Annotated in this window: 52 protein-coding genes and 1 riboswitch (1 of these 53 running past the window's edge); of the genes, 20 read left to right on the top strand and 32 right to left on the bottom strand. The window is 37.8% G+C overall.

The window, feature by feature from the left end; all coding sequences use genetic code 11:
• Window positions 1-607, bottom strand: partial view of a YczE/YyaS/YitT family protein gene (locus ABDZ63_RS01015; protein WP_343781189.1) — the 5' portion only. It extends 23 nt beyond the left edge of the window; the window shows 607 of its 630 coding nt (coding positions 1-607); it begins with the start codon at window positions 605-607; its stop codon lies beyond the left edge, outside the window.
• Between the two features lie 125 nt (window positions 608-732).
• On the bottom strand, window positions 733-1,008 hold the full coding sequence (locus ABDZ63_RS01010; RefSeq protein WP_343781186.1) for a hypothetical protein: 276 nt from the start codon (window positions 1,006-1,008) through the stop codon (window positions 733-735).
• 246 nt (window positions 1,009-1,254) lie between these two features.
• Here ABDZ63_RS01010 and ABDZ63_RS01005 point away from each other — a divergent pair, with 246 nt between their 5' ends.
• Together ABDZ63_RS01005 and ABDZ63_RS01000 are read left to right on the top strand one after the other, a co-directional pair.
• The gene (locus ABDZ63_RS01005) at window positions 1,255-2,409 is read left to right on the top strand and encodes a conserved virulence factor C family protein (RefSeq protein WP_343781185.1); all 1,155 of its coding nucleotides are present in this window, start codon (window positions 1,255-1,257) and stop codon (window positions 2,407-2,409) included.
• 354 nt (window positions 2,410-2,763) lie between these two features.
• Window positions 2,764-4,815 carry a methyl-accepting chemotaxis protein gene (locus ABDZ63_RS01000; protein ID WP_343781184.1) on the top strand — a complete coding sequence of 684 codons (2,052 nt, stop codon included), beginning with the start codon at window positions 2,764-2,766 and terminating at the stop codon, window positions 4,813-4,815.
• 147 nt (window positions 4,816-4,962) lie between these two features.
• Here ABDZ63_RS01000 and ABDZ63_RS00995 read toward each other — a convergent pair whose 3' ends face one another.
• Window positions 4,963-7,161 (bottom strand): S8 family peptidase, encoded by a 2,199-nt coding sequence (locus ABDZ63_RS00995; RefSeq protein ID WP_343781182.1) that lies wholly within the window; start codon window positions 7,159-7,161, stop codon window positions 4,963-4,965.
• Between the two features lie 248 nt (window positions 7,162-7,409).
• Here ABDZ63_RS00995 and ABDZ63_RS00990 point away from each other — a divergent pair, with 248 nt between their 5' ends.
• Window positions 7,410-8,663, top strand: a complete 1,254-nt coding sequence (locus ABDZ63_RS00990; RefSeq protein WP_343781180.1) for a GNAT family N-acetyltransferase — start codon at window positions 7,410-7,412, stop codon at window positions 8,661-8,663.
• A 60-nt stretch (window positions 8,664-8,723) separates the two neighbouring features.
• Here the strand turns inward: ABDZ63_RS00990 and ABDZ63_RS00985 are convergent, their stop codons facing one another.
• The 5 genes from ABDZ63_RS00985 to ABDZ63_RS00965 form a co-directional block, all read right to left on the bottom strand.
• The gene (locus ABDZ63_RS00985) at window positions 8,724-9,470 is read right to left on the bottom strand and encodes a hypothetical protein (protein ID WP_343781178.1); all 747 of its coding nucleotides are present in this window, start codon (window positions 9,468-9,470) and stop codon (window positions 8,724-8,726) included.
• Window positions 9,467-10,204, bottom strand: a complete 738-nt coding sequence (locus ABDZ63_RS00980; RefSeq protein WP_343781177.1) for a hypothetical protein — start codon at window positions 10,202-10,204, stop codon at window positions 9,467-9,469. Before ABDZ63_RS00980 ends, ABDZ63_RS00985 begins: the two co-directional genes overlap by 4 nt.
• Window positions 10,176-11,087: an ATP-binding cassette domain-containing protein gene (locus ABDZ63_RS00975; RefSeq protein WP_343781176.1), complete on the bottom strand. Its 912-nt coding sequence runs from the start codon at window positions 11,085-11,087 to the stop codon at window positions 10,176-10,178. Before ABDZ63_RS00975 ends, ABDZ63_RS00980 begins: the two co-directional genes overlap by 29 nt.
• Window positions 11,087-11,467 carry a GntR family transcriptional regulator gene (locus tag ABDZ63_RS00970; RefSeq protein ID WP_343781175.1) on the bottom strand — a complete coding sequence of 127 codons (381 nt, stop codon included), beginning with the start codon at window positions 11,465-11,467 and terminating at the stop codon, window positions 11,087-11,089. Before ABDZ63_RS00970 ends, ABDZ63_RS00975 begins: the two co-directional genes overlap by 1 nt.
• A gap of 156 nt (window positions 11,468-11,623) precedes the next feature.
• The gene (locus tag ABDZ63_RS00965) at window positions 11,624-12,067 is read right to left on the bottom strand and encodes a chemotaxis protein CheW (RefSeq protein WP_343781174.1); all 444 of its coding nucleotides are present in this window, start codon (window positions 12,065-12,067) and stop codon (window positions 11,624-11,626) included.
• Window positions 12,068-12,188: 121 nt separating this feature from the next.
• On the opposite strand from ABDZ63_RS00965, the gene ABDZ63_RS00960 reads away from it, so the two are divergent.
• Window positions 12,189-12,638, top strand: coding sequence for a YaiI/YqxD family protein (locus ABDZ63_RS00960; protein ID WP_343781173.1), 450 nt, complete (start codon window positions 12,189-12,191; stop codon window positions 12,636-12,638).
• A gap of 830 nt (window positions 12,639-13,468) precedes the next feature.
• A complete protein-coding gene (locus ABDZ63_RS00955) occupies window positions 13,469-14,596 on the top strand; it encodes a S8 family peptidase (RefSeq protein WP_343781172.1) in 1,128 nt (375 codons plus the stop codon).
• Between the two features lie 40 nt (window positions 14,597-14,636).
• Here ABDZ63_RS00955 and ABDZ63_RS00950 read toward each other — a convergent pair whose 3' ends face one another.
• From ABDZ63_RS00950 to desA, 6 genes are all read right to left on the bottom strand, one after another.
• A complete protein-coding gene (locus tag ABDZ63_RS00950; protein ID WP_343781171.1) occupies window positions 14,637-16,073 on the bottom strand; it encodes an amidase in 1,437 nt (478 codons plus the stop codon).
• A 16-nt stretch (window positions 16,074-16,089) separates the two neighbouring features.
• Window positions 16,090-16,218: a hypothetical protein gene (locus ABDZ63_RS00945; RefSeq protein ID WP_343781170.1), complete on the bottom strand. Its 129-nt coding sequence runs from the start codon at window positions 16,216-16,218 to the stop codon at window positions 16,090-16,092.
• 4 nt (window positions 16,219-16,222) lie between these two features.
• Window positions 16,223-17,272, bottom strand: coding sequence for a DmpA family aminopeptidase (locus ABDZ63_RS00940; protein ID WP_343781169.1), 1,050 nt, complete (start codon window positions 17,270-17,272; stop codon window positions 16,223-16,225).
• Window positions 17,269-17,871 carry a response regulator gene (locus tag ABDZ63_RS00935; protein WP_343781168.1) on the bottom strand — a complete coding sequence of 201 codons (603 nt, stop codon included), beginning with the start codon at window positions 17,869-17,871 and terminating at the stop codon, window positions 17,269-17,271. The genes ABDZ63_RS00940 and ABDZ63_RS00935 overlap by 4 nt, the downstream gene beginning before the upstream one ends.
• The gene (locus ABDZ63_RS00930) at window positions 17,868-18,995 is read right to left on the bottom strand and encodes a sensor histidine kinase (RefSeq protein WP_343781167.1); all 1,128 of its coding nucleotides are present in this window, start codon (window positions 18,993-18,995) and stop codon (window positions 17,868-17,870) included. The genes ABDZ63_RS00935 and ABDZ63_RS00930 overlap by 4 nt, the downstream gene beginning before the upstream one ends.
• A 279-nt stretch (window positions 18,996-19,274) precedes the next feature.
• Window positions 19,275-20,294 carry a Delta(5) desaturase DesA gene (desA, locus tag ABDZ63_RS00925; protein ID WP_343781166.1) on the bottom strand — a complete coding sequence of 340 codons (1,020 nt, stop codon included), beginning with the start codon at window positions 20,292-20,294 and terminating at the stop codon, window positions 19,275-19,277.
• Between the two features lie 228 nt (window positions 20,295-20,522).
• Between desA and ABDZ63_RS00920 the strand changes: the two genes are divergently transcribed.
• Window positions 20,523-21,263 (top strand): FixH family protein, encoded by a 741-nt coding sequence (locus ABDZ63_RS00920; protein ID WP_343781164.1) that lies wholly within the window; start codon window positions 20,523-20,525, stop codon window positions 21,261-21,263.
• Window positions 21,264-21,300: 37 nt separating this feature from the next.
• Here the strand turns inward: ABDZ63_RS00920 and ABDZ63_RS00915 are convergent, their stop codons facing one another.
• Complete coding sequence (locus tag ABDZ63_RS00915) at window positions 21,301-21,912, bottom strand: CBS domain-containing protein (protein ID WP_343781163.1); 612 nt, start codon at window positions 21,910-21,912, stop codon at window positions 21,301-21,303.
• 127 nt (window positions 21,913-22,039) lie between these two features.
• On the opposite strand from ABDZ63_RS00915, the gene ABDZ63_RS00910 reads away from it, so the two are divergent.
• Window positions 22,040-22,498 carry a ferritin family protein gene (locus tag ABDZ63_RS00910; RefSeq protein WP_343781161.1) on the top strand — a complete coding sequence of 153 codons (459 nt, stop codon included), beginning with the start codon at window positions 22,040-22,042 and terminating at the stop codon, window positions 22,496-22,498.
• A gap of 77 nt (window positions 22,499-22,575) precedes the next feature.
• On the opposite strand, the gene ABDZ63_RS00905 is transcribed toward ABDZ63_RS00910, so the two are convergent.
• Genes ABDZ63_RS00905 through ABDZ63_RS00895 form a run of 3 tightly spaced genes read right to left on the bottom strand, consistent with a single transcriptional unit; the run spans window position 22,576 to window position 25,708 of the window.
• Entirely contained in the window at window positions 22,576-24,180 is a 1,605-nt protein-coding gene (locus ABDZ63_RS00905) for an ABC transporter permease (RefSeq protein WP_343781160.1), read from the bottom strand.
• The gene (locus ABDZ63_RS00900) at window positions 24,177-25,070 is read right to left on the bottom strand and encodes an ABC transporter ATP-binding protein (protein WP_343781159.1); all 894 of its coding nucleotides are present in this window, start codon (window positions 25,068-25,070) and stop codon (window positions 24,177-24,179) included. The genes ABDZ63_RS00905 and ABDZ63_RS00900 overlap by 4 nt, the downstream gene beginning before the upstream one ends.
• Before the next feature lie 14 nt (window positions 25,071-25,084).
• Window positions 25,085-25,708, bottom strand: a complete 624-nt coding sequence (locus ABDZ63_RS00895) for a TetR/AcrR family transcriptional regulator (protein WP_343781158.1) — start codon at window positions 25,706-25,708, stop codon at window positions 25,085-25,087.
• Window positions 25,709-25,889: 181 nt separating this feature from the next.
• On the opposite strand from ABDZ63_RS00895, the gene ABDZ63_RS00890 reads away from it, so the two are divergent.
• Window positions 25,890-26,846: a hypothetical protein gene (locus ABDZ63_RS00890; protein ID WP_343781156.1), complete on the top strand. Its 957-nt coding sequence runs from the start codon at window positions 25,890-25,892 to the stop codon at window positions 26,844-26,846.
• A 188-nt stretch (window positions 26,847-27,034) separates the two neighbouring features.
• Here ABDZ63_RS00890 and ABDZ63_RS00885 read toward each other — a convergent pair whose 3' ends face one another.
• Window positions 27,035-29,683 carry a YhgE/Pip family protein gene (locus tag ABDZ63_RS00885; RefSeq protein ID WP_343781155.1) on the bottom strand — a complete coding sequence of 883 codons (2,649 nt, stop codon included), beginning with the start codon at window positions 29,681-29,683 and terminating at the stop codon, window positions 27,035-27,037.
• Between the two features lie 277 nt (window positions 29,684-29,960).
• Here ABDZ63_RS00885 and ABDZ63_RS00880 point away from each other — a divergent pair, with 277 nt between their 5' ends.
• Window positions 29,961-31,448, top strand: coding sequence for a spore germination protein (locus ABDZ63_RS00880; protein WP_343781153.1), 1,488 nt, complete (start codon window positions 29,961-29,963; stop codon window positions 31,446-31,448).
• 18 nt (window positions 31,449-31,466) lie between these two features.
• Here ABDZ63_RS00880 and ABDZ63_RS00875 read toward each other — a convergent pair whose 3' ends face one another.
• The gene (locus ABDZ63_RS00875; protein WP_343781152.1) at window positions 31,467-32,807 is read right to left on the bottom strand and encodes a hydroxysqualene dehydroxylase; all 1,341 of its coding nucleotides are present in this window, start codon (window positions 32,805-32,807) and stop codon (window positions 31,467-31,469) included.
• A 180-nt stretch (window positions 32,808-32,987) separates the two neighbouring features.
• On the opposite strand from ABDZ63_RS00875, the gene ABDZ63_RS00870 reads away from it, so the two are divergent.
• From ABDZ63_RS00870 to ABDZ63_RS00840, 7 genes are all read left to right on the top strand, one after another.
• Window positions 32,988-33,653, top strand: coding sequence for a type 1 glutamine amidotransferase domain-containing protein (locus ABDZ63_RS00870; protein ID WP_343781150.1), 666 nt, complete (start codon window positions 32,988-32,990; stop codon window positions 33,651-33,653).
• Between the two features lie 147 nt (window positions 33,654-33,800).
• Entirely contained in the window at window positions 33,801-34,907 is a 1,107-nt protein-coding gene (locus tag ABDZ63_RS00865; protein WP_343781149.1) for a mechanosensitive ion channel family protein, read from the top strand.
• A gap of 366 nt (window positions 34,908-35,273) precedes the next feature.
• The gene (locus ABDZ63_RS00860; protein WP_343781148.1) at window positions 35,274-36,830 is read left to right on the top strand and encodes a catalase; all 1,557 of its coding nucleotides are present in this window, start codon (window positions 35,274-35,276) and stop codon (window positions 36,828-36,830) included.
• A gap of 279 nt (window positions 36,831-37,109) precedes the next feature.
• Entirely contained in the window at window positions 37,110-37,871 is a 762-nt protein-coding gene (locus ABDZ63_RS00855) for a transporter substrate-binding domain-containing protein (protein WP_343781146.1), read from the top strand.
• Between the two features lie 112 nt (window positions 37,872-37,983).
• Window positions 37,984-38,646, top strand: a complete 663-nt coding sequence (locus ABDZ63_RS00850) for an amino acid ABC transporter permease (RefSeq protein WP_343781144.1) — start codon at window positions 37,984-37,986, stop codon at window positions 38,644-38,646.
• Complete coding sequence (locus ABDZ63_RS00845) at window positions 38,647-39,369, top strand: amino acid ABC transporter ATP-binding protein (protein ID WP_343781143.1); 723 nt, start codon at window positions 38,647-38,649, stop codon at window positions 39,367-39,369.
• Window positions 39,370-39,394: 25 nt separating this feature from the next.
• Window positions 39,395-39,784, top strand: coding sequence for an ectoine synthase (locus ABDZ63_RS00840; protein ID WP_343781142.1), 390 nt, complete (start codon window positions 39,395-39,397; stop codon window positions 39,782-39,784).
• A 43-nt stretch (window positions 39,785-39,827) separates the two neighbouring features.
• On the opposite strand, the gene ABDZ63_RS00835 is transcribed toward ABDZ63_RS00840, so the two are convergent.
• The 6 genes from ABDZ63_RS00835 to trhO form a co-directional block, all read right to left on the bottom strand.
• On the bottom strand, window positions 39,828-40,976 hold the full coding sequence (locus ABDZ63_RS00835; protein WP_343781140.1) for a dicarboxylate/amino acid:cation symporter: 1,149 nt from the start codon (window positions 40,974-40,976) through the stop codon (window positions 39,828-39,830).
• A gap of 162 nt (window positions 40,977-41,138) precedes the next feature.
• On the bottom strand, window positions 41,139-42,269 hold the full coding sequence (gene yfkAB / locus ABDZ63_RS00830; protein WP_343781139.1) for a radical SAM/CxCxxxxC motif protein YfkAB: 1,131 nt from the start codon (window positions 42,267-42,269) through the stop codon (window positions 41,139-41,141).
• A 79-nt stretch (window positions 42,270-42,348) separates the two neighbouring features.
• Window positions 42,349-43,326, bottom strand: a complete 978-nt coding sequence (locus ABDZ63_RS00825) for a homoserine dehydrogenase (RefSeq protein WP_343781138.1) — start codon at window positions 43,324-43,326, stop codon at window positions 42,349-42,351.
• Window positions 43,327-43,341: 15 nt separating this feature from the next.
• Window positions 43,342-44,658, bottom strand: coding sequence for an O-acetylhomoserine aminocarboxypropyltransferase/cysteine synthase family protein (locus ABDZ63_RS00820; protein ID WP_343781136.1), 1,317 nt, complete (start codon window positions 44,656-44,658; stop codon window positions 43,342-43,344).
• Entirely contained in the window at window positions 44,655-45,728 is a 1,074-nt protein-coding gene (metX, locus tag ABDZ63_RS00815) for a homoserine O-acetyltransferase MetX (RefSeq protein ID WP_343781135.1), read from the bottom strand. The genes ABDZ63_RS00820 and metX overlap by 4 nt, the downstream gene beginning before the upstream one ends.
• A 99-nt stretch (window positions 45,729-45,827) precedes the next feature.
• Window positions 45,828-45,940: riboswitch (SAM riboswitch) on the bottom strand.
• A gap of 78 nt (window positions 45,941-46,018) precedes the next feature.
• Entirely contained in the window at window positions 46,019-46,990 is a 972-nt protein-coding gene (trhO, locus tag ABDZ63_RS00810; RefSeq protein ID WP_343781133.1) for an oxygen-dependent tRNA uridine(34) hydroxylase TrhO, read from the bottom strand.
• Window positions 46,991-47,363: 373 nt separating this feature from the next.
• On the opposite strand from trhO, the gene ABDZ63_RS00805 reads away from it, so the two are divergent.
• Complete coding sequence (locus tag ABDZ63_RS00805) at window positions 47,364-48,404, top strand: C45 family autoproteolytic acyltransferase/hydrolase (RefSeq protein WP_343781132.1); 1,041 nt, start codon at window positions 47,364-47,366, stop codon at window positions 48,402-48,404.
• A gap of 57 nt (window positions 48,405-48,461) precedes the next feature.
• On the opposite strand, the gene ABDZ63_RS00800 is transcribed toward ABDZ63_RS00805, so the two are convergent.
• The gene (locus ABDZ63_RS00800; protein ID WP_343781131.1) at window positions 48,462-49,064 is read right to left on the bottom strand and encodes an alpha/beta hydrolase; all 603 of its coding nucleotides are present in this window, start codon (window positions 49,062-49,064) and stop codon (window positions 48,462-48,464) included.
• Window positions 49,065-49,583: 519 nt separating this feature from the next.
• Window positions 49,584-49,823 carry a ferredoxin family protein gene (locus tag ABDZ63_RS00795; protein ID WP_343781130.1) on the bottom strand — a complete coding sequence of 80 codons (240 nt, stop codon included), beginning with the start codon at window positions 49,821-49,823 and terminating at the stop codon, window positions 49,584-49,586.
• Window positions 49,824-50,135: 312 nt separating this feature from the next.
• Here ABDZ63_RS00795 and ABDZ63_RS00790 point away from each other — a divergent pair, with 312 nt between their 5' ends.
• Complete coding sequence (locus ABDZ63_RS00790; RefSeq protein ID WP_343781128.1) at window positions 50,136-54,551, top strand: S8 family serine peptidase; 4,416 nt, start codon at window positions 50,136-50,138, stop codon at window positions 54,549-54,551.
• A 51-nt stretch (window positions 54,552-54,602) separates the two neighbouring features.
• On the opposite strand, the gene ABDZ63_RS00785 is transcribed toward ABDZ63_RS00790, so the two are convergent.
• The 3 genes from ABDZ63_RS00785 to ABDZ63_RS00775 are packed head-to-tail and all read right to left on the bottom strand — an operon-like array spanning window position 54,603 to window position 56,255.
• Window positions 54,603-55,070, bottom strand: coding sequence for an NUDIX domain-containing protein (locus ABDZ63_RS00785; RefSeq protein WP_343781127.1), 468 nt, complete (start codon window positions 55,068-55,070; stop codon window positions 54,603-54,605).
• Between the two features lie 48 nt (window positions 55,071-55,118).
• Window positions 55,119-55,265 carry a hypothetical protein gene (locus tag ABDZ63_RS00780; RefSeq protein WP_343781125.1) on the bottom strand — a complete coding sequence of 49 codons (147 nt, stop codon included), beginning with the start codon at window positions 55,263-55,265 and terminating at the stop codon, window positions 55,119-55,121.
• A gap of 12 nt (window positions 55,266-55,277) precedes the next feature.
• The gene (locus ABDZ63_RS00775; protein ID WP_343781123.1) at window positions 55,278-56,255 is read right to left on the bottom strand and encodes an HD domain-containing protein; all 978 of its coding nucleotides are present in this window, start codon (window positions 56,253-56,255) and stop codon (window positions 55,278-55,280) included.
• A gap of 89 nt (window positions 56,256-56,344) precedes the next feature.
• Between ABDZ63_RS00775 and ABDZ63_RS00770 the strand changes: the two genes are divergently transcribed.
• On the top strand, window positions 56,345-56,554 hold the full coding sequence (locus ABDZ63_RS00770; RefSeq protein WP_343781122.1) for a DoxX family protein: 210 nt from the start codon (window positions 56,345-56,347) through the stop codon (window positions 56,552-56,554).
• Between the two features lie 41 nt (window positions 56,555-56,595).
• Window positions 56,596-56,724: a hypothetical protein gene (locus tag ABDZ63_RS00765; RefSeq protein WP_343781120.1), complete on the top strand. Its 129-nt coding sequence runs from the start codon at window positions 56,596-56,598 to the stop codon at window positions 56,722-56,724.
• A gap of 87 nt (window positions 56,725-56,811) precedes the next feature.
• On the opposite strand, the gene ABDZ63_RS00760 is transcribed toward ABDZ63_RS00765, so the two are convergent.
• On the bottom strand, window positions 56,812-57,671 hold an 860-nt coding region (locus ABDZ63_RS00760), incomplete at its 5' end, for an RNA-guided endonuclease InsQ/TnpB family protein (protein WP_343781119.1).

Below are 57,671 nucleotides of genomic sequence, written 5' to 3'. Positions count from 1 at the left end.
CAGTAAGCATTGATTTAAATTTAGCTATTTTATTGAAAGTAAACTGTACAATTGGTCCAATACCAAATGCTACGATGATTGTTCCAATTCCAATCGGTCCACCTAGAACAAATGCAATTACTAATACAACAAACTCTAGCCCTGACTTTGATACAGCCATACTTAGCCCTGTTCGGTAATGTACTGCCATCATAAGGTTATCAATAGGATTACGCGCGAAATTAAGTTGCAAATACATACCTATTCCAGTACCCATTCCAATTACTCCTAAACCTAATAATCCAACACGAGCTGCCATGTCTGTAATTATTACGCCCTCAAATACAACTAATAACCAAAAATCTATAAATACGCCGATTAAAAAGATCGTTAAAATCGCTGAATAATCAAAGCGGCTTTGTAATAAAAATTTATTTAAAATGATAAGCAAAATACCAACGATGAAGATCCAAGTACCAACAGTAAATCCTATCAATTCATATAATGCATAAAATAGCGCATCCCATGCACCAATACCTAAGTCAGAAAGGATGAGCATCGTAACACCAAATGATAGCGTTAACACACCTAATACATAGAAAACGATTGAATATATTAAACCTTTCATTAATTAACACCTTTTTTCTCATTTTATTTTAATGCAACCTCGTAATAGTACCATATAAAAAAACAGTCACACAATATAATTGTGCAACTGGCATAAATTTGTTGAGATATTGGTTGAATTTAACTTTATCCAAGGATGTTGTTCAATAATAAACTAAAAAACGAATACCCGAATAAAGCAACGCTAAAAATGAGTAAGCCATATATTAAATATAAATCTCGCTCGTCTTTTGGCTCTTTCACCCATTGTTTCAATTCATAAACGGCGTATATAACGCCACCTACAAATACAACCACCCAAAACCAGTGTGTTTGAAAGAAAAACATGTACAATAAATAAAGTGTAAGTAGACTTACTGCTATAATATTGCCAATTGAATTAAATGGATATGGTTGATTCATCAACTATTCCCCCGCTATTTTATAAAATAAGAAGTAATCCCTATTCGATCTCCAATTTCATCCCATGAGATATTACTCGCGACTTAGAAAAGCAAGGCGCGTTTCCTTTTTATTGATAATATACCCGTTCTATGAAAATTATATGTTTATACTTTTCCATTATATGCTGATATTTGTGGGAGTTTCGTAAAGAAATATAAGATTATGATAAGATAAATGTAGCAAAGTTAATTGAGGAGGACCGTTATGAAGATTATATCGATCGAACCAACGCCAAGCCCTTATTCAATGAAAATAAATGTTAATGAACGACTACCTGAAATGGAAACAGAAAACTATGCCCAAAACGATGACCTGAGTTCTGCACCTGAATATGTACGTCAATTATTTGAAATCAGTGGCGTCAAAGAATTGTACCGTGTTATCGATTTTATTGCATTAGAACGCGACCCCAAAGTGGAATGGGAAGACATTTTACCAAAAGTTAAAGAAGTCATGGGTGCTTCTGACGATGTTACATCTGAAAGCCCGAGTGCTTCTAGGCAATCCGATGAAGACAATTTTGGTGAAGTTAAAGTGTTTATTCAAATGTTTAAAGGAATTCCAATGCAGGTGAAATTAGAAGAGCAAGAGGAAGAAAAACGATTTGGACTACCTCAACGCTTTACAGATGCTGCAATGGAAGCGTCAAAAGAGTCGACGAACATGCTGATGGAGCGCGCGTGGATTGAACAAGACCCACGTTACGGAGAGGCTTTAGAAATCGGACGAGATGTTGTTGATGAAGTTGAAGCTACTTATGATGAGAAACGCCTGAATGCATTAGTAAATTTAGCTTTAGCTGAAGGCCAATCTGATACAAACCAAGCCAAAATACTTGAACCATTAACAGTAGACAAGCTAGAACAAGAAGACTGGAAAGCGCGTTATAAAGCGTTAGATAGAATGCCTGATCCAACTATTGATGAATTACCTTTACTAGGAAAAGCATTAGATGATGCAAAAATGTCTATTCGACGCTTAGCAACAGCTTACTTAGGAATGGTTGAAGACCGAGAAACCCTTCCCTTTTTATATAAAGCCTTAAAAGACAAAACCGTTACCGTAAGACGCACAGCTGGTGACTGTTTATCAGACTTAGGTTTTACTGATGCCATTCCAAATATGACTGAATCCCTAAAAGACAAAAGCCGTATCGTCCGCTGGCGTGCAGCTATGTTTTTATATGAATATGGTGATGAATCAGCAATCCCAGCTTTAGAAAAAGCACTAGAAGACCCAGAATTCGAAGTGCGCATGCAAGCAAAAATGGCACTTTCACGCATTCAAGAAGGTGAAGCTGCTCAAGGCTCGATCTGGAAACAAATGACTGATATGACGAAAATGAAGAAGAATCAATAGAGTCTTTAGACAAAAGGGTGAAGTGTACGAACATTTGATTTGATGCCTTGTGTAAGATGAGAAGTTACCCGAGCGGATATCTTTATCGGTCTTCAGACATATTTATCAGCGCCCAGGAACTTTTATCAGCGTTCAGACTTTTTTATCAGCGCTCAGGAACTTTTGTCGGCGCTCAGACGAGTTTATCTTATATAATCCGTCTTTCGTTGGAATTAACCCTGACGAAAGATGGATTTTTTGTTGTTACGCTCTCATATCATAAGACTACCGACACCCGACAAATTTCATGCTTTTTTGACACAACCAACCCAAAGTGTTAAATTTATTTTGAACAAAATTAACAGGAGGGTATGTATGAAAGGAAATTCTAGCTTAAAACGTAAAATGTTACTCATGTTTCTTCCTTTAACATTTATCGGACTAGCTTTATTCATGATTTTTTCCTATAACATCTCTAAAGGACAGCTTGATGAGGAAATTGAACATAGAATCACCAATTTACAAGATCGTTCAGTTAGTCAAATCGAAGAACGGTTTGCCAGTCACGAACAGTTAGCTGAATCAACTGCAAGTTTCGTATCGGCTACTGGAGATTCAATCGAACAAGGTGATTACATAGACCTTCTAGAACGAAATATTGTAACAAACCAAGATACATATGGCTCTGGCATTTGGTTTGAACCATTTGCTTATGATGAAGACATTGAATACGTTGGACCTTATGTTTATGAGGAGGACGGGTCAACTATTTATACGGATGTATATGAAGACCCTGATTACGACTATCCAAGCTGGGAGTGGTACCAACAAGCAGAAGGTCTTGATGGGGCAGTATGGGGAGATCCGTATTATGATGAGGCTTCAGATATTACCATGGTGACAACTTCTGTAGCATTTGAAGATCAAACAGGCAACTTTAACGGAGTGATCTCAGCAGATATTGATTTAACCCAAATTCAAAATCTCATCTCAGACATTCAAGTGTACGAAACAGGATGGGCATTTAGCTTTGATAATACCGGTCAAATTATTGCCCATGAAGATGAAGCATTAGTTATGGAAGCGTCGATTGATGAGATTGATTCATTTTCAAACAATAGTGAAGAGCTATTACAAAATGAAGAAGGACAATTTTCAGTTGACCTGAATAATGGTACAAACCAAATCTATTTCGCGCAAGTTCCAAGTACTGGTTGGACAGTTGGTATAGCAGTACCCGAAGATGAAGTGTACGCATCATTAAACGAGCTGTTAATTCAACAACTCATCATTGGTTTAATCGTTATATTGTTATTAGGCGGTGGAATTTACTTATTTAGTAACCGAATTGCGAAACCTATTACATCATTACGTGAGAAAATGGATGAAGTCGCAAACGGAAACTTAACTGTGGAAGCAAAACATCAATCAAATGATGAAATCGGCTTATTATATGAGCATTTTAATAAAATGGTTAGTAACATGAAACACTTAATAATGCGCACACATGAATCAGCAGATATCATTCGTTCATCAGCTGAAAACTTTAGTGCCGTCTCTGAAGAAACAACAGCCTCTAATGAAGAGATTCAAGGAACAATGGATCAAATCGCAAGTGGTGCACAGCAATCTGCTGAAAGCTTAGAGGCGATGTCTGATCAAATGAACCATTTAAGTGATCAAATTGAATCTATATCTAGTAGTAGTGAAACGATGAATGAATTAGCAACAGAGGCTGATTCTGTTAATCAAAAAGGGCTAAATCAAATGAACCAGCTTGCTTCTTATTCATCAGAGTCCAAACAACAATTCGAACAAGCAGAAGGTGTTGTTCAAGAACTTAACAACCAAATCCAAAAAATTAGTGATTTCATCCATACGATTAACGCTATTTCTGAACAGACGAACTTGCTTGCTCTTAATGCATCAATAGAAGCTGCACGTGCTGGCGAGGATGGAAAAGGTTTTGCTGTAGTGGCTGATGAAGTGAGAAAACTAGCTGAACAATCCTCTCAATCAACTGAGGAGATTCACAAGATCATAGAAGATGTAAAAAACCAATCAAACCAGGCAATCAATCAGATGAATGAAGCTAAAACAACAACAGATTCACAGAATGAAATCGTAGACTCAACCGTACAAGTATTCAATGATATTGGTTCTGCCGTAAATAACATTACGAAAAGCGTTGAACAAAACGTACAAGCCATTCAAGACATGAGCCAATACAAAGACCGCGTTGTATCATCTGTTGAATCAATCACTTCAAACACTCAAGAAACAGCAGCATCTAATGAAGAAATAAGCGCAACAATTGATGAACAGACAAACGCATTACAATCGCTAGCAAACTCCGCTGAAGAGCTGAACACTTCAAGCGAACAGCTTAATAGTTTAATAGAAGAATTTAAATTAAGTAAAGATTAATCAAGTAAAGGTCCATTCACGAAAATGTGAGTGGACCTTTTTATTAGTTAGATCTTCTCGTCAAAACCCATGTCCTTTCATAACCACCCCCGTCCTAGCCAAACATATAAGAAAGCCGGAATCCTATCCCCGGCTTTCTTAACTGTATTATTCTTTTCCTACTAACGTTTGGTCATATGTGATGTTACCTGCTGAATCCTCCACTTCTAATTTTACAATCCAAGGAGATTTAGCGGTTAATTTAAGATCTGATTTCTCAATTTCAAATGCTTCATCTGTCACATCAAACTCACCCTTTGTAAAGTGATGAAGTGTTCGACCATTTGAAGCTTCCACCTTTAGGTCAATCGATTCAATATCACTTATCCCGTCCGGACTAAACACTTCAGCATATATGGCTATTCCATCATTTCCAGAAACCTTTTCTGGTGTAACATCTAGAACTGTTTCTGGGTCATAGCTTAGGTCTTCCGGGTACTCAACTTGCCAATCACCATCATAACTAGATAGTAGATTAGCTCTCCCATCTATACGAACTGTCCAAGTTCCTGGCTCTGGAAAGTTAATAGAAACTGATCGTTCATTACCTAAATCTATCAACCCTGCTGACTGAGTATCTGCAGCATCGACGTCAGTGACATCACCATCAGGTCCAAATAACGAAATGTATATATTCTCAAGGCTCAAAGACCACGAAAGATCTGCCGAGGCTGATAATGCTCCTTCTTGTACCTCAAAAGTATGTGTTTCATATCCTTCATTTGTTTCCCATGAATTTGGTGCAACACGCCCTTCATATGAACCACTTTCAACCTTAACGCTTTCTGGTTTTTCATAAGTCACTAAATCGTTCAGCGTAACTTCACTTGGAATTTCATTATTAATAGCACGAGTCACAGCTGTTTTTGCATCAACAAACCCAGCTCCCGCTTCATATTCTTGATAACCTTTCATAACATCAGTGTCTGCTGTTACTTCTAGTAGTCTTATTAAATCTTTAGGACTTAATGTGCCATCGTGGTTTTGTTCATAGGCGTCAATGATTACAGCTAATACACCTGTAACCATTGGTGCGGCCATTGATGTACCACTTGCAGAGCCATAATAAGTACCACTTAATGTCATAGCGTGTAAAGGATTTTGAGCTGAAACAATATCTTCACCTGGTGCAACAACTGATGGACGATACAACCCTAATGGATCGCTTTCAATATCCCAATTTTCCTGTTCTTCAGTTGAAGCATTGTAATAAGCTTCAGCATTCTCAAGAGCTAATTCTCTGTCAAAGTTACCATCAACCTTACCTCTTGAAGAAAAACCTGTTACACCAAAAGATTTATCCGTAGCTCCAACACCTAAAACATAAGGCGATGCTGCATATGGATTACACGTGTCACTGTCAGAACCAGAATTATCATATGCAAAAACGCTTAAAATACCTAGATCAAATGCTTCTTTTGCCGCTATGTTTGTTGCATTATTAGGGTTAAAGTCACAACCTTCTGAACCCCAACTATTTGAAATTAATCGAATATCTGCTTCCTCATTCTTAACTTGATCAATGATATGATCATAAGCCTCTAAAGTATAAACTAACAACACAGCTGCAGATGTACTGTAACTATGAACTTGCGCATCCGGAGCCATTCCTTTCAAATGACCATCAGAAGCATCCCCACTACCTGCAATTGTTCCATATACATGAGTACCATGACCATACTCATCATTATTAACAGGTGCACCTGCATCTAGTTCAAGGTCATAGACACTTGTTTCTATATTAGTTCCATCAGGTGTTGTACTGACAAACAGGTCATTGTCTGTCAAAATGGTACCTGCTACCTGCCAGTTTCTTACTTGGTTATGCTGAACATCAGGGTGTAAACCGTCCAAACCTGTATCAATGACCGCAATTTCAACACCTTCACCAGAATAACCATAGTCTTCTTGTATAACGTCAACCTGTGTCATATCGCGACCTTCTGCATTAAACAATGATAATTGCTGGTTCGGCTCAATGTATTGTACTTCACTCCATTGTGATACTTCAGCAATTTCTTCTTGATTTAAATAAACCCTTGCAAAAGGTAAATGTTCATAATCGTGATAATTACGGTTTAAATCGTCTAGCTGTGATACATTTTCTAAATCATCAAATACTACAACAACATCATGGTACAATGCATCATCAACCACCTCAAGAGTCTCAATTAATTTATCAGATAATTTTTCTGTTAGGCCAAGTATAGAAGCTTTAGACTGATTCATACTAGACACTACCATTAAGACAACTATTATTGAAAAGATTATACCAATCAGTCCGCTCCTTACAATTACCTTTCTCATCCACAACCCTCCATATTTTAATTTCAATAAGGATTGTACAATAAAACAAACTAAATTTCTAGAAAAATCAGAAAAATGAGTCTAATGTTCCCCTTTTAAGTAAAAAAACAGTGTGTTTTATTGAAGTAATGATAATATATAATTAAAGTATAAAGATAATTACATATGACCGAATTGTTAACCAATTATTTTTTTATTGATAATTATTTCAGTGATTCTATAATAATAACAAACGAGGAGGCGGAATTATGCACGAAGTAAGAAAGATACGAGAAGAAGAGTACCGGGATAATGTCATCTTGCACGAACAGGCCTACACATCAAATCCAGCAAACAGCGAAGAAGAGATCGAAAAGCTCGTTAAAGAAGAAAAAAATTTCCTAGATCAAGCTGAAGGCGTCGTACCTTATGGTGTCTTTCAAAACAACCAATTAATTGGTTCAATGAAGTTGTTTGATTTTGAGATGAATGTATTCGGGACATTTTTACCGACTGGGGGCTTAAGCTCTGTCGGCGTTGATTTGTTACATAAAAAAGAACGCGTTGCAAAATCTCTTGTCGATTTCTACTTAGACTATTTTGACAAGCGTGGATTTGCTCTAACTGCTCTTTATGCATTCAGACCAGATTTTTATTATCAAATGGGCTTCGGGTATGGGGTGAAGAAGGATGTTTACCATGTTGCACCGCATGCCTTTCCAGATTTTAAGCACAAAAATGACTTAGCTTTCTTAACGAAAGACGACAGCCAAGCATTAGTGGACTGTTACAACACTTTTGCCAAGCGTCATCATGGCCTTATGAAGAAAAACTCCTTACAATATAAAAAACCATTTGAGAAGTTTAAGTTTAAAATCTTAGGTGTCAAGAAGAAGGGCAACGTTACGGGTTATGCAATCTTTTCTTTTAAAGAACGTGAAGCTAACAATTTCTTATCAAGCAATATAACCATCCATGAATTCGTTTATACAGACAAAGATGCACTTAAGCAGTTATCGACCTTCTTCCATACGCAGAAGGACCAAGTGCATCGTATTACATTCCCAACACAAGACGATACGATGCATCACTTCTTCACCGATGCACGTGATGGGTCTGATGAGCTTGTTAATTTCGTCTATCATCAAACAAACAAGTCAGGATTAGGTCTAATGTATCGCGTCATTAATGTTAAGCGGTTTTTCTCACAATTATCGAAACACAACTTTAATAACGCCAATCATTCAATCATGTTTCAAGTGACTGATTCGATGTACCCAGCTAATGCAGGCGATGTCACAGTGAAATTTACAAATGGTAAACCAGCTGTCATTCAAGGGGCTAAGGCTGACACAACAGTTAAAATCGATATCTCAGATTTAACCAGTCTATTACTTGGAGTCATTGATTTTAACAAACTATATTTATATGATAAAGTTGAATTATCGAATGAAGATCACGTTGAAGTGATAAATGAAATCTTCTACACACGCAACAAACCAATCTCGATGACCAACTTTTAAAACATCAAACCCGCTTGGAATAAGTCCAAGCGGGTTTCTTCTAAAGTGCTTTACTTAAAATTATTCAGCTTCTTGTCTATGATCAAACAACCGATCACTATCACTTACCACTTCCACTCCAGATGGTATTTCGATAACTAATAACTGAATAGAAGTGTTATCAAAATGCATTCTGTCATCCATAACTTCAGAACGAGATTCAGACACTAAGAAACGATTAAACACGCCTTCATGTGTTAACAATTCCATCTCAACATTTAAATCTGTCGTAACAATTCGAATAGTATCTGACCGACTCGTAATAGATGGGACTGGAAACTCCTCATCAACTACAAATCCTCTTATGACTAGTTGTTCAGGTGTTAAGAATTTCACCTCTACTTCACCATCTAAGGAATCATTCTCTTTAATAAAAATAGGTGTGTCCCATACTCCACCTTCAACATCAAAATTGTTAATCGAAATTTCATCATCAACTTCAAATGTCCAAGCTTCTTGTACTGATAATTCTTCAAATTGATCAAACGTTCCATTCAATAAAGCACGGTCCATCTCTAATATCTCTTCATACCGTTCTTCATCCATCATATAAGCAACTTCAGAATCACGATCAATGATAAGGAAATACCCAAGTGCTCCAATTATGACAACAATACTATACCCCATTAAAATGATACGATTTTGGTGCTTAATAAAACTGGTTGGTAAAATCGATGAGAGCCCCCTAGTCACACCGATAATAAGTAAAATAAGTATAGCGAAAAAGATAACAAAAGGGATTAACCCCATTATGTTAAAGGTACTCATGCTCTAACCTCCCACCGATTCGATACAAGCAGAATTACGCCAAACAAAGCAATCACTGTGAATATCACCTTAATAGACAACAAGATAAGTGATGATTCAAATACGTAAAACTGAAACATGCTCGAAAAAGTACCATGCACTGGGTCGAGAAAAGCTAATCCAAAAATCGTAACAGGCACAACAACCTTCATAATCACATGCGTATTCATCATTAAACTCACTGCATAACCTAAAGACGCTAACAACAAAATGTACATAAACATAACTGCTATGGCAATAAATATATCGAAAAATGCATAGCTTGTATGTACACTAACATTTGAATTTAATAAATAAACCAAAGTCTTAAATAATAAGGATGTACCTAAAGTCATGATCGCACCGAACAGACTCATCAAAGCTAAAAACACAAAGTTCGATAAATGATTCGTTAATCGATTAGAAACAAACGTAAAATCAATATCGCGTTGTTCATCTTTAACCAAACCATACGGGATTACTGCAGCCCAAATTAATGTAAAAATGAAAATCATGTCTCCAGATATAAGGTTGAATCGGTAGTTAAACATTCCTCCATTAGCAGATCCACCCATTGAACCCGTTCCATTATACGAGAGCACCATCGCGACTAAATGAGCAATCACTAATGACGTAAACACCCGCACAAATCCATTTATTTTTAGCCGCGATTGCTTTTTCACAACATCATATGGTTTCACTTCGGTTAAAGACATCATCAATTCCTCCTTCAGCCTTGTTCGTCACATAAACACAAAGGTCAGCAGGTGACACTGGTGACAGCTTTACTCCTTCACGTCTTAATGAGTCTTTTTCAGTTTCTGTTAGCCTATCTTTCAAAACTATATACTGTTGGTTCATACCAACATCTTTGCTATACAAGACATCATGCTCTTGGGTAATAGAATTTAATAGAGAAGTAGAACCAGTTAACCCAACAGCATACTCCTTTAAACTAGGGACGGTTTCCTGAAAGTAAAGCTTTCCATCATGAATAAGCGCAATTTCTTCTAATAGATCTTCTAATTCATTCAATAAATGACTTGAAACAATAATCGTACGAGGGTACTCCATATAATCCTTTAACAACGCACGATAAAAATCATGCCGAACAGAATAATCCATCCCCGTCGTTGGCTCATCAAAGATCGTAAGTGGTGCATGGGTTGCTAAACCAACAATAGCATTAAATGTACTACGTTTACCTTTAGAGAAATGGAGTGGCAGTGTCTCTTTATCGATCGAAAAATAGCTAGTTAACCTGTCAGCCAACTCACCATCCCAATTTGGATAAAAACGACTGAACTCCCTTAAAACGTCTTTTACTTTAAAGTCTTGCGGGAAAGGTAATTGATCGTCTACAAAGATAGAGTTCGCCGACACTTTTAAACTATTAAATGGTTCTTCACCCAAAACAGTTAACTCACCGTCTGTTTTTTTGATTAGCCCAGCAATCAGCTTAAGTAACGTCGTCTTACCAGCTCCATTACGACCAATCAATCCTGTAATACTACCTTCTTGAAATTGAATGGTTAAATCTTTAATTGCATGATTATTTCGATAAGACTTCGTTAAATGACGACTCGATACAACCCCCATTATGAACTCCCCCTTTTTGTTCGTTCAGCTTCAATCATATGTTTTAGTTCCTCATTGCTAACTTGTAAGTAATCCGCTTCTTGAACGAGATCTTTAATAATCGTTTTTAACGTTTCATTTTTTCGTTTTAAAAGAATCTTCTCCCGAGCATTTTCTTTTACAAACATGCCAAGACCTCGCTTTTTATAGGCAATGTCGTCTTCTAATAGCTTTGTTAAACCTTTACCAGCTGTTGCCGGGTTAATGTTTAACAAGTCTGCTAATTGATACTGTGAATATATCTTATCGTCTACACTCAAATTACCGTTGATCACCTCAGTTTCGAGCCATTCAGCAATTTGAATATATATTGGTTTCATACTGTCATGGTTTAATACCAACGTTCTCCCACCTTCACACGAAGTGACATAGTGCATTAGTGATGTAATGCACTAACTATATTTTATCTTAGTTTGGTAATAAATCAAGTGAAAAATGATTAGTTTTTTATTACAAAAAACGCCGGATTATACAATAATCCGGCGTCTCCCCTCTATTTAACTAACATTAAATTCTGCAAAGTTCAAAACACGATCTAAATCTAATAAAACAATTAATTGGCCATCTTGATTGGCTACTCCTGTTATATACTCTCTTTCAACTCCTGCTACCATTTCTGGTGGTGGTTCAATTACGTCATCACTTATATTAACGACTTCAGTGGCTTTATCAACAATCACACCGAGTTGATTCCCATCAATCGTTAAGATTAGTGTACGTGTTTCCTCACTATACTCTGCCTGCCCCATCTCAAGTTTTTCCTTTAAGTCAATCACCGGCGTAATAGCACCTCTTAATTCGAAGATCCCTTTCATGGCTTGTGGCATTTGTGGCATGGTTGTTAGTTCTGGCATTTTCTCAATTGACCTTACTTGTTGAATATTAATCGCGAATCGTTCATGATTAAGTTGAAAAATAATAAACTTTGACACCTCAGACATTTCATAGCCCCCTTTGTATATAAATCCCTTATAATATTGATTATAACTATTATTTCGACTAATTTATATATTTTTTTACCCAGATCCTAATACCTATTAAATCAAGGTGAGGAGTTATAAAATGAAAATTATCATAGATGCTGATGCATGTCCTGTTACTGAAGAAACGATTAAAGAAGCGCAAAAGTATACGATCCCTGTTTTAATGGTGAAAAGTTTCGCACACTTCTCACCGTTTGATGAACAAGAAGGAGTTGAGACGATTTATGTCGATTCGGATGCGGAGGCTGCTGATTATAAAATTATGCAACAAGCCAATAAAGGTGACCTAATCATTACTCAAGATTATGGATTAGCTTCTCTCGCCCTCCCAAAAAGCTGCACAGTTATGCACCATAAAGGCTTTCTGTACTCTGAACATAATATCGACCAACTACTACAATCCCGCTATCTTAATGCGATGGCTAGAAAAAGTGGTCAGCGTACGAAAGGGCCAAAAGCTTTTACCAAAGAAGACCGTGAACATTTTGCGCTGAAGCTACAATCTGTCTTACACGAAACACTTACATAATTTTACTAATGTTAAGTAAAAGGTAAGTACCTCATGCTCGATATAATATTATAAACTTCTAAGCTAAGAGAGACTGTCCCTACCAACCCTTCAGGTAGGGGCTTTTATACCTTGTTAGCATTCTGATGAAATTTACTTTAACACCTTCCAAACATTTACAAAAACACTCTCATATGACCTACATCCCTCTTACACAATCTTATATACAACCTTCTTAAACTTAGGTCAAAGCACTCCACCCAACTAATTCACTATGCAGATATTAGATCAACTTTTTAATGGCATACTATCGAATCATAAACTTTGATTCTCGCACGCTTTAAAGGAAATGATTAAACTAAAACTAAAAAGCCAACGAACCGTGTCACTCCTTGTCATGAAACCACTTTTATACAATTTTCATAATTTAGTCTTGTTTTCAGAAAAATGATGTAAATTATAGGTTAATAGTTTGAATTTCAGCTCCTGCCTAGAGGGCATAAACCTGGGCATTTCATTCTTTTTCACTATTAACCTTCCAACAAAATTTGTGCTAATATTTAGATGATTTAGAATTAGGAGGTGTAATCAGCGTTTTGTAAACTAGGGTCATACCCCTAAATGAATGCTCTGTATTAAAATTAATCCCAATCAATCCTCTATCAAATTCTACTGTCATACTTACCTTCTCTTTACTAAACCATTTTGTTTAACAGAGCAAAAACAAAATACTAGAGGAGGGTTTAATGAACAACTTGCCAATCAAAATTTTACCAGCCTGATCTTTTTTTGATGTTACCCCCAGTCGTTTCTAAAAAACATATTTAAATTCTTTCCCGAGGAGTGTTTCAATGAAAAAGTTAATAGTTGCTTTTTTGACTGTAGCCATTTTATTTGCGCTACAAATCACTGTCTCAGCTGATCAAGATGAGCTGAATAAAGAAGATTATCTCATTATGTTTGACGGACCTGCTGAAAAAGGAATACTAAATTCATTTGATGTAGAGGAAGACGATATTTTATTCAAGTCAGAGATTCTCCCTGTTTATCACGTTGAATTATCTGAACAACAAGCTAAATTAGTCGACAATCACCCACAAATAAAATATGTAGAGGAAAACGCTGAAGCTGAGGCTTACTATCAGGATGTACCATATGGAATTGACTCGGTTCAAGCAACTGATGCACATTCATCTGGCTATTATGGCCAGGGTGTAGATGTAGCCATTCTTGATACGGGTATTGACGCTAGTCATGAGGATTTAAACGTATCTGGAGGACACTCTGTCTTTAACAACTATCCGGATAGTGATCCGTATTATGATAGCAATGGCCACGGAACTCATGTTGCTGGAACGGTTGCAGCACTAGATAATAACATTGGTGTTCTTGGTGTTGCACCACAAGCCAATTTATATGCTGTAAAAGTATTAGACAGTAGTGGTGGCGGGTCTTACTCAGGCATTGCTCAGGGGATTGAGTGGTCAATTTTAAACGGTATGGACGTCATCAACATGTCTTTAGGCGGACCAACTCACTCTTCCATTTTGCAAGCTTACAGTGATTATGCTAATGATGCAGGCCTATTAGTTATTGCAGCTGCTGGTAACAGTGGAAATGCATGGGGGGTTGGTGACAGTGTTGGTTATCCTGCTCAGTATGATTCTGTAATGGCTGTAGCTGCTGTAGATCAAAATGAAAACCGCGCATCATTCTCAAGTACTGGACCTGCAGTCGAAATTTCAGCACCTGGTGTCAATATTCTAAGCACATACCCGAACAATAACTACTCTTCACTAAACGGAACTTCAATGGCATCACCACACGTAGCGGGTGTTGCAGCTCTGGTTTGGCAAAGTAACCCACAATATTCAAACACACAACTAAGAAATGTTCTTAACCAATCAGCTAAGCCACTTGGTAATAGCAACCATTATGGTAATGGGTTAATCCAGGCTTACGACGCATTGGTCCATTAAAATATATATGAGTCCGCAAACATAAATTGCGGACTCATTTTTATTGACTCATTTGCATTAACTTTTGATCTAATTCTAAATATTTTAAAAACCACGGTTGGGCTTTTTCAATCTGATTAGCTAATTGGAATAAAAGGTGATCTTGCCCGGCGTTTGCTTTAAATTGCATTCCTATTGGCACCCCTTCTTCTGTCCAATAAACAGGCACACTCATAGCAGGTTGGCCCGTTGCATTAGCAATTGGAGTAAAGCTACAGTAATCGACCATATTTTTCGTTAATGCTTCAATCGTATTTTGTTTTAACTCACCTGTTTTAACAGGCAGGCGGTTTAACACAGGCGTTAACAATACATCATATTGATCATATAAAGATAGCAGTTTTTTAGATTCTAGTTGAATTAATACTCGAGCCTCTTCATATTCATAAGCTGTCATACCCTTGCCTTTTTTTAAGATTTCATATGATAATGCTTCTAAGTTTTCCTCTGATGGCGTTCTTCCTGACATCATGCCTAAGTGGTTGATTGCGACAGAGCCAGAACCAACCCATATTTTAATAAAGTTTTCTGTATAAGCGTCAAAATTCAGTGGTACTGTTATTCCCTCGACTTCATGACCAAGATTTTCTAATAATTCAACTGTTTCATCAAATGCCTTTTTCGTATCTTCATCAATCGTCACTTGTTGATTCCAATCAGGTGTAACGGCAATTTTAAGTGATCTCGGGGTTTTTTGAGCGGTTTTAACAAAGGTTTGGTCGTTTTTATATGTTGGGTATAGCTCTGCATTCGTTCCACCACTAATAACATCAAGTAAAGCTGCACTATCACGCACTGACCTTGCAACAGCATGATTAACTGAAATTTGGTTAATATAAGGCGAAATCGGAATACGACCACGTGATGGTTTAAACCCAAACAAACCACAACTTGAAGCAGGCATACGAATCGAGCCACCACCATCATTAGCATGAGCAAATGGTGCCATTCCTGCTGCAACTGCCGCTGCTGATCCTCCACTTGACCCACTTGGTGAACGTGATAGGTCCCATGGGTTATGAGTAGGGCCAAATAATTCTGGTTCAGTGATTGGTAAAAAGCCGAATTCTGGTGTGTTCGTTTTACCAAGGAAGTTTAACCCTGCTTCACGATACCTTCTAACAAACACATCTTCTTCTTTTGCAACAAAGTCCTTCTGTAGTCTTGACCCATTAGTGAATGGTTCATCATAAATCGGATTAAGGTCCTTTATTAAAAAAGGTAACCCAGCTAATGGATGATCAACCTTCTCCTTTTCTTTCACTTGTTCTTTAGCCTGATCAAACATCTTATGGATAACTGCATTAAGCATGGGGTTTAATTGCTTGATTCGTTCTATGTAATAATTCGTTACTTCCTCACTCGTCACTTCCTTACGATTGATCAATTCTTTCTGTCCTATAGCGTCAAAATGCTTTAACTCATCTAAATAACTCATCTTAGGCCCTCCGCTTTTAGAATATACTTCGAATAAATGACACAATAAGCCTTGGAAAATAAATCAATATTTCAATTAAAAAAGATAACATATCGGCGATCCAGTACTTCGATTCACCTTTATTCTTCTTACCCTTTTTCGCCATCCGCTTATCCCCTTCTCATTAAATTATCTATATATTTATATAACGAATGAAGCGTTGTTTCGTTTCGTCCAGTTACTGTTTCTGCTTTTACCATCGAGTTTAAGATAGCTTCTTCTGTTGTATCTGCTACTGCTAAGAACGCCTGATCTAAATCATTTTCATGAACCACTCTCATTTGCTGAAGTTTCTTTGAAGCATGAGGAACTCGGTTTGCAGTCGAATAGCCAATGACCACATCACCACTACCATTCCCCATAAATGAACCCGTTCGACTCAATCCGTTTCCTGTTCGTTTAATAATTCGCTTTAATTGACTTGATGTAACAGGTAAATCCGTCGCTACGATCATCATAATCGAGCCCTTGTCGACTTCATCAGTTTCTTCATTTAATTGGGTTTTTAGTTGCGGCCCCACCAATTGCCCATTCAACCTAAATTCTTCTAATTTACCAAAATTCGATAGCACTAATACGCCGATTGTATATTCACCATGTTCATATGTCAGTTTCCGTGATGAAGTCCCAACCCCTCCTTTAAGGCCGAAGCATTTCATACCACGTCCAGCACCTACACTTCCTTCTTGCATGTTCACTTGAGCATTTTCTAACGCTTCTAAAGCATCCGCTTCTGACACACTAAAGTTGCGAATATTATTTAGGACCATATCATTGCACTCACCGACAACTGGATTTACTGTCCCGGTTGAACTTCCAATCGTTTCATCTTGTTTAAGCATATAACGGACTAGCGCTGTTGTACATGTTCCGGCACTTAAAGTATTCGTTAGTAAAATAGGCGTCTCTAGAGTTCCTAGCTCATTAATTTGGACTAACCCTGTTGTCTTGCCAAATCCATTAAACACATGACTCGCTGCTATGAATTTTTCTTGAAATATGTTTCCTTCTCCTGGAATAATTGAGGTTACACCCGTTTGTATTTCTCCTTTAGCAAGTGTCTTATGGCCAACTTTAACACCAGCTACATCTGTAATTTGATTACGGGCACCTGTAGGGAAAGAACCAATTTCAATACCAAATTCCCTGATCCTTTTCATGAGGATAACCACCCTTTTTCTTTAACTTTGGAGATAGCTTCGATACGATTACTAACTTCAAGTTTATCGAAAATGATCGAGATATAATTACGAATGGTCCCATGCGTTAAGTATAATTGTTGCGCGATTTCCTTCGTGCTTTTTCCTTCTGCAATCAGCTTAACAACTTGAGCTTCTCTTTCTGTCAACGGATTCACTTCTTCATAGGCTAAATCAACTAGTTCAGGTGCATAGACTTTTCTTCCGTTCATAATGATTCTAATTGAATTAGCTAATTCTTCACTTGGGCTATCTTTTAGTAAATAACCTGAAACTCCTGCCTTTCTCGCACGTTCAAAATAACCCGCTCTTGCAAAGGTCGTTAATATGATGACTTTACAATCTTGATTAAGCATTTCTTCTGCCGCATCTAAACCTGATTTAATCGGCATTTCAATATCCATAATACAAATGCCTGGCTTATGTTTACGGACTAACTGAACAGCTTCTTCACCATTTTCAGCCTTACCAACCACCTGCATATCTGCCTCTAGATCCAACAAAGAGCCTAAAGCTCCAAGTAACATCCCTTGATCTTCAGCTAACACAATCTGAATCATTCAACCACCTCTGAACTTTCTTGTTTCACTGCCTTTGGAATCATGATTTTTAATGAAGTTCCTTCTTGCCCACTAATGTCAAGATGACCATTAACAAATTCCAATCGCTCACGCATACCTCTTAGCCCATTTTCCGCCACTTGTTCAGGAAATCCGATTCCATCATCTTGTATGATTAACTCGATTCTGTCTTCTTTTTCTAAAACCCCAATTCGACACAAGCTGGCGCCACTATGCTTCACAACATTGGTGATGGCTTCTTTCAAACACATACTCGCTACATCTTCTATTAATAATGGAGTCTGTTGTAGTTCATGCTCCCCTTCTATATCATATTCGATCTCTGCTGCTTCTAGTAATTGTCTAATATAACGCAATTCATCTTTCAATCTTGTCCCTCTCATATCCGATACCATATCACGCACTTCTTTTAATGCTGTACGAGCAGTTTGATTTATATCTTTCATTTCACTAACCGCTTTTTCTTGATCGACTTTCACTAACTTTCCTGCTAAATCACTTTTCAAACCGATTAAAGATAACTTTTGGCCTAATGTATCGTGTAAATCGCGTGCAATTCTTTGTCTCTCTTCAAAAACCATAAGCTTAGAGATTTTCTGATTAGCATCAGCAAGCTCCCCTTCAAGCTTCTCGCGTTTAATTCGATTATATGTATTAAACGGTAGTAGTACGACCCCGATAATCGTAATAATAATGAAAGGTAATTGGGTGAAAAATAGTTCAGTCTGGGTGAAAAAGCTACCATAAATAGCAACTAAAGTCGTCACTAAATGGATAATATATAACGTTAAAAACCCTGCTTTTCGCTGAACATTACCAATGAAATAAGCTAAAAACAATGAAACATAGACATAACCGTAAAATAAAGTCATGCCGACACTAATTATGATTTTAATGGAGACCCAAACATAAACTGGCCATCCATCAGAAAGAAAGGATAAACGGTAAGCTAAAAAGAATGTTAAGATCGCTATAAGCCCCAAAACGATCTCAAGCGCTGAATTAGACCGAAAAATAAAGAAGAAAGGTAAAAAACTAAAAATAACCCATACATATATATTTAAACTTAGATTTCGCGGAATAATACTGAACCAATTTTGCATTCATTGCCCACCTAACTTTTGTACTTATTTTAATCATACCATTTTTAAGGGAAAAAATAATATAATGGCCATTCAATCGTCCCCCACTACTGATATGTAGCAGAGCCAATAATAAAAACGAGAATTAGGACAAAATTAGTTGTCAAATTAGAAAATCCGAACGAGTCATCATAAATGAACTCGTTCGGATTTTGCGCTTTGATATCTCTACATCAAAAATGCTTGAACACTGATGTATTTGCTGGAATGCTGATAAATTGAACCGCCGAAACTCAATTCTTAAGAGTTGACTGTTTCATTTCGGCGCATTTTTTGTTTAATCTCTCTAAAACTAACAAACGTTTTCTTATGCTCATCATATAATCTAAACTTGATCGACTTCAAACTTGATTTTAATGTAATTGTTGTTGCTTCTTGGAGTGGTGGTGTTTTTTCGTGAACGGTTTCTAAATGGTAATTAGGGACTTTCGGGCTTAAATGGTGCACGTGGTGATACCCAATATTACCAGTTAGCCATTGTAAAACACGCGGTAGCTTATAATATGAGCTACCATCAATTGCTGCTTTCACATAGTCCCATTCAGATTCATCTTCAAAGTATGAATCTTCAAACTGATGCTGCACATAGAATAACCAAATGCCAAGCGCACCAGAAACAAACATGATTGTAAACTGAATAACGAAAAACGCGTAAAATCCGATTAACCAAATAAGCAGTAGTGAGATACCTAGAATTAATACATTCGTTAAGTAAGTGTTACGTCTTTCACCTTTTTTCGCATCTTTTCGGTTTAATCGGTTCGTAATAAACAACATATAAATTGGACCTAAACCAAACATGACTAAAGGATTTCGGTATAAACGGTATTGTAACCTTTGCAGTGGTGATGATTTCATATATTCATCTACTGTCATAATCCAAACATCACCCGTACCACGCTTATTTAAGTTACTACTCGTTGCGTGGTGAATCGCATGCTCTCTTTTCCACTTAAGGTAAGGAAACATAGTCATGACACCGGTCATTGTACCGACAAAGTTATTTAATTTACGGTTTTTAAAAAATGATCCATGACAACAATCATGAAATATAATAAACGTTCGAACCAGAAATCCAGCTGCTACAATTGCGATTGGAATCGTAATCCAAACCGAAATAGACAAGCTAATGTAAGCTAATACCCACAGTATAAAAAATGGAGGTAAAGTATTAATTAACTGTTTAGTACTTGCTCGATCATCCGCATCTTCAAAAGGTCGAATCTTTTTTCGAAGCTCTGATAGTTTAGCATTTGCCATATTGTTCACCTCAACGTTTAATCTTTCTTATTATATTAAGGCTCAAACAGCTTCTAAAATAGTCATGAACGTCAGGACTTTAGCATGACAAATGTCATATAGCTTGTTTCATTAAATAGACATACTTTTTTCTTAAAAGCGTCATAATCTTGTAGAAGATTTTACTTTAAAGCGTGTTAAAATTGGGATAAATGGTTACAATGGCTGATGGAAGGAGATGAATGATAAATGAAAAAATGGTTATTAATCCTTGTTGCAGCGATGTTAGTTATAATGGCCGCTTGCGGAGGAGACGATCAGGAAGCAGAAACAAATGACGTTGATTCATTAGCCCCCCTTGAAGTGGAAGTGTTAATGGAACAAGAACAGGACCTAGGTGAGACAACATTATCAACACGCGTAACTCAAGATGGTGAAGCTGTTAACGATGCGAATGATGTCACTTTTGAAGTTTGGCAAGAAGGACAAAAGGAAGCAGGTGACATGGTTGAAGGTTCATTAGTTGAAGATGGTGTATATGAAGTAAGTTATACGTTTGAAGAAGAAGGCGCATTCTACGTAGTGCCTCATGTTACTGCTAGAGAACAACACCACATGCCACAATATGACCTTGTTGTTGGTGATGCAGAAGTAGAAACAGCGACATCAGACGGGAATTCTCATGAACATGACCACCATGGCCATACTGAAGAACTTGATGAACGTTTATCTGTTGATTTTCAACTTGTTGATGATCAATTAACTTCAGAAGTTCTCTATGAAGGTGATGACTTAGAATCTGCAGACATTACTTTCGAAGTATGGCATGTCGATTCTGAAGATCAGCGCGTTTGGTTATCCGCTGAAGAGACTGAACCAGGAGTTTATCAAGCCGAATTTAATGAAGATACATCAGGTGAGCATCATGTCATTATTCATATCGAAAATGAGGAATTACACGAACATATCGGCGATGTATTTGAGTATTAATAAAAAGACGACCGAAGTTGCGGTCGTCTTTTTTTGATTACTGCATTCCTTTGTTGTTTTGTTGATTCATTTGTGCATTTTGTTGCTGTTGCATCTGAGCATTTTGTTGCTGTGCCATTTGTGCGTTTTGCTGTTGTTGCATTTGTGCATTTTGTTGCTGTGCTGCCTGAGCATTAGCTTGCTGCTGTGCTGCCTGAGCGTTAGCTTGTTGCTGCGCTCCTTGCATAGAAGCTTTTGGAATTGAAATGTTTGATAAAGCATCGCCTGCTTCATTTCTATATATGTTTTGTTGTGCTAAATCACCAATTGAAAGCATACCTACTGCTTGACCGTTTTCTGTTACAGGTAAGCGACGAATTTGTTTCTGAGCCATTAAATTAGCCGCTTCATGAATATCCATACTCGCATCAGCTGATACAATTTCACTACTCATACACTGACTAATCGGGCAATTGCTTTGCTGATTTTTAGCTGTCGCACGAAGCGTAATATCACGGTCAGTAATAATACCACGTAGTTGACCATTCTCAATAACAGGAATCGCTCCGATATCATTTTGCTCCATTAATGCAGCCGCTTCTTGAACTGATTGCTCTGAAGTTACAGAAACAATATTCGAACTCATTAGGTTTTTGATCGCATTTTCCATTTAAATATCACTCCTTTTACTCTTTATCGTGCACCCTGCGTAAGAAAATATTCATAATCATAGAGTCATTTTGTTAATTTCCATACATATAATTCACCATCATTTATTTACTGAGGGGGAACTTAACATGTATCAACATTATTTTCACGACACAGACTTAAAAGGACAATATTTAAATGAAACACAACCGAATGTGTATGAAGACTTAAAGCATGCAATTAATAGAGAATATACTGCGATTTGTTTTTATAATGACCTAACTTTACTCACTCCATCAGAAAAGACAAAGAATCACATTATTTCGATTAAAATTAATGAACAACGTCATTTGAATGAGTTCTCTAACTTTTATCAGAAATTAACTAGCTATACGCATTCACCCGAAATCATTGATCATTGTCCAGATGATTATAGTCAAGCGTTAGAAACGGCGTTTTTCCATGAGCAACAATCTGTACAGACTTATTTAAATATTGCCGATCGAATTAAAAATCCCTACTTCAAAGACAGATTCAAACGAATAGCCGCTGATGAACAAAAGCATGCCATGTGGATGCTTTATTACCTAAATGAAAGCTTTCAGTAATGTGGATACGTGGAAGTAAGCGAGCGCCTGATTAATTGGGCGTTCGCTTACTTAAATCAAAATTTGACCATATCAAATTATCCATTAATGTCGCGCCTACTATAACTAATCATGGCTAATACGACTAAAATCAAGGCTAAAATTGTGATAGTCAATACAGCTAACCAATTCATATCATTTATTGGTAAATTAGGGATATGCTCATATACTGACAAAGCTTCCATCCATTCAGGAAACTCTAACATCCCACCTAAGTAGACAACAACAAATGAATAACCTAGATATAACCAAGCTAACCCTCTCCATTTACCTATACCAACTAACAATGTAGCTAAACCAATCATTAACCAAGTCGCCGGCAAGTAAACCATAATGGAATTAAAAATGGTGCTAAATGCAAGGTCACCTTCCAGCATCGCAACACCTGTCACCCCCATACCAACTGAAGCAGCGACCATTACAATCGCACTCATAATAAGAGCCACGATTAAATACGTTGAAAGTAATTTAGTCTTTGAGATAGCAGTTGCCAATACCTGTTCCGTTCGATTAACTTTTTCCTCTTTTGCTAAGCGGTATACAGCTAAAATCATTGGTATTGTCGCAAAGATCGAAATGATCACAGCTAACATGGCGATAAACTGTTCAATTAACGCTAAACCTTCTGAAACTTCAGTCCCTAACATTTGCTGCATGACTTCCATTTCAGCTACATACGTCTCCGTTTCTGCCAAGACAGAACCATAAGTCGCACCAAATACAAACAAGCCAATCCCCCATGCAATAAGAGAGGTTCTTTGCATTCTTAAAGTGAAACCTAATGGCGTACGCAAAAACTTAGATGCTTCCGCTTTACCCGATTTTGAAGGGAGTAGACCCGCTCCAAGGTCGCGTTTAGCATTTAAATATAAAGCCACAACTGCAATCAATATAGCTAAGCCTAATGTCATTAAAACAGGCCACCACCGGTTTTCAACAAATACTTGAGCTTCAATCACCCAACCTAACGGTGAAACCCATGATAATGCCTCATTAGATACATCACCAATTGCACGGATTAAATAAGTAACAATGAGGACTGTAAAAGCTAAGCTTATTGTCCCACGCGATGTTTCTGCTAACTGTGCACATAAAGCAGTAATCGCCGCAAATAAAATCCCTGTAACCCCTAGAACCGCCCCATAAAGAAGCGATCCTTGTAGGTCAATGCTGTCAATTCCTAAGACTACTAGTGATAGCCCAATTAAAATCGTTAACACCACGAAAGTGAACGCTTTATTCATCATCACAGCCGTTAAAGTGGACATACGCCCGACTGGAAGTGAACGAATTAATTCGACCCTTCCATCTTCTTCATCTTCTCGAGTATGTCTTGTTACGAGCAATATACTCATAATTGCTACGACAACGGCTGTCAGTAACAACATCTGATGCGACAAAATAGCACCAACATGATAATCATCAAACCCATAAGCAGGACCTAGTAAAGCAGTGATTGCTGGGTTAACAACAGAAGCCGCTAATTGATCACGATCATCTGCAGATGGATACAACCCTTCAAATATTAACGTCGTACCTGCTGTTACGATAATAAATGCCACTATCCAAACAAGTAACCTCACCCGATCTAACCTAAGTTGCATTAAGGCAATGGGCTTTATCTTTTGAAACATACCCGTCATGACATCGCACCTCCCGACTCATAATGCCTCATAAATAAGTCCTCTAATGTCGGCGGTGCACTCTCTAATTTAACGACTTCATATTCACTGATCTTCTTAATGACATCATCTAACTTTTCTGTGTCTACTTGAAAACTATAGCCTTGTTTTTCTTGTTGCCAGTCATAAACCCCAGGCATATCTTCTAGGTTAAGTGGTTGTTTCGTTTCAACATATAGGTGTGTTCTAGTTAAATGCCTCATCTCATCTAATGAACCTGTTTCAATAACAGTCCCATCTCGAATAATACCGACGTGATCACACAACCTCTCAACCTCTGACAAAATGTGACTCGATAATAAAACGCTTTTCCCATTTTGTTTTGCTTCCATCACATACTCTTGAAAAACACGTTCCATTAAAGGGTCTAACCCTGAAGTCGGTTCATCTAAGATGTATAAATCAGCATCTTGAGCAAAAGCCGCAACTAATGCTACTTTTTGACGGTTACCTTTTGAATAAGTACCACTCTTTTTCGTTGGGTCTAATTGAAAACGTTCTATCAACTCTTGTTTACGGGCTTGATTCACTTCTCGACCTCTCAAACTAATAAAGTAATCGATTACTTGCCCGCCTGTTAAATTTGGCCACAAATTTACATCACCTGGTACATAAGCAATCCGTTTATGAATGTCAACTGCATCTGACCATACATCTTGGCCGAAAATCTTCGCCTCACCAGATGAAGCCTTTAAAATCCCAAGCAAGATTCTAATCGTTGTTGATTTACCAGCTCCATTAGGTCCAATAAAACCAAACACTTCACCTTCTTGAACCGTAAGATCAACACCACTTAACGCTTTTACTTCCCCGAAGCTCTTCGTTAAACCTTTCACTTCTAATACCGCCATACAATCCCCTCCAATTATTTATAAAAAGCGATTTTTAATGTATCCAAATACTGAGTGAATTCTAAAGTGAGTTTCTCCATATTCACATTGGCTATATCCTCACCTTTATATACCTGACTTATATCCTCTCTGTAACCATCCATTGACCACTTGATTAGATCCATTGCTTTTTGCGTATCGATATCATCACGAAATAGACTGTAATCAATATCCTTATAAATACTGTCATAGGCTATTTGTTGTAGTTGCTCAATCTTCTTCCTCGTATCATGAGGCAATAACTCATCCTCAGTTAGCATAATGATCCCTAAAAAGTTAAACACAAAAGGATTCTCATTGAAGAATGTTAATTTATTCATTGATGCTTGCCTGAATCGTTCAATGAAATCTGGTTCACTTAAATCAATTTGTTGGACATAACCATTATGGACTAGGTCAAAACAGTAGTTGATTAAATAATCATAAAGTTCTCTTTTGTTATTAAAATAATAAAAGAGCATTCCTTTTCCTATACCAGCATTTTTAACAATCTGGTTAGTTGAAGCTTGCTCATAACCTTTTTCACTAAACTCCTGTAAGGATGCGCTGATGATACGTTGTTGTTTTTCCTGCTCTAAATTATGAAACGGTTTCGGCACGTATAATCCTCCTTCAAATTATTTAGACCAGGTCGGTCGACACTAATGTAACAAATTAGACCACCCCGGTCAATAATTTTTTAAAAATTTATAATTTAGAATTTTAATATATTTTTGCACCATAGACTAGTAGTATGTGATATGATAGTTACTGTAATTATTTAGGAGAGGGGAAATACCGATGTATAAGAAGACCATATTGGCATTGGCTTTAGCTGCTACAATGATTCTTGCAGCTTGTGGTGATGACCGCAGTGACAAAGAGGTTGTTGTTGATGCATTTAATTCAATGCTAGAAGCTGAGAGCTATGAAGCATCTTCTGAATTCGACTTAGAGTTTGATGCCGATATTAATGATCCAATGTTTGATCAATTTGCAGGTATGATCAATGACTTTGATTTCAAAGTCGATCAAGTTTATGACGCTAATCAACAATTACAAGAAGCTGTTGTTTACTTTAATGGAAGCATGCCACCATTATCTATTGATTTAGAGGTTCCTTTCTTACAGGACCTTGAAAATCAAACGATGTACATTCAAACAGATAGTATCATTGAGGAATTTGGAATGATGTTCCCATTACCTGATGAAGCTCGTGGTAAGTTAATTGAAATTAACTTAGACGACTTAGAAGGTGAAGCACCTGATTTCGAGCAAGACGAAATGGAACAGCGTGCTCAACAAGTAATGACTGACTTCTTAGATCAAAAAGATGAATCAGAATTCACAAATGACGGTGATGAATACACTGTATCTTTCACTGAAGATGATTTCATGTATTTAGTAGAAGCATTCATGAATGAATTTGAAGAATTATTCACTGAAGAAGAACTAGCGATGATGGATGAGGACTTAGATGAAGCAATGGAGGAGATTTCAGAGGTTCTAAGCATCGAACAGATTGAAACTTCTGTTGTTATAAATGGTGATGAGTTAGAAGAACAATCTTTCGTAATGGATTTCTTATTCGAAGACCCTGACTCTAATGAGTTTATCCAAATCTATTTAGCTGGTAATACAACTTATAGCAACATGAACAGTGATGTTGAGTTTACTATCGACCCAGAAAATGAGGAAATTCTAGACTTTGAAGAACTAGAACAAATCATGATGGATGCGATGATGCAAGAATTTTAAGATTGAGGCTAATCTAGACTAATAGTAATAAATAGAAAATCCGAACGCGTTCATTTATGATGAACCGTTCGGGTTTTTCTATTTGGTTAGCACTACATCTTTCATTTAAAATATAATCTGGAAAATTTTCAAACTTTCTTTATTTGTATTTTTTAGTGCTCATCTAAACACCATGCTTCAATTTGTATTTATTCAATTAAACGACTTGACTTGGATTTATCTGATGTCTCTTCAATTCGATCGGCTAGTTTTTCTTTAAAAATCAGTCCAAACAAGATGGTGCCTAGTCCAAAAATGGATAACATAATTGAGTTAAACCAAGCAACAGATGGAATAATACCGCCGACTGCTTCTCTTAATAAATCAATTGCATACGTAAATGGCAGATAGGGATGAATCGCCTGGAAAAAGTCTGGCGCAACCTCAATTGGGAACATTCCACCACCACCTGATAGCTGTAACACTAAAAAGACAATCGCTAATGCTTTACCAATGTTACCAAATACAGATGTTAACGTATAAACCATAAGCATAAACACGACCGCTATGAACACTGTGAATAAAGTGAACCACCACGGTGACTGAGTATACACACCTAAAATCCAAAGGTTACCTAAACTAATAACAATACCTTGCAAGATTCCAACGATTAAAAATAAGATCATTCGCCCTAAATACATATGATGCATTTTATAATATGGTTTACGATCTTTCTTATGCACATTAGTACTTAATAGGTTACAAAGCAGTAAAGCTCCAATCCATAAACTTAACACTGTATAAAACGGTGAATTCGCTGAACCATAATTTGGGACAGGAAACAGTTGGGTTTCATCTAAAACAACTGGCTCTTTAAAGAATTCACTTTCCTCTTCTACATCATGGCGCAATACTGTAATGAGTTCACTTAAAGCATCATCTTCTTCTAATTCCCTTACTTGTGTTGCTAATTGGTCGAATTGTTCACTTAACCCTGGAAGGTCATCCTCTGCAAATTGAGCTAAACCTTGGACAGTTGATTGAATTTGTGGGAAATGCTCTTCAATCATATCCGCAACAGTTAAGTATTGTTCTTCTACTTCTGGTAAGTCTTCACGTATGAATGCCCCAATTCTTTTAATTTGACCTTGAAGTTCAGGGAAATCATTTTCCATAAAGTTTGCAACACTTTCTAAAACTGTTTCAACTTGTGGTAAGGCTCCTTCAATCTGATCAATGAATTCAGTTAAGTTTTGGCCAACCTCAGGAACATCTTCTAAAGCATTCTCTAAATCCTCTTGATTAACCATATTCATGTCATCTAACTCATTAATCAGTTCCTCTACCTGAGGTAAAACGTATACGATCGTATCCAATTGTTCATGCGTGTTTTCAACTTGTTCATAAGCCTCATTAGTCAATGTATCAATGGCTTCTCGTCCGTCCGCTTCCATGTAAGCTTGAAATTGATTAATTTGTGTATGAAGTGTCGAAATAGATTCAATTAATTGTTCACTTATTTCCTCATCTTGATCAAGTTCTTCAATAGCCTGTTCAACGATTTGTTGACTTTCATTAACATACCCTCGAATCAACTTTAACTGTTCAATTGTTTCTGCAACTGACGGATCAACATTCTCCCATGTTTCAAGCTTTGAAATCATATCTTCTAGTAATAAGTCGAATGAAGTCAGTTGGTCATTCAATTCATGTAAGGTTGATTCTATTTGTTCTAAATTACCTTCTTCAATGCCTGCACTCAGATCTTCCAATACCGTAGTCATGCGATTCGAAGCTTCAATCAATTGGTCTACAAAGCCGTCTAGGCCCTCATTTAAATTACCCATTATTTCAACTAATGCTTCTGCACGCTGTTCCATCGCTTCAATTTGGTCAACGACAGCAGGCAAAGAACTTTCCAGGTCTTCAATTTGATCTTGTAATTCTTGAACAGCCATAACCCCGTCATACAAATAGTCTTCTATTAATACAATCTGCTCAGCAATCACCCTTAATTCGTCCACAGATTGCTTTACTTCAGGTAAATATGTTTCAACTTCAACAACACTTTCACCTAAGGATTCAACTTCAGACAAACTTTCTTCTAAGATAAGTATTTTTTCAGCACCCTCTTGAATTTCAGGACGCAATTCATCTAAAGCTAGAAAATGCTCTACCTGTTCTTCAATTTGATCCCACTGTTCATCTACTGAAATAACAATGTCACCAAAACTCATTAATAATGGCGTCTTTTCTTCCAAATCATAAACTTGTTGCTTTAATGCTCTAATCGTTGGCAATTCTTCTTCCAAGGCAATACCAAGACGATCAAACTCTGTAAACAGAGCTTCAGAGGAGTTTTTAATTAATTGCGTTGAGATTTCATTTACAATAGTCGATGTTCCGGCTTCAGTCATTTTGGGAGCTATTGCATTAAGCTTCTCATTCACCTCATAATCAATCTCAGCAGGACTTGGTGAACCGTCAATAACACTTACTAAACTGCTGGAGAAATCTTCATTTATATAAATCGCTGCATAATAGTCTCCGTAATACACCCCTTCTTCAGCTTCATCCGACGTTACAAATGTCCAATCGAGGCCTTCATTCTCTTCTAAACTGGATTCAAGCTCATCACCGACATGAAGAGTTTCCCCATCGATTTCAGCACCTTGGTCTTCATTCACTACAGCAACCGTCAAATCCTCAGTATTATCATACGGATCCCATGAAGCAGCTAAGTTAAACCATGCATAAAGTGATGGTAAAATCGCTAACCCTATTAATAACAATCCAACTAACGGAACTCTTTTTATATTTGCTAAATCTTGTTTAAAAATATCTAATATCGCCTTCATCAATTGCACCCTTCTATATTTAATTAAGACAATCTACTATATCAAAATAACAATACTCCCCTCATATTATACAAGATACACACTAACGAATTTGTTAATATTTTCTTACACTTTCTACAGACTTATACGAATCATAACCAAAATATAAAACCCATAGTTACAGCTCACGCTGAACCATTCCCACTAAACTTAAGTAAACACCACCTACTACCGCATAACTTTTTTGTAACTAATCAATACTATACCTAACATTTAACACTAATAATGGGGTGATTACGTGGGGAAACCTGGGAATCAAGTACCTGTTTCAAAGAATTTCAAAAAGAATATTGAGTATTTACAGAAGGAATTAAGAGTTGAGGATAACTTCGATGTGATTCATCATAAATTAGTTCATGGCGACCGAAAAATGGGGATGTTCTTCATTGATGGATTTGCTAATGATTTATCTCTTATCGAAACATTAAAGAGTTTAAATGATTTAGAAATTGAAGACTTAAAAAAAGACCCCATTACCACATTATCTCAATCCATCATTCCTCACCAAGAGGTTGAGACATCAGAAGATCTAGAAGAAGTTATTGGTCAAGTATTAGCAGGGCAAACCGCTCTAATTGTTGAAAACTGTAAAGAAGTCATCATGGTCGACACCCGTGAGTACCCTATCCGTTCACCAGAAGAGCCCGACCTTGAACGTGTCGTACGAGGGCCAAGAGATGGCTTTGTTGAGACAATTGTTTTCAATGCAGCCCTGATTCGTAGGCATGTCCGTGATCGCTCATTAATTATGGAATACTTACAAATCGGCAAACGGTCTAAGAAAGATATCTCATTAGCTTATATCGACAGTGTTGTCGATTCTGAGTTAGTCGATCGAATCAAGAAAGAACTCGAATACATTGACGTTGATGGTTTATCAATGGGCGAAAAAACGTTAGAAGAATATATATTCGGTAAACGCCTTAGCCCTTATCCTCTTGTTCGTTACACGGAGCGGGGAGACACATCTGGAGTTCATCTATTAGAAGGACATGTTTTAATTTTAGTCGACGGTTCACCTAGTGTCATGATTTGTCCGACAACGTTTTGGCACCATCTACAACATGCTGAGGAATATCGCCAAGCTCCAATAGTGGGGATGTTTTTAAGATGGGTTCGCTTTATTGCAATCTTTGTAACATTATTCCTATTGCCCGCTTGGTATTTAATCGCGACAAACCCTAATCTAGGCGGAGAATACCTTGATTTTATCGGTGCTGAGGATCCTGGTGAAATCCCAATATACTTACAATTCCTCATAGCTGAAATTGGTGTTGAAATATTGCGGATGGCTGCCATTCATACTCCAAATGCTCTTGCTACTGCTTTAGGTTTAGTAGCTGCTATATTAATTGGTGAAATAGCCATTGAAGCTGGTTTATTTACACACGAGGTTGTTTTATATATTGCTGCAGCTGTAATTGGAAACTATGCAACACCAAGTTACGAATTGAGCTTAGCTAACCGAATCTTTCGCCTAATATTCTTATCAGTTGCCGCTGCATTTGGATTAGTTGGATTCGTTGTCGCCGTTACAATATGGCTACTTTTGCTAGTCAAAACAAAAACATTAAATGTGCCATATTTATGGCCATTGATCCCATTTAACCCACGTGCTTTATTCTTAACCTTAATCCGTTCGCCCATCCCATTTAATGATAAAAGACCTAGCATTTTAAATACTAAAGATGATACGCGTCAACCCCCAAAAAGAAAGCTGCTCTAAATCAAAGAGCAGCTTTCTTTATATATTTAATTCCTTCTTCACATTTTTTGAGGCTAATTCTCCTGAGAACACAGCACCTTCCATTGTTGAAAAGAAAGGCTGTTTTGTATAATCACCTGCCAATGTTAAACCAGGTACTACTGTCTTCTGCACTGGTCTAAGCAAATCATGGCCTGGGGCTACAGAGTAAAATTCTTCAGGGTGTTTGACAACACGATAATCGGTGACTTTCCCGTTTATATTTAACCCTATTTTCTCTGACTCTTCATAAACGAGTTGAAGCAGTGAGTCGTCTTTGTAGTCAATATATCGATCAGATGGTCCTATTATAATTGATATCCTTCCTGGAACATGTGTAAATGTTGATCTTGACTGTTCAGAAAAACTAGCTAACGCTGTCCCTGGAGCAAATGTCGTTCGATCATGCTCTAAAGCAGGCTCAGTTAATTCTAGTTGAACCGAAACAGCTGCTGCAGTCGGAAGCTTTAACATTGAATAAAAATTGATTAAATCGATTTGAGATTGGTTTATTATCTGTTTAGCTGCTCCAAGTTCCGTTGCCAATACGACATGTTTAGCTAAGATGTTTGATTCATTTAACGAGACACCTTCCACCCTCTCTTCTTCTGTAATTAAACGTTGTACTTCTGAATTGAGCATGATTTTACCACCAAGATTCTCAAAATGATAAACAAGCGAATTAAACATAACCTCACTCATCCCACCTAAAAATCCACCTATTCTCATTTTATAAAATCGAGATGGTGCTGGTGCTAGAATTCCAAAAAAGACATACGCAGAAAAGCGTTCAGGTGGTGTAAAAAAAATGCCATTACATAACGCTTCTATAAACAGATGAATGGCATCTTTATGCACGCCATTTTGCCTGGCAAACTCCAATATACTCATTTGATCTAGTCTTTTGGGGTCTTTTTTATATTCATTTAAACCTGCTTTAAAAAATGGGGCTAATGATAACTTCGCCTTAGCTGAAAAAGACTGATTGTTCCCTAACATAGCACGGATGAGAGTAAATGGTCCAAATAGCGGTGCCACACCAAAAGTTGTAACATTCTCATGCTTCGGTGATAGCACATCCAATTTGTCTTCCCATGAAACGATATCATTGATGTCCACTCCAGCTTTTTTAAGCAATTTTGGAAGGTGTTTATAATACCCAATCACACGGTGAGAACCCGTTTCCACTAACATACCATGATCATCCCAAGAAGCTGTTCGTCCACCCATATGCGGAGATTTTTCTAGTATGAGTACCTTATAATTGTTTTGGGCAAGCTCAATTCCGCATGAAATCCCCGCTAATCCACCACCAATAATTATGACATCGTATTGATCCATCGACTTTTGCCACCTTTAATTCAATCTGTTTACCATAGATTAACCATCAATATGACTCTTTATTTAACTCATGACAACACTTTCATTTCAGACCTTCACATTACTCACATCATAAGCACAACTTTTGCGTCATATTTTTATCAGATGATATAAATACTAGTACAGAAGGAGGTTTAGCTTATGACAAAGAAAGTACTTATGGTTTTAACCAATCACACTGAAATTACTAACGATCATAAAACTGGTTTATGGTTAGAAGAATTCGCAGTACCTTATATTAAATTTATAGAACAAGGTTATGATATTAAAGTGACAAGCATTGAAGGTGGCGAAGTTCCACTAGACCCAAACAGTATTGAAGAGCGGCCTGAATGGAAAGCAGCTGAAACAGCACTTAAAGATACCGAAAAACTAACAAAGGCTGATGCAGATCAATTTGACGCCGTCTTCCTACCAGGCGGACACGGGACAATGTTTGATTTCCCTGATCACGAAGTTTTACAATATGTCTTACAACAATTCGCCGAGAAAGACAAAGTAATTGGCTCAGTCTGCCACGGTCCTGCAGGCTTAGTCAATGTCACTTATGAAGATGGAACACCGATAGTAAAAGGCAAAAAAATAACAGCCTTTACAGATGAAGAAGAAAAAGAAATGCAATTAGATATACACATGCCATTTATGTTAGAAACAAAACTTCGTGAACAAGGGGCAAATTTCGACAGGGGCGATAAGTGGACTGACTTCTCTGTTCGTGATCACAATATCGTCACAGGTCAAAACCCACAATCAAGTGAAAGTACAGCTATTCGCGTCATCCGAGCAATTGAAGCATCAGCTGTTTAGTACATTAAGCCCCGATATTTAATTCGGGGCTCTTCATTGATCACTTATTATATAAAACTTGATTAAATTAGCTTTCTTTATGTTTTAAGATGTGTATAGTATGATAATAATAGTTTTAAAGTGAAGCTTCACAAAGGGAGAATTGAAATGAATTGGCGATTTTGGGAATACATAAATAATATCGAACTATGGATTGACCTCGGTATAGCTTTCGGGATTCTATTAGTCTTTCTTTTGCTTAGAAAGTTATTTGCTAAGTATGTATTTTACTTCATCCTAAAATTAACGAATAAATCTGGGTCCGACTTACTTAACTTTATCGTTAAATCTTACGAGCGGCCGGTTAGAACACTTTTTGTCATTATTGGTATTTACATTGCAGTTGACTATGTACCATTTATTAATCAGCAAAACGATCTATTCGAAAGCTTAATTCGGTCATCCGTTATTTTAGTCATCACTTGGGGATTATTTAACTTAGCATCAAGCTCTTCTTTATTACTCATGAAAGTGAGTGATAAAGTTAACTTAGAAATTGACCAAATCTTAATACCTTTTATATCTAAAGCCATCCGTTTTATTGTTATTGCGATTAGCTTAAGTATTATCGCACAAGAATTTGGTTATGATGTTAGCGGCTTTGTCGCAGGTCTTGGACTTGGTGGTCTAGCTTTTGCCTTAGCAGCACAAGAAGTAATCAAAAACTTGTTTGGCGGTATCGTCATAATTACAGAAAAACCGTTTACAATGGAGGATTGGATTGAAACACCTAGTATCGAAGGTGTCGTTGAAGATATTACATTTAGAAGTACGCGTGTTAGAACGTTTTCTGAATCGCTCGTAACGATCCCTAACTCTACTCTATCTAACGAGCCAATTACAAACTGGAGTGAGATGGGTAAACGCCGTATATTCTTTAATCTAGGAGTCGAATATACCACACCTAGAGATAAACTAGAGACTGTCGTTAATCGTGTTCGGGACTTATTAGAAAATCATGAAGAAGTCCACCCTGAGACGATCTTTGTCAATTTCGATAAGTATAACGACAGTAGCCTAGATATTATGCTTTACTTCTTTACGAAGACTACTGTATGGGATGAATATTTAGAAGTTAAAGAGGACATTAACTTTAAAATTATGGATATATTAAAAGAAGAAGAAGTGTCAATCGCCTTCCCATCTCGCACTCTGTATCTAGATGCAGAAGAACAAGCAATGAAACGTTTTTCTCAATCTTTTAAAGACGAATAATTAAGGTGCCTCTCTTTAAGAGGCACCTTTTTTAACAGCCCAATCACAATCGGTTGTTATTGTGAAGGGCACAAGTACAAATGTGTAAAATATCAACACCATATAGAACTAAAAAATAGTGATATATGAAATCGCCTGATTATTAGAGAATCAGGCGATTTTCAAGATAATCGGGCGAAATTTTAGATAATCAGGCGAAATTTTAAATATTCGGGCGAACACCTCAATTAATTGGGCGTTCGCTCGATTTCTATTATAGAACGCCTTCACCTTATTTTTCCTCAGTAGAAATTGTCCACTAATTCTAATATCTAGAAAATAACTGTACATACTAACTGAGTGATATTGGAAGGAGGATTTCTAAATATGAAAAATAAAGACCGTAAAAGCGAAAATGAAAAATCTAAGCTCACGAATCAGCAAGGACATCCAGTAACAGACAACCAAAATACAAGAAGCGTTGGAGATCGTGGACCTACTGTACTTGAAAACTATGATTTCCTTGAGAAAATTAGCCATTTTGATCGCGAAAGAATTCCAGAACGAATCGTACACGGACGCGGGGCTGGGGCGCATGGTTATTTTGAATCATACGGAGAAGTAGACGGCGAATCAATTTCTAAATACACTCGCGCTAAAGTGTTTGAGAAAGGGAAACAAACACCTGTATTTGTCCGTTTCTCGACTGTTAATCACGGTAGACATTCACCAGAAACATTACGAGACCCAAGAGGATTTGCAGTTAAATTTTACACAGAAGACGGGAATTGGGATTTAGTTGGGAATAATTTAAAGATCTTCTTCATCCGTGATCCAATTAAATTCCCTGACTTCGTACATGCATTTCAACCGGACCCTGTGACTAATATCCAAGACCCTGAGCGAATCTTTGACTTTATTAGTCAATCACCAGAAGCTACACATATGATTACATTCTTATTCTCACCTTGGGGCACTCCGGCTAACTACAGGCAAATGCAAGGTTCAGGTGTTCATGCGTATAGATGGGTGAACAAAGAAGGGAAAGCTGTATTAGTTAAATATCACTGGGAGCCTGTTCAAGGAATTAAAAACTTGACCCAACAAGAAGCTGACAAAATTCAAGGCATGAACTTTAATCATGCAACACAAGATCTGTATGAAGCAATCGAAGAAGGGAACTACCCTGAATGGGAGCTTTACGTTCAAATTATGGAAGATGGCGAACACAAAGAGCTAGACTTCGACCCACTAGACCCAACTAAATTATGGTATCGCGACCAGTTCCCATGGCATAAAGTAGGTAAAATGGTGCTCAATGAAAACCCGAAAAACTTCCATGCTGAAGTGGAACAATCTGCTTTTGGTACGGGAGTTTTAGTAGATGGGTTAGACTTTTCGGATGATAAATTACTTCTAGGCCGCACTTACTCATACTCAGATACACAACGATACCGTGTTGGACCGAACTATTTACAATTACCAATTAATAGTCCAGTTAAAGGGATACGCACGAATCAGAATGGTGGTCAAATGGATTTTCGAACAGACTATGGTGAAGATAAAAATCCTCATATTAACTATGAACCATCCCTTCTTGGCGGTTATACAGAAGATGAGAACAACGGCCAAGAACACGAACCTTATGTAGAAGGTAATATAGTCCGAGAGCCAATTGAACGCCAAAACAACTTCGGACAAGCTGGCGAAACCTACCGACGACTCAATGATTGGGAACGTGATGACTTAATTAATAATTTAGTTGGAGCCCTCTCACAATGCCATAAAGATATTCAAAACCAAATGATCGAAAATTTCACGAAAGCTGATGAAGAATATGGAAAACGTGTAGCTGAAGGCCTTAATTCCATGCCTAAAGAAGATAAAATGGAAGAAGCCGTCCACGATGCTCAGCAGATGGGACATCCATCTGATCCATACTAACCCTATAAAGCTTTGTACGAAAAAACCGTACAAAGCTTTTTATTTTTATCATATTTTTTGTACAGCCCCCATATTTATTTAAAAAGGAAAATGTGGATTAAACGAAAGAATAACGCAATAAATGTCAGTTATTTTATAAGTGAGCGAGTTGAGCTGCGAAAAATCAGCCCAAATATCAGATAATTCATAATAATGTAGTTTAATGTCATTTTCCAAATCTATCTAGACCGTGAGAAAATATAAACGGTTAAACTATATTTCTAGGGGGTACATATTTAAATGAAAAAGTTAACTGTTTTACTTACTGCAATTGTAACGTTAAGTATTCTTGCAGCATGTGGTTCAAGTGGAGACGGGGAAACATATTCAGTTGCCACGGATGCAAACTTCCAACCGTTTGAATATTTAAATCCAGACACAGGTGAAATGGAAGGATTCGACATTGACCTAGTTAACGCAATCGCTGAAGAGGTAGGGTTTGAAGTAGATTATGAAACAATGGAGTTTGATGGTTTACTAGGTTCTATGAGATCAGGGCGTAACGACTTTGGTGTTGCTGGGATTTCCATCACTGAAGACCGACAAGAAAATATGGACTTCTCAGATAAATACTATGACTCCGGTCTAATCTTAGCGGTACCTATAGATTCTGATATTGAATCAATTGATGATATTGGCGGATTGAATGTAGGTGTACGTCAAGGCTCAACAAGTGAAGACTATTTATTAGACAATACTGATGCTGAGGTTACAGCATTCCCAGAAATCGTAACAGCTTACATGGACTTAGAAGCTGGTCGTTTAGATGCTGTTTTATATGACTTACCTAACGTACAATATTACATTATGGAAAACGCTGAAGATGAATTAAAGATGGTTGGTGATGTTTTAGAGGGTCAGCCATATGGTATTGCATTCCCTCAAGATTCAGACCTAGTAGAACCAGTTAACGAAGCGTTAGCGACTTTAATTGAAGATGGCACATATGCTGAAATCTATGAAGATTGGTTTGGTGAAGCACCACCAGAAGATTTTCAGTAAATAACGACTAAGAGTTTACTAGAAATCAAGCGTAACAAGTACAGCTTGTTGCGCTTTTTTTAAACCTTCTGTCGTAACAAGGCGACCGAGTTTCTAAAGGAGCGAATATTAAATGTTTGAAGCGCTAATGGATTCAGCTTACGTTAAGTCATTACCTTTCTTATTCGAAGGGTTACAGTTAACACTACTCATTACTGTAATTGGTTTAATTCTTGGCTTTATATTAGGAGCAATCATGGGGTTAGCACGACTGTCTAAAAACCGTTTAACTTATGGAATTAGTACCGTTTTTGTAGAAGTTGTGCGAGGAACACCTATCTTAGCTCAAGTCATGTTCATCTATTTCGGATTGTCTGAGGATTTAATTGGAGTTAATATTAGTGGATTAACCGCAGCAATCATTGCTATTACTATTAATGCAGGTGCATATATCGCCGAAATTGTCAGAGGTGCTGTGCACTCGATTGACCGCGGCCAGTTTGAAGCTGGACGTTCACTTGGTTTAACCGAACGTCAAACGATGCGTTACATTGTTTGGCCACAAGCTTTTAAACGAATGATCCCACCATTAGGTAACCAATTTATCATAAGTTTAAAAGATACTTCCTTATTCTCTGTAATTGCAGTAGGAGAACTTTTATACATGGGTAGACAGTATTTCAACGCTACAGCAGAAGTATTTGAAACTCTAGTTATGGTCTGCCTTATTTACTTAATGATTACGATTCCAACTTCATTAATTTTACGTCGTATAGAAAGGAAGTTAGATGTATAGATGATTTCGGTAAAAGATTTACACAAATCGTTTGGTGACCTTGAGGTGTTAAAAGGAATTGATGCTGAAGTTCAAGAAAGTGAAGTTGTCTGTGTGATTGGGCCTTCTGGGTCTGGTAAGAGTACATTTTTAAGATGTCTAAATCTATTAGAAGATATCACATCTGGTGAAGTGAAGATTGAACAAGATATTATTAATGACCCAAACACAGATATAAACCGGGTTCGCTCACAAGTGGGGATGGTGTTTCAACATTTCAACCTATTTCCACACATGACAGTGCTAGAAAATGTTACACTAGGACCCATTAAGGTAAAAGGAACTGATGAACAGCAGGCTAATGATTTAGCTATGAAACTCCTTGAAAAAGTGGGATTAGAAGATAAAGCAGAAGCTTACCCTGATAGTCTTTCAGGTGGACAAAAGCAGCGTGCAGCAATTGCAAGATCGTTAGCTATGGAGCCTAGTGTTATGTTATTCGATGAACCAACTTCTTCTTTAGACCCAGAATTAGTTGGGGATGTGTTAGGCGTTATGAAGGATTTGGCAAAAGAAGGTATGACAATGGTCGTTGTCACTCACGAAATGGGATTCGCACGTGAGGTTGGTGATCGTGTCATGTTTATGGATGAGGGAGTTGTCATGGAAGAAGGCAAACCACAACAAATTTTTGAAAACCCACAAAACCCACGTACACAAGAATTTTTAAGTAAAATTTTATAAACATATCTGAAAGGGGATTCTACTAATGAAAACTGTAAAATTACAAGATGTAATCGGATCAGAAAATGAAGTAAAAGGTGAAAACTGGAAGAGCCGCCGCCTATTATTAAAGAAGGATGGTATGGGCTTCTCACTTCACGACACAGTCATAAAAGCAGGGACTGAAACGCACATTTGGTACCAAAATCACTTAGAAGCTGTCTATTGCATTGAAGGTGATGGTGAAGTTGAAACACTGAAAGATGGGAAAGTATATAAAATCACACCAGGTACTGTTTATTCCTTAGATGAGCATGATGAACACCTACTTCGTGGAGGCAGTGAAGATATGCGCGTCGTATGCGTATTCAACCCACCACTTTCAGGTAAAGAGATTCACGATGAGAATGGTGTATATCCGGTAGATGAAGATTAACATAAAAATAAGGCAACCTCTCTTTAAAGAGGTTGCCTTATTTTTATCCTTTAAATTTACTTGTAAATTTATCAACGAACAAGGCAATTGCACCATCACCCGTCACATTCGCTGCTGTTCCAAAGCCGTCTTGTGCCATGTATAACGCGATCATTAATGCAATGGCCGCTTCAGTAAAGCCTAGCATAGAACCTAAAATACCAATTGCCGCCATAATCGCTCCACCTGGAACACCTGGAGCTGCAATCATAATAATACCTAACATTGCAATCACAGGTAACATTTCAAAGAAGTTTGGAACGCTATAACCATCTAATACTGCCATAACAGCTACTGTACAACTGACAATCGTAATAACACTACCTGATAAGTGAATAGTCGCACTTAAAGGTACACTAAAGTTCGCAACTTCTTCACGGACTTTGTTTTGCTTTGCCTGCTTTAATGTAACCGGAATGGTCGCTGCACTACTCATTGTACCTAAACCAGTAAAGTATGCAGGGAGCATTGTTTTAAGTAAGCTGAACGGGTTTCGACCAACGTAAAGCCCAGCAGCTGTATACTGAAGGATAATCCACGCCCAATGCGTAGCAATCGCAACCACTAATACAATACCGAACACTCTTAACGTATCAAATACGGTCCCTTCTGAAGCCAATTCTGCAAAGATCCCTGCAATAAAGAATGGAAGAAGGGGAATAATCACCTTTACAATGACTAACTCCACGACTGATTTACCTTCATCAAAGACTCGAATGAGCGTTTCACTCTTTAACTTAGCGATCGCAATACCGAATGTGAATGCTAAGACAAGCGCTGTGATGACACCCATTAGTGGGTCAATTGCCAAATCTATGTACCCTTCTAAAGCACTTCCTTCTTCTGGTGCTGAGCGTTCCGAAGCCACCATTGGCATAATTAATGTCGCAATGAAAAATGCTGCAATACCAGCTAAAACAGTCGACGTGTAAGCGGTTCCGACAGTAAGCCCAACTAACTTACCTGAACCTTGTCCTAATTTAGAAACACCCGAGGCGATAAAGAACAGAATAATAAGTGGGATCATAAATTCAATAAATTGCCCAAACAAATCACTAAAAGTAATGAGTGAACGTGTTAGCCACTCAATTCCTATAAGACCAATTACAATACCTAAAATAATACCAGCTACTAATTTGGCGATTAATTTCATATCTTGTTGCTCCTCTCGTGACAATTTTACGAATATTAACTCTTATATTACTCTTTTATGTCTAATTCGACAATGTTATTTAAAATAATCGGAATAGTACGATAAAAAGCGACCTAACATAATTCTAATCCTACAAAATAAACCCCGGCATTTTACCGAGGTTTAACGATTAGAAATCGATATATTCGCCTGTCGTTTACGGAAATCAACGTCTTGATAATACGTGTTTTTAACTAATACATTAGGTCCTAAACACTTCGCCATTGGACAGTGACAATTTAAGGATTGAGCTGTTTTCGTTTCCATCCATTGTTTAAATGAGTCTAGTAGTCTCGTATTTTGAACATTACCTAGTGAAGGCTCATCACCAAAATCAGTAACAGTCACATCACCTGTGAATATATTAATATTCAATCGTGAGCGTCCATCCGGGTCATTACGCACTGTTACATTCTTTGCTTCATCAAGGCGCTTTAATAGGTTTAAATCTCGTTCTTTGGAGTTACACGGGTAAATAGGTAACGTCCCAAATAACATCCAAACACGCTCATCCCGACAGTCTAATAAACGCGTGATCGCTTCTTTCATTTCATCAAGTGATAAAGTTTGTAAATCACTTGCGAAATCAACTGGATACATGGGATGAATTTCGTGACGGCAACACCCCATCTCTAAAACATGCTCATGAATTTGCTCTAAGTATGGGAAGGTACGTTTATTTAGCATCGTTTCAGCCGATACCATGACACCGGCTTCAGATAATTTCTGGCTGTTTTCTACCATTCTATGAAAATACATCTTGCGGTTTTCATAAGATGGTTTGCGCTCCATTAAAGCAAACCCTGTTTCAGCGAATTCTTCTGCCGTTCCCCAATTATGTGAAATGTGGAGAACATCTAAGTATGGAATGATCGATTCGTATCGACTATATGGTAACGTTAAATTAGAATTTATCTGTGTACGAACGCCACGTTCATGTGCATATTTCAATAATGGAACGACATATTCATCAACTGACTTCTTAGACAACATCGGCTCGCCACCGGTAATACTTAACGTACGTAAATGAGGTACATCATCTAGTCGCTTAAGCAATAAGTCAATCGGTAGAGCATCAGGGTCTTTTTTCAGTAATGTATCACCAACAGCACAGTGGCGACAGCGCATATTACATAAATGAGTTGTGGTAAACTCAATATTCGATAACACCATCTCACCGTGTTCCTCAATGTCCATGTATGCTTCCCACGGATCATACTGTGGAGACAATGGTATTTTATATGTTGTACTCATCAAAAACTTCCTTTCTCATAGGGAAATCCTTCACTATTTTAACATACACCAGACCCCTATGAGTCTTTGAAGTACACACTTAGTTATTGACTAATTTCCTTTCTCGACTAAAGATCTTAACTAAATCCTCCACCATGACACTTGCTGTTGGGTATTGACCAGCACCTGGGCCTTCTAATTTAAGCCTACCAACATAGTCACCTGTCATGACAATAGCATTATCGACACCTTCCACATGGTATAAAGGGTGTTCTGATGTAATCCACTTAGGTTCCACTCTTATATCTATTTGCCCTTGCCCGAAATTCAAAGTAGCAATATGTTTAACACGGGATCCTTTTAACTGTTGGTGAATAACATCAGCTTTTATTACACTTTTAATTCCTTCACGAAAAACATGATTACCATAAACTTTAGTACCCGTTAATAATTCGGCTAAAATAATCGCTTTATAGAGCGCATCATATCCTTTAAGGTCATTCGTAGGATCAGCCTCAGCATAGCCTAATTGCTGTGCAGATTGTAAGGCTTCAGCAAAACTTGCCTGTTTATTTGTAATTTCACTTAATATATAGTTTGTCGTACCATTCAATATTGCTTCAATTTGAACGACTCGGTTAACAGTAACGAGTTGTCTTAAGGTATTTATGACAGGGACACCACCAGCAACTGTCGCTTCATACTCCACAGAAACTTGTCGCTCTTTTGCTTGTTGTTTTAATTCATGCCCTTTATGTGCAAACATTTCTTTATTAGCTGTAATGATGTGACAACCTTTCTCAATAGCTTGTGATAAATACGTATAAGCAGGCTCCACACCAACAATCGCTTCTATAACGACATCAACTGGTTGGGTTAATACATCGTGAGCACTTGATGTCACTAAAATATGTGAAGGAACGTTACGCTCAATCGTCTCATCATCAACTAATATAGCGACTATATTAACAGAACAACCTAAGATTTCAGTTAGCCGCTTTTGTTCTTGTTCAATTATTTCATATACACCGCGCCCTACAGTTCCAAAGCCTAATAAAGCTACGTTAATAGAACTCATCCTGAGCCCTCCTAATTAATAATTAACACGTTCAACTTGTGATAATTCACCTGTTGCGGTTTCAATCGCTTGCTCTAAGTCATCAATTAAGTCTTCAACATTTTCAATACCAACAGAAAGACGGATTAGGTCATCTGTTACACCTGTTGATTCAATCTCTTCTTCACTTAATTGTTGATGCGTCGTACTAGCTGGATGGATGATTAAGCTTTTAGCATCTCCCACATTGGCTAAATGTGACCATAGTTGAACATTGTTGATTACGTTTGCACCAGCTTTCTTCCCTCCTTTAATACCAAAGACGACAATTGAACCTGCCCCTTTTGGTAAATACTTTTGTGCTAACTCAAAGGATTCGTGGTTTTCTTTCTCTGGATATAATACCCACTCAACTCCTGGATGTTGGTCCAAATATTCTACAATACGGCGTGTATTAGCGACATGCTCCTTCATGCGAACGTGTAATGTTTCTAAACCAAGTGCAATCTGAAAGGCGTTATAAGGGCTTAGTGTTGCACCTGTATCACGTAGTACTTGGACGCGTGCTTTTGTAATAAATGCCGCTTCAGGTAATGCCTCAGCATACACAATCCCATGATAACTCGGGTCTGGTTCGGTAAACCCTGGGAATTTTGGTGAATTCCAATCAAACTTCCCTGCATCAACAAGCACCCCACCTAATGTCGTTCCATTACCTCCTAACCATTTCGTAGCCGAGTGAACAACAAGGTCTGCTCCATAATCAATTGGGCGTAATAAGTAAGGGGATGGGAATGTATTATCGACAATTAGTGGTACCCCTGCACCACGCGCAATTTCTGCTACTTTTTCAATATCTAAAACATGTAAACCAGGGTTACCAATTGTCTCAGCAAATATTGCCTTAGTCTTTGGAGTGATCGCCTTAAAGAAATGCTCAGGTTCAGTTGGATCAACGAAATGCGTCGTGATTCCGTGTTTTGGTAAAGTTGTTGAGAATAAGTTGTACGTCCCACCATATAAAGTGGACGCTGCAACAATTTCATCACCTGCTTCTGCTAAATTAAAAATCGCTGCAGATATAGCTGCCATGCCACTTGAGAATGCTAATGCGCCAATTCCACCTTCTAACTGTGCCACTCTCTCCTCAAGTGCCCCAACAGTCGGATTACCAATTCGAGAATAAATAAACCCTTCTTCTTGTAATGAAAATAAATTAGCCGCATGCTCAGTACTATCGAACTTATATGAGTTCGTTTGATAAATTGGAAGCGCTCGTGCTCCTGTTGCTGAATCTGCTTCTAAACCACCATGTACTCCAATTGTTTCTAAGCGATAATTTTTTTGACTCATCCTTCACCACTCCTATTCAATAATTTGGATTCTTTTATACTTTCTAAACTTACTTTAATCACATCTCCCCACTTCTGAAACTCGACTAAAAAACCATCATGCCCAAAAATTGTTTCAACTTCACAGTATTTAGCTGAACCTCCTAGTATATTGAGGTGATCAACAAATGCTTTTATCTCATGAGGCGGGTATAACAAATCATGTTGAAAACTAAGTGCGACAACAGGAACCTCTAATTGACTTAAAGCTAGCTCATACCCACCCCTCCCTCGCCCAATGTCATGACCATTCATCGCATTAAGCAAGATCAAATAACTATTCGCATCAAAACGATTAACCAACTTTTCCGCTTGGTGACTTAAATAAGATTCAACTTCATACTTCTGATTAAGCTCAGTTCGGTTAAACCGCTCTTGAAATAGTGGTGCTGAACGATATGTAATCATGCCAATCGCCCGAGCTAATCCGAGTCCTTCTTTAGGTGTTTTACCTTGTTGCCAATTTGAGTCCTGCTTAATCGCTTGAGCTGAAATATGATTAAATGCAATGGCATAATCACTGAACTGCGGTGTTACAGCTATTGGAATGATGACATCGACAAAACCTGGATACATCAAGCCCCACTCAAGCACTTGCATACCACCTAATGACCCTCCAATGACTGCATGCAAGTGGTTAATGCCTAACTTCTTAAGTGCTAGATACTGGATTTCAACTAAATCCCTAATTGTAATCTGTGGAAAGTCTACCCCGTACATATTTCCCGTGTTCGAATTAATGGACTTAGGACCTGAAGAACCATCGCAACCACCCAAGACATTAAAGGTCAACACTTGATACTCATCAACGTCAATATAACCACCTTGATTGATTAACCCTCGCCACCATCCCGGTTCATCTTCAGTTCCAACAGTACAATGGTTACCTGTTAACGCATGACATACTAAAATAACAGGTGATTGTTCAAGTCCAGCTCTCTCAAAAACTAACTCCACTTCATCTAAAATATAGCCTGATTCTAGTGTGAAATTAGGAATAACTACTTTCCCTACATCTCTTCTAACTGTCACCACCTCCTCCTTTCCAATCGCTTGAAATAATCATTTTAAAAATACAAAAAACCTCTCTACCTTGAAAGATAGAGAGGTCAAATATACACGTATTTGTCTCCCTCATCTTCCAAAGCAAAATCTTGCCTTGTCAGGAATTAGCACCTTTCAAACCGATGTTCGAAGGTTGCCGGGCGTCAACGGGCCAGTCCCTCAGCCACTCTAGATAAGAGTCAAAATTGTTATTCAATTTTAAATATTAGATTATACGCATGGTATCATGGTACTTATAACCATGTCAACAAATAAATTTAAGCCTTTTCTTTTTCGTATTCGTCAATAGCTTCCATCTTCGCTTGTACTTCCTCTTCAGATAAACTGCGTTCTTCGATATAACGGTTTCGTGGATGTACACGGCATTCATGAGAACAACTTCTTAAGTAGAAATGTTCATTTTCCAAAGAGGATAAAATTTGTTCATTACAGTCAGGGTTCGCGCAATTGACGTAGCGTTCACACGGCTCACCTGTGAAATAGTCACGACCTACAACATGATGCTCTACTTGGTTAATTGGAACACTAATACGCTCATCAAACACGTAGCATTGTCCATCCCATAATTGGCCTTGCACCTCAGGGTCTTTACCATAAGTTACAATACCACCATGGAGTTGTCCAACATCGTCAAAGCCCTCTTCCTTCAACCACCCTGAGAACTTTTCACAACGAATTCCACCTGTACAATATGTTAGCACACGCTTACCTTCTAGTAATTCTTTGTTCTCTTTAACCCACTCAGGTAGCTCACGGAAATTACGAACATCTGGACGAATCGCACCACGGAAGTGTCCAATATCATACTCATAATCATTACGAGCATCTAATACAATGGTATCTTCTTTTTGCATTTCCTCAAAGAACTCTTTCGGCTCTAAATACTCACCTGTTTGTTGATTAGGATTAATGTCTTCTTCTTCTAAACTCAAGTTAACAATCTCAGACTTATAACGAACGTGCATCTTCTTAAATGCGTGATCATCCGCTTCATCAATCTTAAATGTCATATCTTCAAAACGCGGATCTGCCTGAAGAGCTTTTATATATTTATTTGTTTGCTCAATTGTACCTGAAACTGTGCCGTTTAACCCCTCTTCCGCGACAATAATTCGACCTTTTAAGCCTAGGTCAAAGCACAGTTGTAAGTGCTCATCACGGAATGCCTCAGCATCTTCAATCGGAACATATTTGTAATAAAGCAAAACCCTGTAATCCTTATTAGACATATTAACCACCTTGCTTTTATATTTTATCGCATTATAATAAAGTATTGAAATCAACATTGTATTATACAATAAGGTTAGACATTATTCAATTAAATCAATCGGTTCCAACTATGTACTTTATGGATTTTCGCTAAACTTTGCACAACAATCTGGCGTTCGCCTAATTATTTTGTTTTTCGCCTGATTATTCTGGATTTCGCCTGAAAAATTCAATTTTCGCCTAATTATTTAAAATATCGCCTAATTCTAAAATAATCAGGCGATTTCACACATCTCCTTAGGCAAACTTTTAGATAAGTTCTCATATTTAGCTAAATTCAACCAAATCTTGTATAATTAAAATCAAAATTTTAAAAGAGGATTGAAATAAACAATGAAACAGATTTATAGCGAAATCTTTCAATTTAGAGGCAGCCATTATGACTTTGGTTATGAACAAGGAAGGCAGTTAAAAGATTCATTAACCATACAAAATCGTAAAAAACATTGGAAAATTAGAAAACCTCGCTTTTCGATCAATGTATATGACACAAAGGACAAGTTTATGCAATATGCGCCCAACATGTGGGCTGAGCTAGAGGGATTAAGAGATGGACTTGAATTACCTATGGAAGAGGTTTTACGTGATTTTGGTGGTTACCGAACCGCAATTACTAAAAGTGGTTGTTCGATCATGACCGAAGAAGATTATATGATTCGTAATTATGACTATCAACCACAAACATACGAAGGGCGATACACCCTCTTCAAGCCAACAGATGGCGGATATGCTGTTATTGGGCCAACATCACGTGTTACAGGTCGCATGGATGGTATGAATGAAGAAGGACTTGTCATGGCTTATAATTTTACCCATCGTAAAAGTCCAGAAGACGGATTTGTCTGTTATATGATCGGACGAATCATATTAGATACGTGCGCAAATGTCGATCATGCCGTGCAACTCTTAAAAGAAATTCCACATCGAAACGCATTTAGCTATATTTTATTAGACCCGAATGGTAAAACTTATGTTGTTGAAACAAGTCCTCGTGGGGTACACGTGAGAAGTTCAAATGTTTGTACAAACCACTTTGAATATTTAACTAAAGAAAATCGCCATCACTTAGAAGACTCCTATAAACGAAAAGAGGCTATTAACTTACAAAGAGAATCTAACATGAGTGCGAAAGAAGCTTTTCGCCTGATGAATGACAGTGGGCGTGGCGTTTTCTCACATAAATATAAAAGTTGGGCTGGAACTATTCATACCTCAGCCTACTTTCCAAAACAACGTGAGGCGTGGTTTGCCTTAGGTGGCGATGCAGAGCCTGTTAAATTCAGCTTTGATTCTTGGTTAAAGGGTGAAGATATAGCATTTAATAAAATTGAAGGAGAAGTTGATACAGACCTTTCTTTTGCCCATATGGATTAAAACAATATCCCCCCTAACTCATTAATTGAACTAGGGGGGGGGGGTAAATAAAATGATTTACAAATTGTTATACCATTCAGCTGCTGCTTTTACTTCACCTAAGTTGAGTTGGTGCCCTTGACTTTCCCAGTGCAGCTGAACATTAGCACCAGCACCTTCTAGTAATTCTTTAAGATCTTCTGATTCCTGCGCTGGACAAATCGGATCATTCGTTCCAGCTGCGATAAATACATCTTTACCGTCTAAATCTGGTAATTCAATTCCACGACGCGGCACCATTGGGTGGTGTAAACTAGCTGCTTTTAAGGAATCTTCATAATGAAACATTAAACTACCCGCAATATTAGCACCATTTGAATACCCAACAGCCACAACTTGATCACGGTCAAACCCGTAATCTTGGGCCGCCTCGTTTAAGAATTCGTACAGCTCTTTCGTTCGGAAGATTAAATCCTCTTCATCAAAAACCCCTTCTGCTAAACGACGAAAATATCGTGGCATACCATTTTCAGAAACATTGCCTCGAACACTTAACACATTAGCTTCAGGGTCTATATGATCAACTAAAGGTAATAAGTCTTGTTCATTACCACCTGTACCATGTAAAAGTAACAAAGTTTGCTTGGAAAGGTCTTTCCCTTCACGGAATATATGCTTCATAACAACAATCTCCTTTCATTCACTCATTAATACGATCATTCATAACTTCATATTACCATAGCATTTATCTTGAATTCAAAATAAATGCTGTGGTGTTTATTTTGTTAACTAACTGGGTATTTTATGAACAATACCTCGATAAGGAGTGGCTATTATATGATTAGAACAATATTAATAATTATCGGAGCCATTGTTGTGATTAGTTGGATCATATCCTTGTTTTAAAAGCCAAAGCTAATCATTAAGGACTGAAAATACTATAATCATAGGACAACTATCCTTAAAAATAAACAAGAGCCTGAGCCAAAAGGGATGAAGTATTGTTAAAATGCGAAGTTGAGTAATTACAAGAGCGGATAATTTTATCAGCGATCAGGCGACTATAATCAGCGTTCAGTCTGTTTTGATGTCGAGAGATCGACATGGAAAAATCCGAACGAGTTCATTTACTGATGAATCGTTCGGATTTTCTATTATGACAACCTTATTGTCTCAAGTTTATTTTAGAACCATTCATCACTATTTATTCTTAAAAAACTCTTCTGCCTGCTTCAAATATTTTTCCTCATCTGGCAATAACTCCAAATCTTCTACAATCGCAGCCACCGGACAAACAGAAACACACGCACCACAATTAATACAAATATCAGGATCAATATAAAATTGATTTTCCCCTTCTTCTATACAATCAACTGGACATACATCGACACACTCAGCTGCCTTTTCTGTTTCACAAGGGCTTGTAATTACAAATGCCATTCTTTTACCCTCCTTCTACCCAAATTTATTCTAACTTAATGATGATCATTTGTTAAAGTGATACACCTTTAGGGCCGCTCTCTTTTGTATTAGTTAATTAGTTTTACATTCGTTCTTTTTCGACACGAACCACATAGTACGTCCTGTTCATTTTACTAAAATCGCGAAAACTTAACAGGATTATGACAATGTAGTAGCTAAATGTAGATGTAACACCACGACTCTCCTGAGTAAAAAATTATATACGAAAGGAGGATCGTTAAACCTCACCCTAGAAATTACACAGGTTTTCAAAAATGGGAGGAGGATTTGATGGTTAGATCGTTAAGTATTATTGTTTCAGTTGTAATGGTGCTTGCGCTTATGACACCTAGTTTCTCATTCGCTCAAAATCAAGGTGTCTCTAAAGCGTTGAATGACTCTGCTAAAACAGCTGAGGCAAAATTTAGTGATCGTTTAAAGACTGAGTTTGAAGAGGATGACAACATTACCTTCCTCGTTAAATTTAACGAGAAAGCAGATGTCATGCAGGTAGCTGAAGAAGCACAGGCTAAAGCTTCAGAAAACAATTTATCTGCTTTAAACGCAGAGTATACACAACGCTCTGCAGTCATCTCTGAATTGAAGTATGTATCAAAATCTTCGCAACAAAATGTTAAAGCATTTTTAGAACAAGAGATCGAAAATGGTACCGTTGAAGATTACCACTCTTATCATATCGTAAACGGTATGGCAGTAACAGCACCTAAAGAAATCGCTGAAAGAATCGCATCTTTCCCAGAAGTTGAAAAACTACTGCCTAACGAAGAGCGTCAACTTAATGAGGTAACTGTTGATACAGAAGCTGAAGAAGTTGAGTCTGAAATTGCAAATGTTGAATGGAACATTGAGCAAGTTCACGCTCCTGAAGTTTGGGATATGGGAATTGACGGTGCTGGTATTGTAGTCGGTGCTATTGATACAGGTGTTGAATGGGACCACCCAGCACTTAAAGATCAGTACCGCGGCTATGATTCTGCTACTGATGAAGTCGACCATCAATACAGTTTCTTTGATCCTGTCGGCGGTCAATCTGATGCTTATGATGACCAAGGTCACGGAACTCACGTAGCCGGTACAATGGTTGGTGCCGAGCCAGATGGTTCTAATCAAGTTGGTGTGGCACCTGGTGCAAAACACATTGCAGCAAAAGCGTTTGATGCAAGTGGTGGCGGAAATGACGCTAACATTTTAGCTGCTGGTGAGTGGATGCTTGCTCCTGGCGATGACGTCACAAAAGCTCCGGATGTTGTAAACAACTCTTGGGGTGGCGGACCTGGTCTTGATGAATGGTATCGTGATGTTGTAACGTCTTGGAGAGCAGCTGGTATTTTCCCTGAATTCTCTGCAGGTAACACAACATTAACAAACCCAGGTGGTCCTGGTTCAATCGCTGTACCAGCTAACTATCCTGAATCATTCGCTACAGGCGCTACTGATAGCGACAACAACCTTGCAAGCTTCTCCTTAGAAGGTCCCTCTCCTTATGATGAGGTCAAACCAGAAATCGTAGCACCTGGTGTAAATATCCGCTCAGCTGTACCTGGTGGTGGATATGAAGGTGGCTGGGACGGAACATCGATGGCAGGTCCAGCAACATCAGGACTTGTTGCTTTACTACTCCAAGCAAATGCTGACTTATCTGTTGATGAATTAGAAGATATCATCATGGATACGGCTACTCCACTAACGAATGACGACTACCCAGAAACACCTAACAACGGTTTTGGACATGGTTTAATAAATGCTTATGATGCTGTATCAGCAGTAGCTGATGGTTTAGGTACCATTGAAGGTCATGTTTCAATGGAAGGTGAAGATACTGAACCGCCAACCTTTGAACATGAAGTACCAGCAGAAGAAGCCTTCACTGACATGGATCTGGACTTAACAATCCAAGCTAGTGATGATATCGCTGTTACGTCAGTATCAGTTGATTATACAAATGCTGATGGTGATACAAACACAGTCGAAGCTTCACAACAGTCTGGTAACCATTTATCTGGAGAGTACCTTGCTACTATTCCAGGTGAGGATTTAGCTGAAGGTGATTTAACTTATACGATCACAGTCACTGATTTTGGTGAAAATGAAGTAACTAGTGATGAATACTCCATCTCAATTGTTGGAGGTATTACAGTTGGTTACTCAACTGACTTTGAGACAGACCCAATTGGTTGGGATGTCTTTGGTGAAAATGTATCTTGGGAGCATGGTGAACCAACTTCTGGTCCAGGTGAGGCAGATTCTGGTGACAACGTTTATGCCACTAACTTATCTGGTGATTACAACAACAGTGAAAACAGCACTTTAACAATGCCTCCTATTGATTTACCAGAAGGCGAATCATACTTGCAACTTCAACACTGGTATGACATTGAAAGTGGTTGGGACTATGGCCACGTATTTATCTCAACTGATATGGAAGATTGGACTGAACTATTAGAATTAACAGGTTCTAATGATGGTTGGGAAGCAGCTGAAGTTGATTTGTCTGACTATGCTGGTGAACGCGTTTATATCGGGTTTAACATGACAACCGACTCGATCATCACTTATCCAGGATGGTATATCGATAACGTTGCATTATCTGATGAATCATTAGAATTGTCTAGAGACTCATCATCATCTCTTAACAGCCCTGACATTGATGTTGATGAACGTGATGGAGAACCAATGGACCCTTCTGAAATTCAACCGAAAATGACGAAGGAGTCAAATTCAGTGATCGAAGAGGAAACATCATTACTTCCACTTGATGCACAAGTATCTGTAGTAGAAAGTGGACGCTCGGCAACGACTAGCCCTGTAGATGGTAGTTACTCTCTTGTACACCCAGCTGGTGAGTTTACAATCTTAGCTGAGGCATATGGTTTCTATTCAGAAGAACAGTCTATTGACTTAGAAGCTGATGAAACTGTATCGGCTAACTTTGTACTTGAAGAGTTACCAGAGGCAGCGCTTAACGGTACGGTAACAAGTTCCAACTCAGGAGAGCCGATTGAAGGCGCTACTTTACAATTAATTGAAGATGCAAATGTTGATCCAGTTGAAACGGATGCTAATGGTCAATATGAGCTAACAGCATATGAAGGTGACTATACGTTAAGAATTTTTGCTTCTGATTACAGCAGCAAAGAAGTTGAAGTTTCTCTTGATCAAGACCAAGAGTTAAACTTAGAACTTGAACCACTATTCACTTACCCAGGTGGAGAAATTGGATACGATGACGGTACAGCAGAGAATGCTCGTGCTTTCTTCGATCCAGGTAATAAATGGGCTGTAAGAATGTCTTTACCTGAAGACAAAGACAGTGCTATTGTTACTGACGGTGTATTCCAATTCCATGATGATGACTGGCCTGAGCCAGGTGGTACTGAGTTCGCTGTAGAAGTTTGGGAAGCTCACTCTGACGGTATGCCTGGTGAGAAGATCGCTGGTCCTGTTGACGCTGAAGCAACTAGAAGTCTTGATGAGTGGACAGTTGTTGACTTGCGTGAGCATAACATCCAAGTTGAAGGCGACTTCTACATGGTCTATGTTCAAACGAATGACAACACAAGCTCTCCAGGCCTAGCAACAGATGAAGACGGACCTTATGCTGAAAGAAGTTACCAATCAGTTGATGGCACCTGGTCTCAATCACCAGCTGATGAAGGTAACTATATGATCCGTTCTCGAGTGGCTTATGAAGTTGAACAAGCTGAAATCACTTCACCATCTGAACACTTCTACACGAATGAATCAGAAATGACTGTCGAAGGTAACGCATCTCCAACAACGACTGTTTCACTTGAGAATAATGGCGATGAAGTGGGGCAAATGGAGGTTGAAGATGATGGCACATTTAGCTTCGATCTAGAGCTTTCTGAAGGTGATAATGAACTAACAGCTGTCACTTATGTTAATGATGAAGAAGCTAACCAGTCTGAAAGTGTTGCAGTAACACTTGATACGGAGGCTCCTCACTTAACTATTGACAACCTTGAAGATGGTGACAAGTTAAATACAGAAACAGTTACAGTCGAAGGTGAAGTAACGGATGAAAACCTAGATACGGTAACTGTTAATGGTAATGAAAGTTCTGTTGAAGATGGAGCTTATTCTGAGCGCATCATGCTAGATGAAGGTGAAAACCAAATCGAAGTACACGCAACTGATAAGGCTGGTAATGAATCAACAGAATCAATAACGGTTGAAGTTGATTTTACAGCTCCAGAAATTGAGAATGTAACACCGACTGAAGATAAGACAGTTGAAGCTGGTCAAACAGTGATGATTACGTTCGATAGTGAACCTGGCTTAGATGCTACTTTCAGGATGCACATGCCTTTAACAAACACCCAAAACGCAACAGAACTTCCGATGCAAGAAACTGAGGAAGGTCACTATGTGGGGTATTGGACAGCTCCACAAGGCCTTGAAGCTGAAGGCGCTGTAGTTGAAGTCATTGCAGTAGATGACTTTGGTAACGAAAGCAGAGCTGAGGCAGAAGGTAAGGTTACGATCGTAACAGATGAAGACCCTCATCCAGGTAACCCTGGAAACGGCAATGGGCCTGGTATTCCAGGTGGACCTGATAATGGAAACGGACCTCCTGGGAACCCGGGTGGACCTGGTAATGGCAATGGGCCTGGGGACAACAATGGTAATGGTCCTGGCAGTAATAACGGTAAAGGCAACAACTAAGCACTAAACTTAAAAACAGGCAGGTGTCGAATGATCGACACCTGCCATTTCTTATTGTTTTAACAAGCGCTCTTCAATAAACCAGGCACATTTAGGTTGTTTAACATAATCTATAATCTGTTGTTCCATTTTCGGATACAAATTAACTTGATGTAATTCATTTAATGGAACCCACTTCACAGCCGTTTGGTAAGGATCTGGGTTTTTCGGAAAGCTTGGACGCGATCCTTCCTTGATTGAACAGTTAAAAAACATACCTACTTGATGCAACTCACCGAAACGATATTCACATAAGTGAGGCGCATATTCATAAGTGAAGGCTAACGGGCCAACTGCAACATCAACCGACGCTTCTTCTTTTGCTTCTCTTTTTACCGCTTCAACAATAGATTCATGTGGCTCTACTCCACCAGCTGGAAAGTTATAATGCACCCCTTTTTCATCTTTGAATTCAACTAATAAGATTGAATCATTTTCAATAATAATAGCTCCAGCCCTAACCCTAATATGAGTACTCATTTTAACCTCCTAGGTGAATCAAAAAATTATTAAGCTTTAACAGAGCCATTATTTTAAGCCGACCCTTTGCTTAGCAGAGTTAGTTTTAGAGTCCATCGGCTGCTTCCCGATTGCTTTGCCTAAACCAATTAGAAACACGACAATTTCTTCTTGTGCTTGATTGTTCGTATACCTTCCTCTTGAAAAACTTGACATAGCTTCCTCTCCTTAATTAGCAAGTACTTTTACATACGCTCCTTTTAAAGATTTCTCATATGCTTCTTCTCCCATGGCTTGAACTTGCTTTGATAACTTAGACACCCTCACTAAATCTCCATGATGAAATACGGATGGATCAATTAATCTGACCTTCCCTTTTCGGTGTAAATGATAATCTTGTTCATCTAATAAGACTTGAACATTTGGATGTAATTTATTTAATAAACTTTTAACCTCTAAATCTTTTGAAGCTCTAACTTGATTTAACAGATCATCATCTTCCCTTAAAAAATCACTCCGACTAATTAAGCCTTTCTGTAACGCACTTTTTAAAGCCTTAGCAAGTTGATCATTTCCATATATATTTAGTGGGTCCATAAAGAAACCAATGACTTCCTTGTAGTAAGTTTCCACGAACCATTCTGCTATAGTTAACTGATCGAGATACATCTTTCCATCAATAACAATTAAGTGCTGTAAAAATTGGTGCGCTTCCTCTAGCGAGATTTGACCATATCGTGTCATATCCCTTAATGTATAATCGACACGATCAGCGCACAACTCTGGTGCTGGTTGTTCTAATAACGTCCATTTAGCATCATCTAGTAAAACATCTTCATATTGATAACCATTTCTCTCTAAAATCGCTGGTATTTCAGAATGCTTAATAAAATGATGATAGATCAATTCATGGTAGTCTTCATTTTCATGTTCCAATACAAAATCGATAACATGGGAAAATGCTGTATGCGAAACATCATGTAAAAGAGCCGCAATCTGTTCTTCAATAGAACCACCCAATTTCCTTACTAACAACATCACACCAATAGAATGTTCATACCTTGTAACATTCCAATTCGGGTTCACTAAATAACTCGCTCCTCCTTGGTGTACTCCTTTCAATCGTTGGACTGGTTTACTTTCAATTAACTCCTTTAAAACGTTTTCTACTTTATAACTACCGTAGATTGCATCATTTATAACCATGTTCTTAACCTCCAAAACTTTTAAACTAAGTATAATATTCTATCTTCCCTCATGAATACAATTATAGTAAAAAGGATGGAGGGACAAGTATGCAACATGCCACAACGAATATGATTTTAAGAGTCATTTTAGGGATTGTTTTCCTCGTTCACGGACTGGACAAGTTTCAAACAGGTCTTGATCAAGTTTCTATGTGGTTTAGTAGTTTAGGTTTACCTGGAATCTTAGCTTACATAGTGGCTTGGGTGGAAGTCTTAGGTGGCATTATGTTAATTGTTGGATTTCGACTCGGCTTTTAGCAGGTGCTTTTATTTTAATATTGGTAGGTGCATTGTTCTCGGTGAAATTAAGCGCTGGCTTTCTTGGGGATGGTTCTACTGCAGGATATGAATTCGATTTAGCTTTATTAGCTATAGCAATACATTTAGTGAACTACTCCCACCACTTACCACCCTTGCGGGTTACTTGAAGTGGGGGCTTCTTGGGTAATCACCACTTTTACTAGCTGACGAAATGAACCAAGCTAACCCTCTTGTTCCAAGAGTTCATAATTTCATCAGGTACTTGCTAATAAGCGAATGCCTTCTTTTTTGATGTTGAGAGCTGAATTGTAATCTCTATCGAGTGTTAGTCCACAAGTACATTGATAAATGCGGTCAGATAATGCTACCTCTTTTACTGAAGCACAACTTGAACACGTTTTGGTAGAAGGAAACCATTTATCTATTTTAGCAAGCTGTTTCCCTTGTTCTTTTAGTTTGTATTCTAAGAAAGAAGTAAACATCCCCCACCCATTATCAGCGACGCTTTTGCCAAATTTGAGCGCTTGTGACATACCTTTCATATCCAAATCTTCAATGACAACAGCGTCATAGTTAGTGACTAATTCTTTTGATTTATGGTGAAGAAAATTGTTACGTTGATTGGCGACCTTCTCTTGAATTTTAGCCACTCGAATACGTTGCTTATTCCAGTTAGAAGAGCCTTTCTTCTTTCGAGACAATTTTCGTTGTTCTTTTGCTAATTTCTCAAGCATTTGTCGATAAAATTTAGGGTAATTGGCTTTCTCACCCTCACTATCAACAAACAACCCATCCATCGCAAAATCTAACCCGACTACTTTTTCAATTTCTTTTGTTTCAATCTCCTTCTCATACTCTGTTAAAATAGCAATATAGTATTTTCCTGATGAAGTCATAGTTAGGGTACAAGATTTGATTTTGTATTCTGATGGTATCTTTCTATGTTGTTTGATTTTGACCATTTTTAATTTAGGTAATTTGATATGACCATCTAACACATGAATGTTGCCGTTTACGACATTTGTCGTGTAGCGTTGTTTATGGTGTTTACTTTTGAACTTTGGGAACTTGGCATTCCCATTGAAGAAGGCTTTATAGGCTTTATCTAAGTTTA

The organism is Alkalibacillus silvisoli (assembly GCF_039521975.1).
GTDB lineage: Bacteria > Bacillota > Bacilli > Bacillales > Alkalibacillaceae > Alkalibacillus > Alkalibacillus silvisoli.
Note: the sequence above shows the minus strand (reverse complement) of the source record. Positions and strands in the feature narration are given on the sequence as shown.

Bases quoted from the DNA above. Each gene is read 5' to 3' on its own strand.
- ABDZ63_RS01010 (WP_343781186.1), bottom strand. From the start codon at position 1,008: ATGAATCAACCATATCCATTTAATTCAATTGGCAATATTATAGCAGTA.
- ABDZ63_RS01005 (WP_343781185.1), top strand. From the start codon at position 1,255: ATGAAGATTATATCGATCGAACCAACGCCAAGCCCTTATTCAATGAAA.
- ABDZ63_RS01000 (WP_343781184.1), top strand. From the start codon at position 2,764: ATGAAAGGAAATTCTAGCTTAAAACGTAAAATGTTACTCATGTTTCTT.
- ABDZ63_RS00995 (WP_343781182.1), bottom strand. From the start codon at position 7,161: ATGAGAAAGGTAATTGTAAGGAGCGGACTGATTGGTATAATCTTTTCA.
- ABDZ63_RS00990 (WP_343781180.1), top strand. From the start codon at position 7,410: ATGCACGAAGTAAGAAAGATACGAGAAGAAGAGTACCGGGATAATGTC.
- ABDZ63_RS00985 (WP_343781178.1), bottom strand. From the start codon at position 9,470: ATGAGTACCTTTAACATAATGGGGTTAATCCCTTTTGTTATCTTTTTC.
- ABDZ63_RS00980 (WP_343781177.1), bottom strand. From the start codon at position 10,204: ATGTCTTTAACCGAAGTGAAACCATATGATGTTGTGAAAAAGCAATCG.
- ABDZ63_RS00975 (WP_343781176.1), bottom strand. From the start codon at position 11,087: ATGGGGGTTGTATCGAGTCGTCATTTAACGAAGTCTTATCGAAATAAT.
- ABDZ63_RS00965 (WP_343781174.1), bottom strand. From the start codon at position 12,067: ATGTCTGAGGTGTCAAAGTTTATTATTTTTCAACTTAATCATGAACGA.
- ABDZ63_RS00960 (WP_343781173.1), top strand. From the start codon at position 12,189: ATGAAAATTATCATAGATGCTGATGCATGTCCTGTTACTGAAGAAACG.
- ABDZ63_RS00955 (WP_343781172.1), top strand. From the start codon at position 13,469: ATGAAAAAGTTAATAGTTGCTTTTTTGACTGTAGCCATTTTATTTGCG.
- ABDZ63_RS00950 (WP_343781171.1), bottom strand. From the start codon at position 16,073: ATGAGTTATTTAGATGAGTTAAAGCATTTTGACGCTATAGGACAGAAA.
- ABDZ63_RS00945 (WP_343781170.1), bottom strand. From the start codon at position 16,218: ATGGCGAAAAAGGGTAAGAAGAATAAAGGTGAATCGAAGTACTGGATC.
- ABDZ63_RS00940 (WP_343781169.1), bottom strand. From the start codon at position 17,272: ATGAAAAGGATCAGGGAATTTGGTATTGAAATTGGTTCTTTCCCTACA.
- ABDZ63_RS00935 (WP_343781168.1), bottom strand. From the start codon at position 17,871: ATGATTCAGATTGTGTTAGCTGAAGATCAAGGGATGTTACTTGGAGCT.
- ABDZ63_RS00930 (WP_343781167.1), bottom strand. From the start codon at position 18,995: ATGCAAAATTGGTTCAGTATTATTCCGCGAAATCTAAGTTTAAATATA.
- desA (WP_343781166.1), bottom strand. From the start codon at position 20,294: ATGGCAAATGCTAAACTATCAGAGCTTCGAAAAAAGATTCGACCTTTT.
- ABDZ63_RS00920 (WP_343781164.1), top strand. From the start codon at position 20,523: ATGAAAAAATGGTTATTAATCCTTGTTGCAGCGATGTTAGTTATAATG.
- ABDZ63_RS00915 (WP_343781163.1), bottom strand. From the start codon at position 21,912: ATGGAAAATGCGATCAAAAACCTAATGAGTTCGAATATTGTTTCTGTA.
- ABDZ63_RS00910 (WP_343781161.1), top strand. From the start codon at position 22,040: ATGTATCAACATTATTTTCACGACACAGACTTAAAAGGACAATATTTA.
- ABDZ63_RS00905 (WP_343781160.1), bottom strand. From the start codon at position 24,180: ATGACGGGTATGTTTCAAAAGATAAAGCCCATTGCCTTAATGCAACTT.
- ABDZ63_RS00900 (WP_343781159.1), bottom strand. From the start codon at position 25,070: ATGGCGGTATTAGAAGTGAAAGGTTTAACGAAGAGCTTCGGGGAAGTA.
- ABDZ63_RS00890 (WP_343781156.1), top strand. From the start codon at position 25,890: ATGTATAAGAAGACCATATTGGCATTGGCTTTAGCTGCTACAATGATT.
- ABDZ63_RS00885 (WP_343781155.1), bottom strand. From the start codon at position 29,683: ATGAAGGCGATATTAGATATTTTTAAACAAGATTTAGCAAATATAAAA.
- ABDZ63_RS00875 (WP_343781152.1), bottom strand. From the start codon at position 32,807: ATGGATCAATACGATGTCATAATTATTGGTGGTGGATTAGCGGGGATT.
- ABDZ63_RS00870 (WP_343781150.1), top strand. From the start codon at position 32,988: ATGACAAAGAAAGTACTTATGGTTTTAACCAATCACACTGAAATTACT.
- ABDZ63_RS00865 (WP_343781149.1), top strand. From the start codon at position 33,801: ATGAATTGGCGATTTTGGGAATACATAAATAATATCGAACTATGGATT.
- ABDZ63_RS00860 (WP_343781148.1), top strand. From the start codon at position 35,274: ATGAAAAATAAAGACCGTAAAAGCGAAAATGAAAAATCTAAGCTCACG.
- ABDZ63_RS00855 (WP_343781146.1), top strand. From the start codon at position 37,110: ATGAAAAAGTTAACTGTTTTACTTACTGCAATTGTAACGTTAAGTATT.
- ABDZ63_RS00850 (WP_343781144.1), top strand. From the start codon at position 37,984: ATGTTTGAAGCGCTAATGGATTCAGCTTACGTTAAGTCATTACCTTTC.
- ABDZ63_RS00845 (WP_343781143.1), top strand. From the start codon at position 38,647: ATGATTTCGGTAAAAGATTTACACAAATCGTTTGGTGACCTTGAGGTG.
- ABDZ63_RS00840 (WP_343781142.1), top strand. From the start codon at position 39,395: ATGAAAACTGTAAAATTACAAGATGTAATCGGATCAGAAAATGAAGTA.
- ABDZ63_RS00835 (WP_343781140.1), bottom strand. From the start codon at position 40,976: ATGAAATTAATCGCCAAATTAGTAGCTGGTATTATTTTAGGTATTGTA.
- yfkAB (WP_343781139.1), bottom strand. From the start codon at position 42,269: ATGAGTACAACATATAAAATACCATTGTCTCCACAGTATGATCCGTGG.
- ABDZ63_RS00825 (WP_343781138.1), bottom strand. From the start codon at position 43,326: ATGAGTTCTATTAACGTAGCTTTATTAGGCTTTGGAACTGTAGGGCGC.
- ABDZ63_RS00820 (WP_343781136.1), bottom strand. From the start codon at position 44,658: ATGAGTCAAAAAAATTATCGCTTAGAAACAATTGGAGTACATGGTGGT.
- trhO (WP_343781133.1), bottom strand. From the start codon at position 46,990: ATGTCTAATAAGGATTACAGGGTTTTGCTTTATTACAAATATGTTCCG.
- ABDZ63_RS00805 (WP_343781132.1), top strand. From the start codon at position 47,364: ATGAAACAGATTTATAGCGAAATCTTTCAATTTAGAGGCAGCCATTAT.
- ABDZ63_RS00800 (WP_343781131.1), bottom strand. From the start codon at position 49,064: ATGAAGCATATATTCCGTGAAGGGAAAGACCTTTCCAAGCAAACTTTG.
- ABDZ63_RS00795 (WP_343781130.1), bottom strand. From the start codon at position 49,823: ATGGCATTTGTAATTACAAGCCCTTGTGAAACAGAAAAGGCAGCTGAG.
- ABDZ63_RS00790 (WP_343781128.1), top strand. From the start codon at position 50,136: ATGGTTAGATCGTTAAGTATTATTGTTTCAGTTGTAATGGTGCTTGCG.
- ABDZ63_RS00785 (WP_343781127.1), bottom strand. From the start codon at position 55,070: ATGAGTACTCATATTAGGGTTAGGGCTGGAGCTATTATTATTGAAAAT.
- ABDZ63_RS00780 (WP_343781125.1), bottom strand. From the start codon at position 55,265: ATGTCAAGTTTTTCAAGAGGAAGGTATACGAACAATCAAGCACAAGAA.
- ABDZ63_RS00775 (WP_343781123.1), bottom strand. From the start codon at position 56,255: ATGGTTATAAATGATGCAATCTACGGTAGTTATAAAGTAGAAAACGTT.
- ABDZ63_RS00770 (WP_343781122.1), top strand. From the start codon at position 56,345: ATGCAACATGCCACAACGAATATGATTTTAAGAGTCATTTTAGGGATT.